Genomic DNA, 57,671 nt, shown 5'->3' with positions numbered 1-57,671 from the left:
CTCAAACCTAAGCTTTTCCTCAGGTACAATGCATCGTGGAATGACGTTGATTGGTAGTTGAGCATAATATCGTCCGATCCGGGGATCCCCATTATGAAATTACAGCCGGCTACACCTAACAAAGTGAGCAGGTTATCCATATCATCCTGGTCGGCCTCGGCATGATTGGTATAGCAAACATCCACACCCATAGGCAAGCCCAGCAGCTTGCCACAGAAGTGGTCTTCGAGCGCGGCACGAATAATTTGTTTGCCATCGTATAAATATTCTGGCCCAATAAAGCCCACAACAGTATTGACCAACAAAGGTTTATATTTCCTGGCAATCGCATAGGCACGCGCCTCGCAGGTTTGCTGGTCAACTCCATGATGTGCATTTGCAGAAAGTTCGCTGCCCTGCCCTGTTTCAAAGTACATTACGTTTTGTCCTACCGTTCCGCGGTTAAGTGACAATGTAGCCTGGTAAGCTTCCTCAATTAAAGCCAGGTTGATGCCAAAGCTGCTGTTGGTCTTTTCAGTTCCACCGATGGATTGAAAACAAAGATCGACGGGAGCTCCTCTATTAATCAACTCTATTGTTGTAGTTATATGGCTCAATACACAGGACTGGGTTGGAATTTCAAACTGCTGGCGTAAGTTATCGATCAGGTTAAGCAAATTTAAAACTACAGCCGGGCTATCTGTCGCCGGGTTAATGCCAATACAGGCATCGCCGCTGCCATATAACAGCCCGTCAATAATACTTGCTGCTACGCCCCTTGGATCGTCTGTAGGGTGATTTGGCTGCAGGCGTGTAGAAAAATGCCCCCTTAAACCAATAGTGTCCCGAAATTTGGTAACAACTTCACATTTTCTTGCTACCGCGATCAAATCCTGGTTACGCATAAGTTTGGACACAGCTGCTGCCATTTCAGGGGTTATCGCGTTTTCAACTGATCGTAATACATCGGCATCTGTTTCATTTTTCAGCAGCCAGTCCCTGAATTCGCCCACCGTTAAATGGCTGATCAAACTAAAAGATCCAATATCGTGGCTATCAATTATTAATCTTGTTATCTCATCCTGCTCATATGGAATAATAGCTTCGTTTAGAAACGTTTTTAACGGTACATCGGCCAAAGCAATTTGGGCTGCTACCCGTTCCTCATAACTCTCAGCGCAAACCCCGGCCAGCACATCACCAGTTCGATACGGGGACGCTTTTGCGAGCAATGTTTTCAGATCTTTAAACCTGTAAACCTTATTGCGTATGGTGAAGTGGTACGACATTTAACACGATTTAAGAATTTGATTGATTTTCAAGATAGATTATTTTTATTTAACGAGTTTTTTAAAATCTGTTAAAGCAATTCTAATTAGTCGGCGCAACCATCATTTCTTCAACCAATTTAACTTTGTGTTTTCCCATTAACATAAAAATAGCCGATATGATAACCAAACCGGCAAAAAACAAAAGACTAAGGCTGAAATAAAAATAAATAATGGTTATCAGCGTAACAGCAGATATTATCAGCGCTATTGCCGGGAATAATGGATAAAGAGGGGCTGCAAATGGCCGCTCTAACGCCGGCTCCTTTTTACGGAGGATGAAAAGACTGATCATACTCATCATATACATCAATATAGCCCCTATCACCGATATAATAACAACCTTATCAGTAGTACCGGTATAAAGCGCGATAAAGCTGATAACACCACCGGCAATGATTGCCCAGTGCGGTGTTTTAAATCTATGATTAACTGTCGACAAAAATCTTGGTAAATAACCGCTGCGCGCCATGGCAAATACCTGCCGGGATGAAGCCAATATGGTACCATGAAAGGAAGCGATCAGCCCAAATAGACCTATACTGGCAAAGATACTGGTTAAACTGCTTGCTTTACCCAATACGATACTAATGGCTTCAGGTAAAGGATAATCAAGGCTGCTTAGTTTTCGCCAATCTGTAATGCCGCCGGTAAACACCATAACGCCAAAGGCCAAGAATATCAGTGTAGCCAATCCAGAAATATATCCCTTTGGGATATTCCGCTTAGGGTCTTTAACCTCTTCAGCAACCATTGCAACGCCTTCAATGGCCAGGTAAAACCATACGGCATAAGGCAACGACGCAAAAATGCCCGATAATCCGAATGGCATGGGGTTACTCAAAAAATTATCAGCCTTAAAATGTGGGGAAACTATTCCCAGATAGAGCAATAATTCAGCAACAGCGAGCAGTGTAATTACTAAGGAAAATGTTGCCGACTCCTTTACACCTAAAATATTTATCACGATAAATACAACATTAAAAAATAGCGCAGAATATAAAACAGGTATGTCGGGATCTAAAAAATGAAGATACGCCCCCAATCCAAAGGCTATTGCGGGGGTGGCAAACAGAAAATCAATAAGCGTTGCGTAACCGGCAACTAGTCCCCCAATGGGTCCCATCGCCCGGTAAGCATAGGCAAATGCACCGCCTGCATGGGGAATTGAAGTTGTTAATTCAGTATAACTGAAGATAAAAGTTATATACATGATAGTAATAACCACTGTTGCTATCAAAAAGCCGATGGTTCCGGCAGATTTCCAACCGAAGTTCCAGCCGAAGTACTCGCCTGATATAACCAGGCTTACAGCAATGGCCCAGAGATGAATAGGTTTTAAAACGCGTTTTAATTGTTCCGATTTTGTAGCCGTCATAGTTGATGCAGGGGTTAATTTAATCACCGCATTAAAATAGTCAAAGACAACGTTATTTCAAAATGGCACGTATTATGTAATTGTTAGGAGGTGGTGTTGAAAACTATGTAAAACTTAACAATAATTAAATGTAAAATTGTTAAAACACCTTTAACTTTACCGTGTTGAACAATTACCGGACACCCCGTAATTTGACAATAAAATTATGCTTCATATAACTGTTTCTTCTGCTAATTCGAATCTTAACTTCTCAACCTTTGAGGAATATGAGCTACCGGCACCGCCAAGCGGAGTTGACGCGGAAATTAATAACGATTTGATATTGAAATTTGAGAATGAAGAGGAAGCTGTTATATACGCAGCACAATTGGAAAACTTAGCCGACGAACTGGACGATAAGTCGACGCCCCAATATATTGCTATTAGCGACGTTATTATGGCTATACGCAATGACGAATTTGTACAGAGTTATACAGGATAATTTAAGCACTAAAAATAAAACTTATGTTACGTATCAACATTCCAACAGGCCAAACCAAACTAACAACAGCTGATTTTAAAAACTACCATTTGCCAACTCCATCAAAAGGCATTAAGGAAAAAGGCGACAGCGAAACTGAGCTAATTTTCGACAATGAGTACGAGGCGGTAGTTTATGCAGACCAGATTGAAGAGATTGTTACAAACGTTAGTAAAACGTCTCCTTTAAGAAGTATTTTAAGAGATTTAGTAACTACAATCCGTAATGATGACACCATCAGGAATTACCTGGAGTATTCTACCATTTACCAATGGTTAAAAAATCGCGTTAGTACCATCAGGATAGCAATAAAACCGACACCTGCATCGTAAAAACTTTACTTATTTGGTTGTTGTAAAAACATAACGGCAAAAGCCGCCCTGGATAACTTTGGGCGGCTTTTGCTTTTTATTAGCCTGTTATTCTTTATGTTAAAGCCTGCACCCCGCGGCTATCGGCAATGCTTAGACCAAAACCACCTAATATTCCTATATTTCCTGCGGGTACTTTTGACTATCACAATAAAAACAAATGCGTTATAATCGTTTAATAATAAATCTATTAGGATTTTTTGTTATAATAGGAATAGGCTGTAAAAGCCACCAGCCGCAGCAGACCGACAACAGTAATATGGCGCTTGGCAACCCGAGCAACGCAAGCAAAAGCCTTTTGAATGCAGATAATTATTTAATAGATCACCAGTATTATATGGAGAGTTATAACAGGGATAAAGGTGAACCCAATTGGGTAAGCTGGCATTTAAGCATCAACGACCTGGGTGCTACAGACCGATTGAATAATTTCCGGCCTGATGAAACGTTGCCCGATGGCTGGTACGAAGCAGATAACAACAGCTACAGAAGATCGGGATTTGATAAAGGACATAACTGTCCAAGCGGTGACAGAACCAGCACCACGGATGCAAATTCGGCAACATTTTTAATGGATAACATTATTCCGCAGGCACCCAACAATAATGAACACACCTGGGAGCACCTGGAAAGCTACTGTCGCGATAAGGTAAAAAAGGGAAATGAAGTTTATATAATAATGGGAGTTTATGGCAGTGGAGGTACCGGGAGAAATGGGTTTGCCATCGCCATTGACAAAGGAAGGATAAATGTACCCGCGCATATCTGGAAGGTTGCAGTTATATTGCCTGAAGGAGATGATGACCTGGCGCGAATTGATGAGAATACACAGGTTGTTGCAATAGACACCCCCAACGACAATAATATTTCTAACAACTGGATGAATTATACCTGTACGGTAAAAAACATTGAGGATGCAACCGGGTATAATTTATTATCAGCGTTGCCGCAACAGGTTCAACAGTCGTTAGAAAATAAAAAATTTATTGGCGGGAATTGACCCTAATAAAATAAACAAGTAGCAATTAACCCTGTCCAACCGGTTTGATGTGATGCACCAAGACCTCGTCCTGTATCACCATCAAAATATTCATAAAAAAGGATGTGATCGTTAAAATCCGGATCGTTTTGCATTTTTTCATACTCGCCGAAAACTGCTCTTTTACCATCCCCGTTCCTTAAAAATAAATTGGAAACCCGGCGATACAGCTCACTAGCGACCTGCTGCAGGTTCATGAAATTACCTGAATTGGTCGGGCACTCTATTTTGAAGTCGTCGCCATAATATTGAAAGAATTTATGCAGGCTCTCTATCAACAAATAATTCATCGGCATCCAGATTGGGCCACGCCAATTGCTGTTGCCGCCAAATAAGCCACTATCGCTTTCTGCCGGGGTATATTTTATGCTGAACTCTATTCCATCAACAGCCACATGATACGGGTTGTTTAGGTGATATTTTGAAACCGAACGGATGCCATAATCACTTAAAAATTCGTTTTCGTCAAGCAAATATTTAAGCAGCGATTTCATGCGGTAGCCGCGCAACAAGCTTACCAAATGCTTACCGGGCGTTTTGGTTTCATTCCACCTTGATACAAGCGACGCAAGGTCGGGCCGGTTTTCTGTGAACCATTTCATCCGGTTACTGAATATCGGGTTATTCAAAATATCGTTTTCATCCAGCACCTCGGCAGCAATTAACGGAATCAGGCCGACAATGCTACGTACCTTCATTTTTTGCGTGCTGTTATCCGGGAGACGTATCTGGTCGTAAAAAAAGCCGTCTGCGTCGTCCCAAAGCCCTTCGTTATCCTGCCCGATGTTTGATATGGCTCCGGCAATGTAAATAAAGTGCTCAAAAAACTTACTTGCTATGTCATTGTAAGCTTTATTGCTTTCAGCAAGTTCAGCGGCGATGCGGAGCAGGTTTAATGAGTATATTGCCATCCAGCTGGTGCCATCAGCCTGTTCCAGGTGTTCGCCCATCGGCAAACGCGTATTCCTGTCGAAGACACCAATGTTATCAAGGCCAAGAAAGCCTCCTTCAAAAATATTATTACCTGATGCATCCTTACGATTAACCCACCACGTAAAATTTAACATCAATTTGTGAAAGATGCGTTCTAAAAAATAAGTATCCCCCACTCCATTATTTGCAGCCTTATCCTGCTGGTAAATTTTCCATGTAACCATAGCGTGCACCGGCGGATTGGCATCATTAAAGTCCCATTCATAAGCAGGTAACTGGCCATTGGGATGCATATACCAATCCTTAATAAGCAAAGTAAGCTGATGCTTGGCGAATGACATATCCACCTTAGCCAAGGGAATACAATGAAAAGCCAAGTCCCATGCCGCAAACCATGGATATTCCCATTTGTCAGGCATTGAGATAATATCTTTGGTATTGAAATGTGTCCACTTGCTGTTCCGTGCATTTATTCTTGCAGCAGGTGGTCTTGGCTCTGCCGGATCACCATGCAGCCAGTGGTTAATGTCGTAATAATAAAACTGCTTGTTCCAAAGCATTCCCGCCAAAGCCTGACGTTCTACTAAAATTTTGTCTGCGTTTTTGTTAGCTGTCTGAAGCTCCGAATAAAATTGATCAGCTTCATGCTTCCTTGCGTCAAATAATCGATCAAAATCATCAAAACCATTGCTTGCGTTGTTCGATAGCCTCAACCGCAAGGTAACACTTTGCTTTGCAGGTACATCTACATCAAAATTTACAACAGCTTTTGTTCCGGTTTTTTTTGGGTTGATTGTGTCAGCGCCGTGGATTAGGTGATCGTTGATGCCATCCTTATAAAACTGCTTGCCATCGTCCGAGTTGTAAAGACGCTTGGTATTGGTTTCGTTATCACAAAATAACAGGTCGGGTTCTCCTTCGGCGTTTAACCACAGTTGCCCCAAAGCCTCATGATATACTTCGATCACTCCATGCGAGTCGGCTGTTAGCTCAGGTGTATAGTTATCATATCCCCACGCCCAGGTATTACGAAACCAAATAGTAGGCAACACATTTAAGGCAGCATCCTGGCTTCCCCTGTTGTTGATGGTAATTTTGATTAAAAGATCGTGTTGTGTGTTCTTCGCATATTCTATGAATACATCAAAATAAGCGTCCTGGTTAAAAATGCCAGTGTCTATCAACTCAAATTCCGGTTCGTTGCGGCTTCGCCGTTTGTTTTCATCCACCAGCCAGGCATAGGGATATTCCTGCTGGGGATATTTATAAAGCATTTTTTGGTATGAATGCGTAGGTGTATTGTCGAGGTAATAATATAGCTCCTTTACATCTTCGCCATGGTTTCCCTCGGGGTTGCTCAATCCGAAATAGCGTTCCTTTATAATAGGATCTTTTTTATTCCAAAATGCCACTGAAAAACAAAGCAATTGTTCGCTATCGCAGATGCCTCCTATACCCTCCTCGCCCCAACGGTACGCCTTGCTGCGTGCCATATCATGGGTTATATAGTTCCAGGCGTCACCGTTTGCGCTATAATCCTCCCGCACAGTTCCCCACTGTCGGTCACTTACATACGGCCCCCACTTTTTCCAGGTTGAATCTTTTAATCTCGTTTGTTCTGCATTCATATTATTAGAGAGGTGATTACACCGATTATTTATTTCCAGGCGTTGCGTAAAAACCTTAACCAGTTGCCGTGCATAAGGTTTTCTATATCTGCATCGCTATAACCACGTTTTTTGAAAAGGGCAGGTATTTTTTGAAGATCGGCAATAGTTTCCAAATCATAAGGGCATTGTTCGCGGCCAAATGCGCCGTCCAGGTCCGAGCCTATGCCCACATGTAAGGCATTTCCTGCAATCTGGCAAATATGATCTGTATGATCTATCATCACATCCAAATTGCAATTCATTTGTTTTGGATCAGATTTTCCTCTTACCCAGTTCGGCACCATCATCCATGCGTCTAATGCCCCGCCTATCACTGCGCCCCGGTTTATTAATTCCTTAATCTGCTCGTCACTAAACTGCCTGTTATGGTTAACAAGGGCACGACAATTGTTATGGCTCGCCCAAACATGCCCGTTGAAATGACCAAGCGCCTCCCAAAAGCTGTCATCGCACAAATGAGTGGCATCTAAAATAATGTTCAGGCGTTCCATTTCCTTTAACAGTTCATGGCCTACCTGCCCCATATACCCGGTGGCATCGGTACCTTGCGCGTAGCGACCGGGACCGTAATGAGCAGGCCCCACAGCCCTTAACCCGTAGTTGTAGGCGCGTTCCAAATGGCCAATTGTAACTATTGAATCAGCGCCTTCCAGGCTTAAAATGTAGCCAACCGGCTTGGTTTCATTAAGTAACCCATCATCCCAAAGATTAATATGTTTTTCCAGGCTATCCAGGTTGTTTATCTGAACCATTTCGCCCGCATCTTCCATTGCCTTGTACCAGGCAAGCTGGCCCTGTGTTTGCGCCCAGGCCTGCTCCGGTGAATGCCAGCCTGGCAATGGATTATCTGGAGCCACATAACGCGCTATTTGCGTACCTACAACCAGCCCTATATTTCCTCTTCTTAATTCCGGTAGTGAAACTACCCCTTTTGCACGGTCCGGTTTGTCTGTCAATCCTTTTTCACGTTCGTTGATTTCAGTAACAGGTTTCCGCAAATCGCGGTTCCATTCCAGCGCGTTCATGCTAAGGTCTAAGTGGGCATCGATGGTAAACATGTGTATATCATTTGTAGAGACACAATATTTTGTGTCTCCTTGTGCTTAAATATATTTCAGAGATGCAAAGTATTGCGTCTCTACATAAAATCATATTGTTATCATCCTGTCTCTGGCGATATTTTTCCATTCGCCGCTTATTTGGTTGTCTTCTACTGTAATTGCCCGTTCATACAACGCAACGGTTGGGCAAACATGATAAGGCATTCCGTAAATTACATCGCCAACTTTGTAACCGTGCCCTTTGCCCGCTTCTACAACCAGGTGTTCCTCGCTTTGACTTACCGCTTCCAATCCGGGTGCGTCTATCAAATAAACGCGTGTTTTTAATTCTCTTTCAGAAGCGATTGATTTATGCCCAAGATCTAAACATAGCTTTGTTTCATCAGGAAGTGAAATAATCCTTGATACAACCAACGCCGCAGGTAAAAATGCCTGCTCTTTAAACGATGTTTGATAGCCCTTGTCCCAATAAACAAAGGTTCCGGGGCTGCATTCTATCTCTTTCCGTTTTGCATGGATAGGGAATGTTGGCGAGCCTCCGGCAATAATTGCAGGCTCGGTAAAGCCATTTTCTTTTAATGTTGATTGAAGTTTTAATACAGTCGCAAAGCCTTCATTGCATTCAGTTGTGCGGATTGCAAGATCGGCTTCATGAATATGCCCGTCATAAGCGTGCAGACCTAACACGTTTATTCCCGGCAAGGCGGAAGCCTCTTCATAAAGCGTTGAGGCGTTGTGACCTGGTTTAATCCCTGTTCTATTTTGTCCAACATTTAAATCGATATAAATAGAAATCTTTAAATTATTTTGAACTGCGACATCAGATATTTCAATGGCAGCTGCCAGATTATCTATAAGGCAAGAAAAAAGAGTATCGGGATAGGCAAGTATGAGATTGACGAACCGTTTTAACTTCGGCCCAACCGGCTGATAGGCCAGCAAAACATCCGGGGCATTGCACATTCCCAGAATTTCAGCTTCGGCAATTGTGGCACACTTGAATTTAGTAATACCAGCCTCAAGCATTAACCGCGTTACATCCTTGCTCTTATGTGTTTTAACGTGCGGGCGCAACCTGTTAACATTGTCGATCATACCGATAAGCGTCGCAATGTTTTGTTTTACCCTGTCGGGATAAACAACCAAAGCAGGCGTATCTAATTGATCAATATCGTTTATAATATACCAGTCCTTCTCTTCCATAGATTTATCTCCCGGACTCTCTTAAAATAACTCAAACAAAGCTTCTATTTCTACCGGGATATTGTCCGGTAACGAGCCCATGCCGACAGCGCTTCTAACACCAATGCCATTATCCTCGCCCCAAACTTTGGCGAATAATTCGGAGCAGCCATTTATTATAAAGGGATGTTTTTCAAAATCAGGCGTGCAGTTTACCATTCCGAGTACCTTAATCACCCGTTTAACTTTATTTAAACTGCCTAGATTTGCTGTTATAGTGGATAGTATAGCAAGGCCTACCTGTCTTGCAGCCAGTTTACCTTCTTCCGGAGATATAGATTCCCCTATTCGGCCTATAATGAGCGTTCCATCATCCTTCACGGTGCCATGTCCGGATACATACAGGTATCTTCCGTCAATTAAATACGGTTTGTAAACCCCAAGTGGTTTCGGTGCTGGCGGCAGATTAAGGCCAAGCGCCGCAAAATTTTGATCAGCTGTGTTCATTTGTAAATGCAATATTTAGAAACAAACATAAAATAAAAAAGCCGGGTATCTCACGCCCGGCTTTAGAAATCAAACGATCAACTAAAATTAAAATTTAAAGGTTATTCCCACATTAATCACGTAGTCGGCAAAAGCGGCATCGCCTTGCGTATAAACGCCTGTTAATTGGGTAGTTCTTTTATCAGGTACGCTTTGCGTGCGATCGCGGATTATAGCGATAGGACAATAAGCATACAATGAAACTTTCTTCATCCTGTAAGTAACTCCGGGCTCAGCTCCAATAATGTAGCCTGGTCTTCTGAAACCATCGCTGTTACCAAAAAGGTCTTTTGACGGCAAACAATCATCACGTACGCCTAGTGAAAAATCAAATTTGTTAACGGCTAAGCTGGCCCCAAACCTGATCAGCATTTGATCCGGTACACTTAGCACATCGCCGGTTACAGCAATAGTTGTCGCGCTTGCCGGGTTGGTTGACCTAAGTACACCGTTTACGTCTTTAGGGCTGGACAAGTAATAAAAGTTTCCATAAAAACCAAAACGATGCGAAAGATTGTAATACGCATTTATTTCGGCAGTTATTCCGGTTCCACCATCACCCAATTGAATCGATTGATCAACCGCACCGAGCGTTTTACCACCTGTTGCATTTAAAAAATAATCCTGGTAATTATAAGTTCCGGTGGCGAATTTAAGACCAAGCCCAACCTGGATATTACCGTTTGTTGCCTTTGCAGGATTAAACAGCCAATAATATCCGGCAGCATGAATGTCCCCAATGCCAAACGAATGGGTGGAAAACCGCTTGCCAAGGGTGCCCTGCACCTGTGAGCGGCTGTTATCTGCCATAGGCAAATTCACGGAAATTGACCATCTCTGATCCAATACCCGTGTTAAGGTCAAATCCTGTGTATAAACTTTATTTATTACATTGTTGTGCAATGCTATCCGTTGAAACTGTTCCTGCTTACCAACGAAGTGCCTGAAGGATTTATAATAACGGCTATTGCTGTTAAACAGCCAGTAACCGCTAGCGTTTGCACTATCCGGATGTTCTGCCATTGTGCAAATGCCACCGGTACTCCTGATGGCTACGCAGCCTTGTGCAAATGTGTTAGATTGTGTAAAAAATATAAACAATGCTATTACTGAAATTATTCTAAAAGTGGTCTTCATATATTAGTGTTCTGTGTATTGGTTTAATTGGTTATAATAAATAATTGTTGGTTTAATTTCCGGCCCCATCTGTTTTGCCTCTTTGTACAGCATATTGTCCAACTTTGCCGCCCGTAACCATCCCCGCTTCTATATCCGACCGGTAATGTATAGCGCCATATAATCTTGATAACGAGGCTTCGTTAGCCATGTCATTAAACTTACTTCCCCTGTCGGGTAATAAATAACTCAATACGGTAGCTGCGGCTGCGCTAAAATTCGAGTGACCTGATGTATAAGCCGGAAAATTCGGAATCCCTGTTAGCGTTTTGATTTTAGGATTAGCCTGCGTTGGGCGTTGATTAAAATAAAAATACTTGGTATCCCAGCAAACAATCGCTGCGTCCATTTCGGCCATGTTTAACAGTGCAAAATTACGTGCCCAGCGTACCTCACTGTAATTCTGTTTTACAAATTCATCAGCAGCGATAGCATTCCAGTGGCCCGGAGGCGTGTAGGTACCAACACCATCAGCCCAAAACTCTACAATTGCCTGGTGTTCACGGGTTGGGTTTTCGCTGTATGAAAGCACTTCAGCAACTTCTTTTTTAAATGCGTCAGAATTTGTTGCATTAGGGGGACCGGGCCTTAACGCGGCAACGGTAAGTGTATCGAACAAGAATGGTAAAACCTTGCCAAATAATGGTAACATCGGCGGCCTTAACGGCGACTCCTGGCTCAGCCAAAATGTTTCACCTCTTGCAGTTGTTTTGGTCTGCAGCGCCGCCCAGTCAGCCGGTGTGCCTATAGCCTTACCTGCGCGGTCAGTGCGGGCGCGCGCGGCAAAAACATCAGCTACTTGTGTCCCTAAGGATTCGCCCGCATTTAGCTCGCCTCTTACGTTAGCGCCGGCCATTATCCGGTATTGCTTTTGTTCAGCTTCCTTTTGTTCTATATAATCTATATCACCCGGGAATAACAATTTCATGATCTCCACGGTAGCGCCTGATACCACCGCATCCTCACTTGGGTATGACGGTAATGCCGATTTCGGTACCAATGCCTGGATATTAGCATCAAAAGTGTATGGCGCAACCCGGTTGTAAAGTTTTTTAAAGTGATAGGCGGCTATCAATGCATCATATTGTGCTGCACTTACATAAGCATATGCCCTTGCCGCATATGGCGGGTTTGAAAAAGGGAAAAGTGGATAAGCAAACGGATTAGCCGCACTGGGTATAGGATAAGTTCCGTCTGCATTTTGGTATGGAGGCAAATTATGCTTAGCCACCAAATCGCGTAGAATCTCGTTCCACCTTAATACAGCGCCTGCGCTCCAATATTTTATTGTTGCCCTTTGCTCACTGGTTAGTTTGCTTTGGTATGCCTTAATTTCGTTAAGATCTGCCACATAAGCCGGAGATGTAGTAGCATCCGGAGCAGGTACATTAAATACGCTGGCATCTTTAATTAATACAGGTTTCCAGCTATCCGCATTCAGGTCGATATTGGCAGGAGCCAGGGCCGGATATAATGTTGTACGATCAACAACAGCTTTATGGCACGATGCTAAAAGAGCTGTTACTGTTAACAGTAGTGATATATTTTGTATTAGTCTTTTCATAATCTGGTTATTTGGTCTTTTTAGAAAAATCAAGGATGTAGTACACTGATGCAAATAAATTAGTGGACTGTCCCACGTTCCTTCCTCTTACCACGTAGTTACCACCTACGGTAACTTCAACACCTGTGATATCTTCAAAGCTGTATTTTGCAAGCCCGCCAACGGTGGTCATATTCATCCTGTTACTTGGGAATGGCATATCGTTTTTCCGAATATCAAAACCGCCCTGTGTAGTGGTTTGAGAAACAATACCCTCAACGTTTAATTTGAGACTGCGGTAACCAGCGCTAATTAACACGTTGGATACATTCGGCATGTCAACCTGGTTGCTGTAAATCAGGTGATCGGTATAATAAGAGTTTCTGTCTAAAGTAATATTACTTCTGAAAACATACTGACCAGCACCGGCAACAAAGAACCTGCCTACCTGGTAGTTTGCCAACCCGCGGATAGATAAGTTTTTGGTGTGCAAACCAATGGAAACAGGTAAAAAGTCAGGCTCATAATTAGATAGAGGAATTGATCCCTCAGCAATTGCATGAATACTAAAAAGGCCCTTGCCTATTTCAGTATTAAATGCAAGATATTTTAAACCTACTGTCAGATCCTGTACACCGCTTTGACCTTTAAGTGTTCCTTGTGAAGCGTTGGTTTTAATGTAAGGCGCCATAAATAAAAAATCCAGTTTGTTTGTTACGCCATAATTACCAACAACAGTAAAAGCGTTTGACGATAATGTGCCTATATTGGCATTACTACGTTTAAAAGTTCCCTCCCAGTAATTCTTCCAGTCGCTGTGGGTGTATACTACCCCGGTGCAGAAGTAATTTTTAGGGATCATCAATGCGTCGGCATCTGTTTGGGCCTGTGCCGTTTGCCAAAAGGCGAAAATACAGCATGTAGCCAAACAGTACCTGGTAAAAAACAGGTGTAAAAATTTAATCATGATGTTGGTTTAAATAAATTAAAGGGTTAAGAAAGTTACTGTGTTGAATAATTAGGGCGCCTAAAGAACGCTCCAGATTATGAGGAAAACTGCCGGATACCCGGTATCAGAAAATGCCGTATTGTTTACCATACATTTAAGTATATGGCATCACAATTCACAATATAAATGATACAATAGCCCAATAGATAGTCACGGGGCAATACAAGGAATTATATAGCAGCTTTAAGAAATGGCGTTAGGTGGTTTGCCTGGAGAGTCGATAAACGGATCGTTTAACCTGACGGTTACTGACTTGTTATTAGGTTTAAGTTGCGTTTCAAACGCGTGATAATGGTATTGAAATGCTTGCAAATTATATTCACTGAGCGTACTTGCCTTCTTCACGGCAGCATCATGTGTTTTTTTGTTTTGCGGGATGTCATTAATCTCTTTTGATGTCGAGATCTTCGCATTTACCAATTGAGTTTTTGCAGTATTTGCGATACAAATAAAGTAAGTAGTGTCGCGGGTCATTTTAAGCTTTACATAGTTATAATATGTACCCTTCACGTTAATTTGACCTTGCACCACTTCATATTCGGTCCAGTCCTGTATAGTTGGCATGTTAACAGGAATCTTTATTTCGATAAATTTTTTGTTATCTATCTTATTGTCGAAGATCTGTTTTACCATCTGTACATCCGATTTATGGATGTAATATTGAAACAGCAATGCATACCCGCCCATATTAAACAGGTGAATACTCAATAGTATTATAGCAGCAAAACGTTTCAAAAAATCAGGTATATAAGTTGGTTTACTCTTAGGTAGTAAATATATATAATTTTTTTGTTACAATGCAATATGTTTTTTCAAATATTCCATAACGATTTAATATTTAGAAATATTCTATTTAGTAATCTTTTTTGCACTAGCTAATCGGCCCGGCAGGTATTGGGTATATTTGTCAACCATATTATTTAATAGCTATGGATAATTTTATTGCTGCCCGGTCGCAAATGGCCATCTCGCTGGGGTTTCACATCATATATTCGTGTATCGGCATGGTTATGCCTGTTTTTATGGCCATCTCGCATTATAAATGGATAAAAACAGGCGATGCTGTCTATAAAAACATCACACAGGCCTGGAGTAAGGGCGTAGCCATTTTTTTCGCTACCGGCGCGGTGTCGGGTACTATTCTTTCATTCGAGTTGGGTTTGTTGTGGCCAAAATTTATGGAACACGCTGGCCCCATTTTCGGGATGCCATTTTCATTAGAGGGTGTCGCCTTCTTTATTGAAGCCATCGCTTTAGGCTTTTTTCTATATGGATGGAAAAGGCTTAACAAGTGGTTTCACTGGGGCACTGGAGTAATGGTTGGGGTTAGTGGTATTGCTTCGGGGATTTTGGTGGTATCGGCAAATTCCTGGATGAATAATCCCGCAGGATTCGATTTTGTTAACGGGCAATATGTCAATATAGACCCTATAAAAGCCATGTTCAATGGCTCCTGGTTTTCCGAAGCCCTGCATATGACGTTGGCGGCCTTTTCAGCAACGGGTTTTGCTGTAGCAGGGATCCATGCATTAATGATCGCCAAAAAACAAAATGTCCAATTCCATAGCAAAGCATTTAAAATTGCCATAGTATTTGGAGCGATTGCCGCGATTTTACAACCTTTCAGTGGCGACATTTCAGCAAAAAATGCAGCGGCCAAGCAACCGGCAAAATTAGCTGCAATGGAGGCATATTTTCATACGCAGCCATATTCGCCGCTCACCGTTGGTGGCATTCCGGATACGGCAAATAAAAAGGTTAATTATGGGATTGAAATACCCGGCCTGTTAAGCTTTTTAGTGTACGATAACTTTAAACAGCCGGTTAAGGCATTGGATACAATCCCAGTTAAAAACCAGCCACCAATAACAGTAACTCATATTGCTTTTGAAATAATGATAGCGATAGGATCAGCAATGATGCTTATTGGAGTTTTATATTTTGTGGCGATCTGGAAAAAGCGAAGCTGGCTTTCAAAAAAATGGTTCTTATACCTATTTATAATAGCTACGCCATTTGGATTTATCGCGGTTGAATCAGGCTGGACAGTAACTGAAGTTGGGCGGCAACCGTGGATAATACAAGGCGTGATGCGCACCCGTGATGCTGTTACACCCATGCCGGGCATCCAATACTCATTTTATTTATTCACAGCGGTTTATGTCATATTAAGTATTGCTGTTATATTTTTGCTAAAACGCCAGATAAAAATGGTTCCTGAATTGTACGACCGTTAATTTGAAACTTATGCTGTACATTGTTATATCCTTCCTGTTTCTAGCCATAGTTTTGTATTTCCTTCTTGGTGGTGCCGATTTTGGCGCGGGCATTATTGAGCTTTTTACTTCTGAAAAAAACAAGTCGCGCACCCGCAAAACAAGCTACCAGGCCATCGGCCCCATTTGGGAGGCAAACCACATGTGGCTGATAATCGCTGTGGTAATTATGTTCGTAGCATTCCCAACTATGTATAGCACCATGTGTACTTACCTACACATTCCGCTGCTTATAATGCTAATGGGGATCACTGCACGCGGCACCGCATTTGCATTCAGGAACTATGATGCGATAAAAGGCGAAAACACGCAAAGAATTTATAACAACGTATTTGTTTATTCCAGCTTTATAACGCCGTTGTTTTTAGGAATTATAGCCGGCAGCGCTATTTCACGGCAGATAGATCCAGGCGCCACATCATTTACAGACGCCTATATATTCAGCTGGTTAAACTATTTTTCGGTAGCAGTTGGGTTATTTACAGTAGCGCTGAGCGGCTATCTTGCTGCCATTTATCTTATCGGCGAAGCTGATAATGATCATGACGCAAGGCGATTTATTATAAAGGCCAAAGCCATGAATATATTAGCGGTTGTCTTCGGAGGATTGGTCTTTATAGCTTCAGAAATAGAACATATCCGCCTGGCACACTGGATTTTTGGTAACCCGGTAAGTCTCATTGCCGTTATTGCCGCGTCAATTTCTTTAATCGCATCATGGGTGCTGATCAATAAAGGCAAAAGAAAAATAATAAGAATTGGCGCAGGTTTCCAGGTTACAATGATCCTGCTGGCCGTTGGGTATATGCACTATCCTTATTTAGTGATGATAAAAGGAGGACAAAACCTTTCCATGTTTGCCTATCATGCCCCCGAAAAAACGATCAATGTGTTAGGTTGGGGGCTTTTGTTAGGAAGTCTGCTGATTCTGCCATCGTTGTTTTATCTGTACTACAGTTTTCAAAAAAAGGAGATCGTTTAACTAAATGTCTGAATCAGAATTTTCAGAATTAAAGAATTTTCAAGATGCGCGTATGATATCCAGCTAATTCTAAAATTCTGTGAATTCTGATTCAGACAACCACTCTACAGTCTCTTCACCTTTATGTCTCTAAAAAATACTTCATTACCATGATCCTGCAACAGTAAGTGCCCTTCCTTAGCTTCACCGAAGTTTTTCCAGATCACGTATTTACTGATCGCAACCAGGTCCTTATATTCCTTTGATCCCCGGTCATATTCGAGCACTTTAATGCCATTTAGATAATGGATAACGTGATTATTGGGCAATACGACTACTCTGCCAATATTCCAGGCACCTATCGGGTGTACAAAGCGCTCCTGTTTCTTAGCCGGGATTAAGTCATATAATGATGCAAGCGTTCTGTCGCCGTTGCGGCCCAATTTTGCATCAGGATGCAGTTTATCATCCAAAACCTGGTACTCCAACCCTATTGCGGAACCTTTGGTGACTTCACTCAGCGTAACAAAATATTTTACGCCACTATTAGCACCCGGAGTTAGTTTAAATTCAAATGAAAGATCAAAAGCACTGTACAGGTCGTCGGTAACCACGTCACCGCCGCCCGATTCTTCCTTTCCTTCCGATGGTAAAACGTGCATTACGCCATTCGCGCATTCCCAGCCTTTTGTTGGGAATGTACTCAGCGTTGCACCATGCCAGCCCTTAGGCGTTTTACCATCATATAATAACTTCCAGCCGGAAGCCTTCTCATTTGCAGAAAGTGAGTTTGGCGACAAGTTTACCGTGTATATATCCTTAGGAAATGGCGCAAATTTTAAGTTTTTTGTTTGGATGCGGATGTTTTTGAAAAACACCTTTTTACGAGCTTGCTCATCCTTGCTTACCGCGTGCACCTGTAAGCCGATAAAACCCTTTGCATCGACTGTATCCACTACATCGGCAATTGCTGTACCGTTTATCCAGGTACGCATTTCGTTGCCAATGCATTCAATTTTTATATGATTGTATTCCCCAACCTTAAAAACATCCTTTACACTGGCATGTAAGTCAAGCGGATAAAGCCAGTCTCTTCTGCCCTCGTCATAAATGCCGCCCGACCATTTTCTATCTGATGGATCGATCTCAAATTGCCGCCCATAAACCAGCCCCTTACCCTCATGCCCTGCCGGATCAAAATGGCTGCGGGTTTGTACGCCTGAGTTACTCAATGAGCTTTCAATTTTGGTATCCATTTCAAGTATAAAATCTCCATACTCCTTATCTGTTACCAAAAATGTATTACCGGAGTTTAGTACAGTAGTACCAACAATTTGGCCGTCCTCAACCTTATAATCTGCGGTACCAGCCAGGCGATGCCATCCCTTTAGCGTTTTGCCATCGAATATTTCGGGGCTGCTTTGGGCTTTGGTAATAGATGGTATTACGAGTGCCGCAAATAATATTATAGTCGCATAATTTATTGTTAGTTTTTTCATGTTAGATATATACGTTGTAATCAATTCAATTAATATAAAATATAATAAGATAAGGGAGCTTACACTTTTGGCTCCCATCCTTTTTCATATTCCCTTTTCCAAAGCTTCATTGCTTCCGGATCATTCAAAATATGTCCGTTTGTTGGATCGATATGTAATACCCGGTCAACGCGGTAGGAAATATTCCCCAGTTGGGGTAACAGTGTTGATTTAAACCCGGTTTCAATCGGGCAATTTAGTTTTTCAATGCCACGCACCGATTCAATAAAGTTCTTCATGTGCATCCCATCAAGCGCCTCTGTCGGACTTACTTTATTGGTAGCGTCAACCGGAATTTCATCCTTCACTTCCCTTACCAGCTTATTATCGCCGTCATAAATTTTATAGCCATTACCACCGGTATAAAACAAGGTGCCCTTATCGCCATAAAAAATAACGCCACGGCCCAGCCCTTCAATATTATAACCGTTGCAGCTTCTTCCCTCCCATTCTGCTGCTGTATTATTCGGGAAATTGTACAGAATGTTTTGCGTGTCAGGTGTTTGCCAGTCGTCCTTAAAATGAAAACGGCCGCCTGTAGAAACTACCTTGTTTGGAAAATCAACGCCTAATCCCCAGCGGATCACATCCAGCTCATGAGTGCCATTATTTAATGCTTCGCCGGTGCCCCAGTTCCAGAACCAGTGCCAGTTGTAATGGATCAAATTATCCTGGTAAGGCTTGCGTGGAGCGGGTCCCTGCCATAATTCATAATTAAGATTTAACGGTACGGCAACCTGTTTGCCAATACCAATACTTTCGCGGTGGTTTGTGTACCAACCCTTTGCATAGTAAGTGCGTCCAATTACGCCCTCATGCAATTCTTTTATCATTGCCTGCACGTTGTTAAACGAGCGGCGCTGGCTTCCCATTTGCACCAGTTTATTATATTTCTTTGCAGCAGCAACCAGCATTTCACCCTCATGCGGATTGTGGCTGCAAGGTTTCTCAACGTATACATTTTTTTCTGCCTGGCAAGCCATTATTGCCGCCGGGGCATGCCAATGATCAGGTGCAGCGATAACAATTGCATCAACATCCTTTCTTTCCAACAATTTCCTGATATCGGTATATCCTTCGGGCTTCTTCCCGGTACGTTTATAGATATCTGCAATGGTACTTTCAACCACCTTCGAATCCACATCGCACACAAAACCAATTTCGGTATTGGCTATTTTTGAAAAATTTTGGGCAAGATATAAACCCCTGCTATGGGTTCCCATCATACCTAAAACCACCTTTTCGTTTGGCGATCCTTTGAAAAATCCGGCTGCCTTTCCTAAATGAGGGGCCAGCAGGAAGCTTGTTCCGGCTACTGAAGTAGTTTTAATGAAGTTTCTCCTGTTGATCATATTTGTAGTTTATTATTTTTGATTACACCGATTCTTAGACGGTTACACCGATTAAGAATTAATCATTTAGTGCCGAATATACCAGCACTTTAAATTTATCTGACAGTTCGCCATGCGGGTAAGGCCATTCCTGCACAAACAACAGGCATACCATATGCTCCTTAGGATCAGCCCAGTAAATGGTACCATAAAATCCACCCCAGCTAAATGAACCTTCTGTTTGCCCTAGCTTTGCCTGCCCGTCTTTTGTAGCTATTTCGAAGCCCAATCCAAATTTATCCCGGTCCAGGTTCAAATTGCCGATCTGGTTCATGGTCATTATTTCAACGGTATGCCGGGATAGCAAACGATGCCCGTTGTATTCGCCATTGTTTAGCATCATTTGTAGAAAAATGGCATAATCTTTTATGGTCGAACTGAGGCCTGCCCCGCCTGCAAAGTAAGTTCCGTTGGTTAAGGGGTAATCCCAGTTTATGCCGGGAAAGGTTGTTTCGTTGGCTTTAACAAGATGCTGTGTTTTGTCGGGCGTGTATACGGTCGCCAGTCGGGAATATTTTGATTGGGGCAGGTAGAAATAGGTGTCATTCATACCCATCGGCTGAAAGATTCGCTCCTTGAAAAATTGGTCGAGGCTTTTGCCTGATACCTTTTCAACCAGATAACCAAGCACATCTATATTTAAGCCATAGGTAAACTTTTCGCCGGGCTGGTGCGCCAAAGGCAGCGTCCCCAGTTTATTAATGGCGTCTGCAAGCAGCAGCTTATCATATACAAATCCAGCATAAATTTTATTCTTGGCGTATATTGCCTTCATGCTGCTTGAACCTATCTGTGCATAATCAACACCCGAGGTATGGGTTAGTAAATCACGGATAGTAATTTCCCGCCGGGCAGCAATAGTTGTATAACTTGAATCCTTAGGATTAAACTCCGCTAATACCTTAGGATGCGCAAATGACGGAATATATTTGGAGATAGGGTCATCCAGCAGGAATTTGCCCTCTTCAAACAGCATCATTACGGCAACACTAGTGATAGCTTTGGTTTGCGAGGCGATCCTGAAGATCTCGTCGGTTTGCATCGGGAGTTTTTTCTCTGCATCAGCCATTCCGAATGCTTTGTTGTAAACTATCCGGCCGTTTCGGGCAATAAATGCGTCAGCGCCAACTACCCAGCCTGAATCGACATATTGTTGAATAACCTTATCAATTCGCTGCAATCTTTCGGGCGAGAATTTTTCGGTTACCGGGTTACCGGGCTGTAAGGTAAAACCCTGTGAAAACGCAAAATAGGAGAAAAGCGTAGCCAGCGATAATGCAAACAGCCTTTTGTTCATCATAGTAGTTTATTACAAGCGTTATAATTGGTACAGGTTTCGACTGATTCTTATCGAAAAATAGAAACCAGTCAACATAACACTAATGTATGAACATTTGACTATAAGTTAATCAAGTCATCACAGGTTTGTTACAAATTGGTTATTCGCTAACTCACTAATTCGCCCAATCACTAATTATTTACACCCCGGCGAAAGCCGAAAAGCCGCCATCAACGCAAATCATTGATCCGGTTACAAATGCCGATGCATCACTCAATAACCAGACTATTGCACCGATCAATTCATCCGGGTGCCCGAATCTTTTAAATGGGGTATTCCTGATAACTTTCCCACCGCGTTCAGTGTAACCACCTTCCGGTAAAGTTAACAGGTTGCGATTCTGTTCGGTAAGGAAAAATCCCGGAGCAAGCGCGTTCATGCGGATTGCGTCGCCATAACGGTTTGCAAGTTCAACGGCAAACCATTGGTTGTAACAGTCAACAGCAGCTTTACCCATGTTATAGCCCAAAACTTTTGTTATTGCCCTTTTTGAATTCATTGATGAGATATTAACGATACTGCCTTTGCCTGTTTTAGCAATGGCCTCGCCAAAAACCTGGGTTGGGTTCAAGGTGCCCCATAAGTTAAGATCCAATACCTCCTTCATTCCCTTTAGGTTCATGCTGAAAATATCTTCCTCCGGCTGCAAAACACCCTGGGGCATATTGCCGCCGGCGCCGTTCACAAGTCCGTCAACTCTTCCAAAAGCTTCTATGATCTTATTTTTAGCCGCTTCAAGTTCGCCAATATTCATTACATCAGCTACCAAAGCTATTGCCTTACCGCCATTAGCATTTATAACAGCTGCACGTTCTTCAGCAACTTCTTTATTCCGCCCCAAAATGCCAACTGTGCCCCCGGCCTCTACAATACCGTTTACAAATGCATTTCCTAAAATACCGGTGCCGCCGGTTACAACTATTACTTTACCGCTTAGTGAAAATTTATCGCTCATCTTTTTTAAGAGTCAGGAATCAGGAAGTCAAGATTCAGGACTTATTTTTAGGTTTATACTTTATTATTTATCTCTTGTTTAGTTCTTTCTATCCGTCTTGATTCTTGATCTCTTGACTCTCTTCTCATCTCAGGTCGCTTATCGAAATAGCGTCCATATCGGTATAATCCAGGTTTTCACCTGCCATGCCCCATATAAAATTGTAATTGCAAGTTCCGCTACCCGAATGGATACTCCATGGCGGAGAAACAACAGCATCGTAATTGTTCATCATGATATGCCGGGTTTCGTCGCCCTGCCCCATATAGTGCACTATTTTTTGCCCCGCCGGCAAATCGAAATAAAAATAAGCCTCCATTCGGCGATCATGTGTGTGTGCCGGTATGGTATTCCAGATGCTACCGGGCCTCAAAATAGTTAATCCCATTACCAGTTGGCAGCTTTTTATTCCATCTGCATGAATGTACTTGTTAATTGTGCGCAGGTTGGCAGTGGCAGCGCTACCTGCCTCAACTTTTGCGGCTTCATCAATACCCATAAAGGTTGTTGGATAGGTCACGTGTGCCGGGGCCGAAAGCAGGTAAAAAACAGCCGGATCATTCGCATTTTTACTTTCAAAACTAACTTGCTTTACGCCTTTTCCAACATATAAGCAGTCAAGTTTACCAAGATCATAAGTTTGCCCATCCACAGTTACACTGCCATTGCCGGCTACGTTGATGATCCCTATTTCACGACGTTCCAAAAAATAATCTGCGCGCAGGTTTGGGTAATTTTCCAGGCTTATGGATTTAGTGACCGGGTTCACTGTACCTACTATCATCCGGTCGTAATGCGTATAAACACAATTGATAGCGTCTTTTTGTACCGTGTCATCTATTAAAAACCGCTCCCTTATTAATGCGGTATCATATTTTTTAAAATCCTCCGGGTGTACGCTGTGTAAAACTTTCAAGGCAATTTGATGGTTAGATGTTGTAATTGCAGGTCAATCTGCAAAACCAAAGTTAATATTTAGGTTCTCATAAAAAATAAAATAGTTTTTACAAATTAAACTAAATTACGTCGCCATAACGCCTAAATAAATTAAATACAACTTGAACCATGAAAACTTTAATCGTTTATAGAAAATTAACACTGTTATTTATTTTCCTCGGATTTGCAACTGGGGTTTTAGCGCAGGTTACCTGGACCGAAAGCACGGCTACAGCCTGGCTCAGTAAAAAAGAATGGAAGAACGGTCTTAAACTCGACGTGCATTCTTCTGTAAATAAAGTTGTATTTGCAGAACAGTATCATAAAAACCAGGCAATGTGGGATAAGGCCTTTGCATTTTTACGCGACAGCGACTTGACTAAATTAAAACCCGGCAAATACCCTATCGACGGCACAAATGTATACGCAGCTATCACCGAGGCACCCTCAAAAGAATTTGAGAACTCGGCTTGGGAATCACACCGCAAGTATATCGACCTGCAATATGTGATAAAAGGGCAGGAAACTATCGGCGTGGCACCAGTATCAAAAGCCACCGTAACCAAACCATATAATGAAGCCAGCGACAATGCCAATTACAACGTAGAGGGCCAATATTATATAGCCATGCCCGGAACGTTCTTCCTGTTTTTTCCGGGGGATGCCCATCGCCCTAATATTAAGGTAGCGGGATATGATGTGGTTAAAAAGATTGTTATTAAGATAAAGGTGGCTGAGTGATCACCTTTAAGATTTACGAAGTTTTCAAAACTTCGTAAATCTGACTTTAATCTTCAAAAAGACTGATGTCTATCTCGTAACCTTTAACAATGTGGATAATCTTAACACATTCTACAGGGCATCCGCTGGTTTGTACCCTTAAGATTCGGTCGCAATCGTCAAGATCGAAATTAAATTGAAAAGCTGGCAGATGAGATTGCAAAGACTTTAGCACCTTGCCGGCAAGTCTTTTACTTTTCACGTTAGTTTTGAAGATCTCTACCATAATGAGTAAATTTATTTCCTAAACTTTTACCGTTTTCCACCTGCCCTTTTTAAACAGGTAATAACTCAAGGCAGCTGCAACAACCTGCGATATCAGTATTGCATAAAAAATAGCGCGTGGCTCCTTTATATAATATTTACTCAATACCCATGCCAATGGGATCTGGAACAACCAGAATGCAACAAGGTTTACCCATGTTGGTGTGCGGGTATCACCTGCACCATTAAAGGCATTCATCATTACCATTTCTATTCCGAAAAACACATACCCCAGGCTCACAATTCGCAGCGATTGTATGGCATAGTGCCTTGCCTGCGGGTCGCTGTTCATAAAATTCACCACAGGTGTGCCAAACAGGTAGAAAAATAAGCTTACAAACACCATATAGATTACCGTATAAAGCATGGTTGTCCAAACACTTTGTTCAGCGCGTTCCGGTTTACCAGCACCGAGGTTTTGTCCGGTGAGCGTTGCCGCTGCATTACTTAATCCCCAGGCAGGCAGCAGGAAAAATATAAGTAAGCGGATAGATACCTGGTAACCCGCCATAGCAGCCTCGTGGAAATCGGCCATCAGCCTTGCCAAAAAGATCCAGCTTGCAGAGCTCACCAGGAACTGTATGGTGCCTGTACTGCCAATTTTTATTATCTGCGTTAATAATTCCTTTTGAGGTTTTAACTGCGCAGCGTAAAAATGCAGTAAGCCTTTACGGATAAACAAACGATAAAGCTGGTACATTACGCCAATCCCCCTGCCGGTTGTTGTAGCAATAGCTGCGCCTTTTAATCCAAGTGCGGGAACGGGCCCCCACCCATAAATAAGTAAAGGACAAAGTATAATATTACAGATGTTTGCTATCCAAAGGCTTCGCATCGCAATGCTGGCATCACCCGCACCCCTGAAGATGCCGTTAATAAGGAATAACAACATGATTACAATATTCCCCCCAAACATTATCCGGGTGTAAACGATGTTGTCGGCAATCATTTTTTTATTTGCACCCATCAAGTGTAAAATTGATTCCGCGGAGGAAACGCCCACCACGGCAATAATTACAGAGAGCGCCACTGAAAAAAGGATGGTTTGCATGCCGGCATGTGCGGCTCCATCAAGGTTTTTCTCGCCTACCCTGCGGGCGACTAAGGCTGTAGCCGCCATGCTTAAACCAATTGCTATGGAATATATGAGGCTAAGGACAGATTCGGTAAGTCCAACCGTAGCGACAGCCTCGTTTCCTAATTTGCCTACAAAAAATATATCTACTACTGCAAAAACCGATTCCATCACCATTTCCATTATCATTGGTATGGCTAACAGAAACACTGCCCTGCGGATGCTGCCGGATGTATAATCCTGCTCGCTGCCCGCAATGGCTTGTTTAAGTAAGGAGAAAAAGCGTTTGAAACCCGTCGGGTGAGTATTTGTCATAAAATTTAACTAATGATGCCTGCGGCAGCGTTTTGTTTTTTGATGTAAAAAACATATGCCAGGGCAAAAACAATAAGGATTACAACCATAGGAGCCCAACCTTTTACGGGGTCGCCCACAGCTATGAATGAATAGGTTGCAAAAATAAGATCGAAGGCAAAGCCGGCGTAGGCCCATTCTTTAAGGCGTTTAAAACCAGGTACCAGAATGGCAATTGCTCCTAAAATTTTTGCAATGCTCAGCAACGTCATAAAATACTCAGGGTATTTTAAATGGTCTGTTACCATAAGTTTGGTTTGTGCAGGATCCACAAGGCTATTGATACCTGAAAAAAGCATCAGCGCGCAAATAAGGCCATTGAAGATCCAGTAAAAAATGTTAATCTTTTTCATCGTGATTGTTTTTTAGTGATTGTAAATTAAGGTTAATATTGTTATTCAATAATATTATTATAAATATTTTTCAGCTGATGTATGTGCCTTTGTGTATGATACGCTATAAATGAAACTGCTTCTAACCGGGTCAGGTAGCCGTACAGCGGCAACTCAAAAGCGGTGCATGTTTTGGTCATATCAAGTGTTGTAGCGGCATTATTCACACTTTCGCGAATATTTTTTAATGCCGATATTAATTCTTCTTTATCATAATACTTAGCTTCCGGTCGAATAAAAGCCGGTGTGGTCATTTTGATATCGAAATTCAGAAAATCCCCTTTTATCTTCGGCTCCATTTCATCGGCAGCCCTTTCGGTTTCTTTAACCGGGCCGTTCATTACATCTACGAACCCCCTGTTTGCCATAACCATGTGTTGTGCCACCTTACCTACAGTCCATCTTCCCTCAAACGGGATAATATTAATATCCTTCTGTTCAAATTTAGCAAGCAATTCAATCAATTGGCTTAAATTTTCAACGGCAAGCGTAGTTATTTCAGTTGATTCCATTGGTTTTATCGTTATTGACTTATCAACTTAATTTATTTTTATTTTGGTAAGGGTCGCCTTATAGCCTAAGTGCTCCTCCCCTTGTTTCCAATGCCAGCTACCCGATATAGTATCCCCGTTATTACTGTATTTGCCTTTAAACTCTCCTTTTATTCCAGGCATATCGATGGATACCTGGTGCTCAGTTTCACTTACCTTATAAGTATACTCCATCACCTTTCCATCGTTGTCGAAATAGTGCGATCGTAACGTCTTGCTTTCCTCATCGTAACCTATAAATTCCAGCCCCTTTGCTCCGTCCAGGTCAACGTATTGTACTAAAAAAAATCCTCCCTCCATCCAGCTAAAGCTCACCTGTCCGCATACCTCACCCGACACATCCCAGATGCCCACTAATTTGCCGAGCTTTTTAAGCTCCGGGTGAGGTTTTGACCTTTTATTAATGATCATTTTCAGTTTTCCATGATATTTTTTAGATTGTTCAGGCTTGTTCCCATGTCCTTACTAAGCATACCAGGGATAATAAGATTCATAATATTCATGGGGTACGGGTTTTTGCCGTTCATTGCCCATGTTACCCTTGTTTGGTTTTCAGATACCGCCTTAGTCTCCATAAAAACGTCAGCTACGTTTTTAAAAGGTTTTTCAAACCTCACCTCACTGTCAATGCGGGTGTTATCGCTAATACTTTTTATTTCCTGTTCCCCCTTCCCAACATTTTTATTTTCACTATCCCAGGTGTAGATAAATCCAACGGTTCCGTCTGTCCCAATGTAATCCATTTTGGCATCGGGGTCCATCATTGCCCATTTGTTAAAACTCCTTTGGTTTTTAAGCAATTTGATGTAATCAAATACTTCTCTGCTGTTCTTATTAATGATCGCCTGTTGCTGAACAGCATATTCTTTTTTCATCAGGGCCGCGGTTATTAAAAGCAAAACAAAGAGGGCTGCGATAATGATAAGTATGGTTAGTAAAATATTCATGGCTTATTGTTGATTTTCGTTTTTACCTAATACAACCATCCAGGTTATTCCAAACTTATCCTTGACGGCGGCAAAGGTGTCGCCCCAAAATTGCTTTTTTAGCGGATCCATAATCTCACCACCAGCAGAAAGCTTTTCATAAAGCCTGTTTATTTCTTCCTCACTCGTGCAATTTATTAAAAGCGCTACATCATTACCTTTTATGTATCCACCCGGACCGGTTAAGTCAGTGCCCATTACCACCGCGCCACCGTTTTTTAAACAGGCGTGCATTAGGTGACCTTTTATTTCGGGCGGACACATATTTTCAATAGGTGATCCCGCTATCGGTGACAGTACCAAATCACCGCCTAAAATTTCCTGGTAATAGGTCATAGCTTCGCGACAGCGACCGTTAAAGTTGATAAACCCGTTAATGTGTGTCATGTTATTTTTTGTTTATGGTGATTGAACAATACAAACATACAGCGCATAAAATATTTAAACAGGTGCCTGTAATGACAATGTAAGGGGGGAATTATGACAATGATGCTCGCCTAAAAAATTGACGTTTCAGGGAAACGAAAAAGGAATTGGCCGCCTGCTTACACTCCCTAACATTAAAATTTTATCTTTGTCGAATGCACAAGGCACTGTTAAAAGTAATTTTAGCGCTTTTTTTATTTTCTGTTATTGATCAGGATGCTTACAGTGTGCCCTATAATTATGGGAACCATGGCACTGATTGTTACCGGGCCAGCATAAAAATCCAAGCCCTTGCATCTTCGTTAAATAAGGTTGTTCACCAGGGAGTTATTGCTCATCCTGTATACGGATCAATCAAACCATTATGGATTGGTGATTTAAATGTATCGGGAGATGGACTTACAATTGCAAGGCAAGCCTTATTTCTTCAAAATCAGCGGCATGTTATTCACCGGCAGCAATTTATTCGCTCGTTATTATTCCCATGCCATTTTTTTTGGTAAAACCTATGTCCGTTAATCGAACATAGTAAAGCGTAAAACACGCTGAATTTTTACCTTAAATTTAAAAAAATGACTCATACCATTGAGAATACCCTCATTACGGGCATTCTGTGCATTATTATATTTATTCCTATTTACCTGGCTGTAAGAAGCGCACGCATTAAGAAGGCGAAAAAGGTAAGTAATGAACTTTCTAAGATAGAAAAGGAGCTCAACCTCTCTTTACAAGCTATTGAACATTTTGATTCGTTTGTAATTGCGATAGACCGGGCTAAAAAAACCATTATAAAAATGGCATTGAACGATTACAGTCCGGAACTTATAGACCTGAGAGGTGTAACTAGCTGCAGACTTGATGAAGAAAAACTGGGTAAAGCAACTCAACAACTGCAATTGATTTTGCTTGACAAAGACAAGCAAGCCCTTCATCATATTGTTTTTTACCGGCAATATGTTGACAATGAAGTTCGCCTTAAGCGAACTGCGCAAGTAGCCGCTCAATGGGAGGTAATGATTAAAGCCTTAATTTAATTAATTTGATCCGGGGCTTTTTCAATTGATTGGAAAAGCCCCTGGTTACTTAACATTTAATTGTAAGTATTACCGCTTAAGGTTGTAAAAATCTGCTGTTAAAGCGGTAACCCATAATATTTTGATAATTTTAAAAACGCTTACCAATCCTAATATGAAAAGAAGCAGATTAAATTTGCGGAAGGAGATCACCAATATACCACTTATTATAGCGGGCATTTTCTGTGCTGCTTTTGGGCTAAAGGGTTTTTTGATCCCCAATGAGTTTATTGATGGTGGCGTAACTGGGATTTCCTTGTTAATTAGTTCAATAACCGGCTGGCCTATATCTATACTAATTATCATTATCAATTTACCTTTTATTTGGCTCGGCTATAAGCGGATCAATAAATTGTATGCCATTAAAACACTGATCGCTATCCTGATTTTATCGATAGTGCTGTATTTTATCAAATTTCCGCATGTAACTAACGATAAATTGCTAACCGCTGTATTTGGTGGATTTTTCCTGGGTACCGGGATAGGTTTGGCCATGCGCGGCGGATGCGTAATTGACGGTACCGAGTTGCTGGCGGTTTACATCAATCCCAAATCCTTTTTATCTGTGGGGCAAATTATCCTGTTGATCAATATTGTGATATTTGGGATTGCCGCCTTCTTTTTAAGTATCCAATCGGCGTTATATTCAATACTTACTTATTTGTCGGCATCACAAACCATAAATTATATTATACAGGGTTTTGACGAGTACACTGCCGTCACCATTATCTCGCCTAAAAGCGAACTGATAAAAAATGTGATCATCCGCCAATTGCGCCGGGGGGTTACTGTTTATAAAGGCGAGCGTGGCTTTGGTAAGAATGCAATCGAAGATAAAAACATCGACATATTATATGTGGTAATTACCCGCCTTGACGTATCCCGCCTGGTTAGCACCGTTCAGCAGGTTGATCCCAGTGCGTTTATTATAACACATTCGGTATCAGAAGTTAAAGGCGGACTGATTAAACGACATGTTTTATCGCATTAAATTTATACAGGATAAATCTATCTAAAATGGAAAAATTAAATAGCGACACACAGGCAATCAAGGCAGAAACATTAAGAACATTGCACCAGCGCGATGGAATTTTTGTAATTCCAAATCCATGGGATGCCGGTTCTGCAAAGATATTGGCAAGTCTGGGTTTTGAAGCGCTTGCCACTACCAGCGCCGGCCTTGCCTTTTCTGTTGCTAAACCCGATGGACTATGTGCTGTTAGCCTGGAAGAAACCTTAAGAAACGCACATGATATCGTAATGGCTACTGATCTGCCCGTATCGGCAGATCTCGAAAACGGATACGGACTGGCTCCTGAAACCTGCGCCGAAACTATACTGCTTGCCGCAAAGGCAGGTTTGGTTGGTGGTTCAATTGAGGATACTACCGGTAATCCTGATGATCCGATTATCCCGTTTGAACTGGCTGTTGAAAGGGTTAAAGCTGCGGTAACGGCCGCCCGAAGTTTGCCATTCCATTTTACTTTGACGGCGCGAGCCGAAAACCTGATATACGGCCGTCCGGATTTGAACGACACTATTCGTCGACTAGAAGCTTTTGCAGATGCAGGCGCTGATGTACTATTTGCACCTGGATTGACAACCCGAGAGGAAATTACCGCCGTTGTTAAAGCAGTTGCTCCTAAACCGGTTAGCATAGTCATGGGGCTTAGCGGATCTCACTTTTCTGTAAACGAGCTTGCCGAACTTGGTGTAAAAAGAATAAGCCTGGGCTCGTCACTTGCACGTGCTGCTTATGGCTCGTTTTTAAGGTCAGCAGAAGAAATTGCCCAAAGCGGAACCTTTACATTTGCGAATGATACAGTACCTTACTCCGTATTTAATAAGCTATTCAAATAGCGGTGCAAAATTTCGCAACGCTGAACGTTAAGGAATATATTTATAAATCCCAAACATAGGTACCTACAGCGCCCGGGTTTAAAGATGACGTAATTGCATTTGCTCCAAATACAATGTTAAAAGCCTGGACAGAGGCATCATCATTATAAACTATCACCACCATTTTGTTGCCCGGTGCAATAAAGGCCACATTTGGCAGGCCGGGAAATAAATTTGATCCAATGCGCTTTGATTCCGGCCGCACGAACTTTGCTGCGTGTGCAACAATGTAATACGCCGGATTACGAATAACGCTATCGCCGGTTATGGTTATTGCACCTAAACAGCTGGTACATCCGCCGGGTGTATGTGGCTCCTGGTTTTGATCGGCAGCTAAATTCCACTCTATCACATTACGGCTCCAATTGCGTGTGGCGCCAATAATTATATCCTTAATGTGAAATTTTAGTTCCTTTTTAAGATGCCCCGGTGCTCCTACCCATTCTTCGGTAAAATATAAGTTCTTATCCGGGTGAGCGTCATGAACCGTTGACAGGGCCTCGATTTTCCCGCCGTATAAGTGAAATGCTGAGCCGTCAACGTATTTAGCCGCCTTTTTCTTATCTAATATCGAAATCGGGTAATCAGGCCGGTCGGCATTATGATCGTAAAGAATGATCTTTGTTTTTAGCTTCGCAGCGGTCAATGCAGGGCCAAGGTTATTGGCGATAAAATCTGCCTGTTCAGACGCCTCCATTACCATGCTCGGGTTATTCTTTGGATTAAGCGGCTCATTTTGAATAGTTAAGGCATCGATATTGATTCCATGCGCCGCCATCCCCTTAAGATACTTAACAAAGTATTGTGCATAGGTTTTATAGTATTCCGGTTTCAAATTACCTCCATGAGTTTCACCGTTAGTCTTCATCCACGCGGGTGCTGACCATGGTGAAATCAGGATCTTTATGTCAGGCTTTATGGCAATGATTTGTTTTAAAACGGGGATCAGGTTTATTTCATCTGTAGCGAGACTGAATTTTTTAAGATCCGGGTCCGTTTCACCTGCAGGCAGGTCATCATACGAAAAAACATGATCATCAAGGTCTGATGAACCGACGCTGATTCTCAAATAACTCACGCCAATAGCGTTGCCATCAACGGTAAATAACTCATTCAACAGCTTTGCCCGGCTAGCTGCGCTCATTTTGTTTATTAACATGGCGCTTCCGCCTGTTAAGGCAAAGCCAAAACCATCTATCGATTGATAAACTTGCGATCTGTCAATTTTTATGGTTTGCAACTGATCGGAAACATCACCAGGCACGATAGCCGTTTTTTGTTTAAACAAAGTGGAATCCGACGGATCTGTTAGCCAAAAGGCTACACTACTGTTTTTTGATTTAGCGGCTCTATGCTTGTTTGGGGAAGTTGATTGTGCAAAGCAACTGTTGCCTGCAAATGCAAGTATTAAAAAAATAACATAGCTTTTAAACAGGTAGGACATACTATTGGATCTATAAAGGTTACTAGCCGCCGGTAGTTACAAACATAAAATTAAAACTTCAATTAGCATTTATTAGGCTTTAATTGTTTATTTAATTTTTAATTAGTAATATGACTCCGAATTGCGTTTGATAAGCTATATAATTAAATATAGATTAAATATAGATTTAAGTATAGAGCAAATTAAATATTATTATTTAGAAATATAAATTTAAAATTGTGCCGGGTTTGATGACTACAGATATGGTGTTGATTAAACAAACCTTGTGCATTTTACGTAAAAGGAAAGCTGACAGTATTTTCGGGCAAAGTTTTGATCCCCGTAAATCTGGTTAGTGAATTATTGTGAACGGTGAAAATGATTGTAGAGAATTAGAAAGCTCATTGAATGTTATGAGGTATTGTTTATTCGTTTTTATTTTTCTTCTGTTGGCGTTTTTCGGATATGGGCAATGTCCGCAGAGCGTTACGATCACGTCTTCTAATCCAACAATCTGTTCTGGAAATAGTGTAACACTTACCGCAACTCCATCAGGAGGAGTTGCCCCTTACAGCTATACCTGGAGCACGGGTGAAACAAAACAATCAATAGACGTCAACAAAGCCGGCACCTATAAGGTGACTGTAACAGGGGCAACGCGGGGCTGTCAGCCCGTTACCAGCACAATAAATATTACTGTTTCCCCAACTCCTGATGCGCCTGCGGTTGCCAATGTGACTATTTGTCCAAACACGTCAGGAAAACTAACGCCTACCGCTCCCGGTGGCCTTTATCAATGGTATGACGCCAACGGGAATTTTTTATTAAGCGGCGATAGTTATACAACTCCGGTACTTACAAGCAACAGGAGTTATTATGTGCAAACTACGGTTAATGGCTGTACAAGCGCCCGTACCCAGGTGTTTGTATTGTTAACAAGCAAGCCAAACGTTACCGGTGCTACTATATGTGCGGGCAATGTGGCAGTTTTAAGCGCAGATGGCGGTGATACTTTTGACTGGTATTCTAATTCATCAGCGTCAGGGGCGCCAATATTCAGCGGCTCTACCTTTACTACTCCGATATTAAATGTTACCACCACTTATTATGTAGTGGCGACTAATAATGGTTGCCGCAGCATCCCTACGCAAGTTACCGCAACAGTGACAACGCCACCACAGAAGCCTGTGGTGAAAAATACCAATCCATCTGTTTGCTCCGGAATGAGAGCCAACTTGCACGCTGAAGATGCACCAGGCGTATTTGCCTGGTTCGATGTACCATCGGGCGGTACCGCGCTTATATACAGTCCCGATTTTACTACCCCACCGTTAACAGCTCCGAAGACCTACTATGTTCAAAATTCTATAAACGATTGTGAAAGTTCGCGAACTGCGGTAACGGTAAATGTGACCCCAATCCCTGCCGCCCCTGCACCAGTAATTGAAACCCCCTGTGCTGGTACTTCAACTACTATAACGCTGCCGACACTACCCTCCGGAACCTACGAATGGTATGATGCGCCATCGGGAGGTACACTTTTACAAACAGGCAACAGCTACATAACACCTGTGCTTAACAGCGCAACAAATTACTATGTTTTGGCAAATAATGGGGGCTGCTCAAGCACGCGTACGCTAATAAAGGTTATTATAAATCCATCGCCACCTGTACCATCTGTTTCCGGTGCAATTATTTGTTATAATTCAGCAACTACCCTCACCGCCACCGGGCCCGGCGGTACTTACAGTTGGTTTAACGCTGCAAGCGGCGGTACAGCTATCGTTACAAATAGCCCGAACGGCAGCTTCCTTACACCAGCATTGTTGACAACAACTACATATTATGTTCAAACCAAGCTGAATGGATGTACAAGTGCAAGAACACCTGTAACTGTTACCGTATTGCCGCAGGTAACGCCACCTACAGCCAGCCCAACGTCTACTTGTTCAGGTAATTCAGCTGCATTAACTGCGACAGGCGGCTCCGCCACCGCCACCTACGATTGGTATGCGACGCAAACCGGCGGAACATCATTATTCACCGGGCAAGTCTTTGTGACACCACCAATAACGGTTAACACAATTTACTATGTGCAAATAACGGAGAACGGCTGTTCCAGCACACGTACCCCGGTAACCGTAACTGTGAATCCTATACCTACTGCTCCAACAGCGACCGGGACCACGATATGCCAGGGGACGTCAGCTAACTTGAGTACAAGCGCTTCAGGAACTATTAACTGGTACGACGTAGCATCCGGAGGAACATCTTTAAAAACCGGGAGCAACTTTACGACACCGATACTTAATTCTACAACCACGTTTTATGTTCAAAATACAACGGGTACCTGTGTTAGTAATCGTACACCGGTAGTTGTAACGGTTACCTCGCCCAACAATCCGCAGTTTCAATATCCAACGGGCACAGTTTGTACTGCAAGCTCAAACGTTACACCTGTTATTAATAATCCTTTAGGGGGTACATTCAGTGCTTCATCAGCAGGGTTAGTTTTCGTAAGCACCACTACGGGCGAAATCAATATTTCTGCAAGTTCGCCGGGGAGTTACACGATAACTTTTACCGGTACCGGCACGTGTGTTGTTCCACAAACCGCCTCCTTCTCTATTGTTACTGTGGCTAACGCTGCATTTTCTTACAAACCGGGGTACTGCCAGGATGAAAACAATCCCAGACCTACCTTTAATGCAGGTGCAAGTGCGGGTTCATTTAGCGCAACACCTGTCGGGCTGGTTTTTGTTAATACCAGCACCGGAGAAATAGATTTAAAGAGGAGCAAAGCCGGCAATTATACTATTACTAATAATATCACGGCCTCTGGTGGCTGCGCCAGCGCCAGTTCAAGCACATCCATTATAATATACGAATCTGTCACAGTGAATGCAGGCCCGGATCAGACCGTTTCCGTGGGTACGCCGGTGCAGCTAAAGGGCACTATTACAGGCGGCGCTACAACCGGCAAATGGTCGGGCGGAAGCGGAAGTTTTTCAAACGCGAGCTCTAAAAGTACTGTTTATACACCCGGGGCCGGTGAAACCTCCGCAACACTTACCTTAACCTCGGATGATCCCCCTGGCCTGTGCGGCCCAAAATCCGACCAGGTTATCATAACATTTAAAGCCTCACCCGCTTCACCAACAGTTACCGGTAACAGTACCTGCAAGGGCAGCAGCGCTACATTAACCGCCATTGCTCCTGGCGGAACATATCGATGGTACGATGTCGCAACCGGGGGAACGAGTTTAAAAACAGGCCCCGTATTCGTAACTCCTGTCCTAATGGCCAACGCTACTTATTACGTGGAAACCGTTAATAGCGTGGGGGTTGCCAGCCCGCGTACCATGGTTGTGGTAACAGTTAACGCAATACCCGCTGCACCTGTCGTTACAGGTCTTATTTCTGTATGTATCGGCAATACAACAACACTTACTACTAATAATCCCGCCGGCAGCTATGAATGGTATGATGCACCGGTTGGCGGCAACAAATTGTCAGTAACTGATACTTATACCAGCCCCGCGTTAACCGGCCCTCAAACCTATTATGTTCAGCAAATTGTAAACGGCTGTATTGGCGAGAGAACCAAGGTTGATGTTACAGTGTCAACAATACCGACTGTAACAAGTTCAAATAGCGACATTATTTGCAGTGGCAGCCCGCTAAGCTATACCATTACATCAGATGTACCAACGGCTACATTTTTATGGAGCCGCGCACAATTTGCGGGTATTAGTAATGCCGCCGTAACAAATAAAGCGGGCAATACAATTAATGAGACATTAATTAATACCAGTAGCGATGCCGTGAACGTTACTTATGTAATTACGCCGATGAATGGCAGTTGTGCCGGCACCCCGTTTAATTATATTGTAACAGTATATCCTACTCCAACTGTTACCAGCGACGCCGCCAAGCCAATTTGTAATGGTACTCCTGTTGATTACACAATTACGTTTAACACCATTACCGATTTTTCGTGGAGCCGCAATGCTATTCCAGGCATAACTAACGTAGCAGTTTCAGGCCAGGCCAGCGGTACTATAAAAGAAGCGTTGTTTAATACTACAAACGCGCCAATTGACGTGACGTACTTTATAACATCAAGTACCGGTAACTGTCAGGGTACACTATTTCCCCTTAAAGTTACAGTAAACCCTGATGCGCAAATAACAAGTGCAGCAACAAACCCTGGTGCGTGTAGCGGCGAACCGCAAAACTATACAATAACATCCAGTATCCCATCTGCCACTTTTCTTTGGTCGCGCGGTGTTGTACCCAATATCAGTAACGCAGCAGTATCAAATAAAACGTCAGCAGTAATTGATGAAGCCCTGATAAATACCGGTAATAGCGCTGTTAAAGTAACCTATTTTATTACACCTGTTGCAAATGGATGTCCTGGTACTCTCTTTAAGTATGTTGTGACGGTCAATCCACAAGTGATAGCACCCCAACCAAACGTAAATTCGCCAATTTGCGTGGGTAGTACAATTACATTACAAACTACCGCGGTTGCCAAGGCAACTTATACCTGGACGGGCTCCAATGGAAAAACTTACACCGGGCAAAAAGTTGAAATCCCGAACGGAACTAAAGGCGATGCAGGTTTATACAGTTTGACGATACAAGTTAACGGTTGTACGAGCGCCCCAAGAAGTGTAAGCTTAGTGGTAAATGATCCACCTACGGTGGATGCTGGTCAGGGTAAAGTCGTTTGTGTTGCCGATCCGACTATTGATCTTCACGGTACTATCGGTGGTGGCGTACCCACAGGAATTTGGACCGTCGTTAGCGGAACCGGCACATTTTATCCTTCTGTTAATTACCCGGCAACAACGCAATATATTCCAACTGCTGCAGATACAGCAGCGGGGAAGGTTGTTTTAAGATTGACGGCTACCAGGAAAGATGAGTGTGGCGGTGTCAGTTCGGACGTCACATTTAAATTTGGCCCGTTACCTGCTGCATTTGCTGGCCCTGATCAAAATGTATGCTCTCAAACTAACAGCGTTCAATTAAGTGGTAAAATACTAATTGTCAGCACAGTGAAATGGGAGAAAATGGGTTCCGCTTCAGGTAGTTTTAGTCCATCCGAAACAGATTTAAACGCCGTCTATATTCCAAGCGCCGCGGATATAGCCAGTGGTTCAGTAAAATTGGAATTAGTTGCTGATAAGTCCGGTCCGTGTGATAATCCAAGAGATACGATGCAAATAAACTTCATTCCTCCCCCGTCAGTTAATGCGGGCGGCACAAGGTATGTATTAAAAAACAGGACAATTACCCTAACCCCGACGGTAAGCGATAATAACGTAAAGTATTTGTGGACGCCGAATATCGACATTAACGATAATACTGTTAAAAATCCGGTAATAACCGGTGATGTGGATCGGACTTATACATTGCAAGTAACTGATTCACGCGATTGCGTAAGTACGGATACCACATTTATTAAGGTTTCCCCATTGATTGTCATCCCCAACACTTTTACACCTAATGGCGATGGTGTTAACGATTTATGGAATATTGAGGGATTGATTGCCTATACCGATGCAACCGTTGATATATTTACCCGTTACGGCCAAAAGGTTTATCACTCAGTTGGATATGACAAGCCTTGGGACGGAATTTATAACGGGAAGGCGCTACCCGTAGGTGTTTATTACTATGTGATAAACACAAAGTTATTTAACCAGGTATTCTCGGGAAGTCTTACAATTATAAGGTGACGTTTGCGTCGATTGGATATTCGGATAGCAGGTTAGTAAAATACTAATGAACCCGGCTGAGGGCCGGGCTCATTAAAAAAGCATTTAATTATTTAGCATTTTTCTTTTCGGTAACTTCCTTGCGGATGTCGGTTGCAGTAACCTTTAATTGTTGCATAGCATTGCGTAAACGGGTGCCTGCGGCATTGTTGCCTTTTTCGTAAAACGCTGCTGCATCTTTTTCTGCGGTTTCAATTAATTCCTTAAGTGCTGTGAATTTTTCCATGGTATTATTATAAATTTATTTAAAGGTCGCGAAATTATAAAAAAAATTCAGTCCATCGCACAAAAAGATAAGTCTGTAGTTTGGCGCATTGCCTGACCGCATAATTTCCTTATTGTATATAGCTATGGATCAAGAGGATCCAACGGATCCATATGTAAGCTTTCGTAAACCGGATAAAAAACAACATCGTGGTTTGAAATGCTTTTTTTATCCCTGTAAGGTAAATAACCCAGTTCCTTGGTGTTTCGTTTATCAAATGCATCTTTCATTACCATATCATGCTGACTTTTGCTGGTAATAAACAGGGATGGCTTATCCGTTGGAATGCCGTAACGAATGATTAAGCGATCTGCATTCCTAAAGTTAGTTGTGGTATGTCGCGCATGCGGATCGATAATAATTGCATCTGCGGGGATCCCGAATTTCTTCATGAGGTATTTCTTCATTTCTACAGCCTCGCAATACGGGCCGCGGAACGGATAACAGTATCCGCCGCTGGTAATGATAAATGGGGCCATCCCCTTTAAATAGCGCGCGGCAGCTGCATCACAATGGATCTTGTTATCCGGGCTTATAGGAGTGGTAAATAATTCCGGCCCATTACCCGGGATCACGATAGCCGCGTAAGGATATTTGCTCCATTGGGTTATTTTGATTTTGGCGACGGCTAATCTGTTATCATTTTGTTCCATGGGTTCAAACCGGGCCGGCTCATCACGGTCATTGGCATCCATCAGGTGCATAGCCACCTCCAGCGATGGCTGGTAAAATAGCTTCATACCATCTGTTTGTTCATCAAGCAAGGCAAACATATCCTTCATCACCATACGGTAATAACGGCTCGAAACTACGTAACTGGCAGTATCGATACGTGGATAACGCATTTTTTTACCCAAACCAAACTGGTCTATAATATAGTTGATTCCGTAAACGTATTGGCCCCAGGCCTTTAAAAATATCTCTTCATTACTTAAGCCGGCAAAGCGCTGGTAATATCCCGACGGGCGTAAATGGTTATTGATCATTTGATCAAACACGGGCTGATGACTTTTATATAACGCGGCTGCATTTTCTGCCAGTTTCAAAGAATCTTCCTTGTTGTATTTAAACCCCTCAACTAGCGATAATGGATGAGAACAAGTATCCATTGCATGACTTTTAAGCAGTGCTAGTCGGCTGGCAAATAATTGTTTAAAATAAGCGTCGTTCTCAATAATTGATTTAACCCCCGGCGAGTGGTCGATGACCGTTAGCAGGTAAAAGTTTTTATCGGCTACTAAATTATCCGAATGCAGGAAGTGATAGTTTTTATTAAAGCCGGCTTGTGCCATGCTTTGAAAAGTGCAAAAAATCAGCAGCATCGCCAGTAATAACCGGCGGTAATTTTTTATTTTAGTCATAAAAATTGTGATTTAATAATAAGGAGGAAGCTGAAATTAGCTTCCTCCAGAATAAGGTAAAGGAATCTTAATAACCAGGATTCTGGTACATTTTTACCGGGTCTAACTTTGTTTCGTTAAACGGGATAGGATAAAACCTGTCCTTAGTTGTAAAGTTTGATAACAAGGCCGAGCCAAAATTAGCCTGGCTTTTATTATGAAAATAAGTCACCAGTTCATCAGTAGTAAAAGTCCTTAATAAATCAAACCAGCGGTGATGCTCAAATGCCAGTTCGACACGGCGTTCGTGTAATATGGCCAGCTTTAATGTTGGGAAACTAGCGCTATAAGCCGGATCGGCTGATGAAACCTCATAAGTCGGCATTCCTGCTCTTGTACGCACCATATCCAAATATTGCGTGGCAACTGCTGTGTTTCCAAGATACATATTAGTTTCGGCAAGCATCAGGATCACATCTGCATAGCGCATCAGGATCCAGTCATTTCCACCATAACCGTTTTTACCTGCGCCAGAGCTTACATCCCTGAATTTGGTAACATACCAATCCTTTACGGTTGGCGCATTGGCAAATTTGATTGAAAACGCCATGCGTGGGTCGCCGCTTTCGTATTCGTTTACCAGGTCGTGTGTTACGTTGTCTCCCAAGCTGGTAGAGGGTTTTTGTGAGTCGGTTGTTTCACCTGTAGCCTGGCTATTGGCCGCTATGCTCGAGCTGTAAACCGGGTCACCCTGGATGTTAACGATCTGCCAGATAAGTTCAGGGCAGGTAGATTTTTTAGTTACATCAAAAACATCGGTATAAGGGATGTCACTTAAATTTCCAAATGTCTTGGCATTGTAGGCATTCGTCAGGTAGGTTAAGGCATCATTCAGGTTGGCAGTTTTAGCGCCGGCGTCCTGGGTAGTTGCCATAGTAAGATATACCTGGCCTAATAGCGTGTTTACCGCAGCCAATGAGATTCTGCCAATAACTCCAACTGATTGCGTTGCAGGCAAGGGGCTGCCGGCAGCATCCTTCAGATCAGCTACTATCTGGGTGTATACAGCAGCTTGTTTTGTGCGCGCAGTATTGGCAGTAATATCTTCCGTACTTGTAAGCTGTGTTGTTACCAGCGGAACGTCTCCCCATTCGCGTACCATGTGAAAATAGATTAACGCGCGTATGAACTCGGCCTCAGCCTTGTATTTTTGCTTGGTAGCCGGAACAGCAAATGATACTTTATCGATATTTGATAAAACGATGTTACAGTTTGCTATAACAGCATACATGGCCAGCCAGTGTGTGTACAAATAGCTGTTAGTAGGAATTAATGAGAAGTTATTGAATCCAAATGGCTCACCCGCGTTTGATTGATTGTCATTCGTTCCGGTATCGTCAGAACGTTGATCTGTCCATAAGTCACTGCCTTCACCAATGGTGTTACCGCTTCTTAATAAAGAGTAACAGCCGTTAACAGCCAGTAAAACATCATTTTCGGTTTTAAAAGAGTTGCTGATACTATTGGCATCAGGGTCATTTTGCTGCAAAAAATCTTTTTTGCATGAGTTCAGGGCAAGTAATGCTACCAGGCAAAATAACGTAAATTTTATATGCTTCATTTTTTCAGAATTATATTTTAATTAAAAAGTTGCTTTAATCCCAAGGTTGTAAGATCGTACCAAAGGATATACACCATAGTCAATACCAGGTGCCAGGTTAGCACCCTGCGAACCGCCATAGGTATAATCATAGTTAACTTCCGGATTGTAGCCTTTATACTTTGTAATGGTGAAGGCATTGTTAACAGAACCATATACCTTCAGCGCGGTTAAACCTAAATTGTGTGATATAAAGTCCGATTTGATGTTATAGCCCAGCGTCATATTGGTGTTACGCAGGAACGATCCGTCCTGTAAATAAAATGTAGATAACCTGGTGCTGTTACTTTGTGTACTGCCGCGTGACGCACGGTAAACTGATCCGGCACCTGGGTCGGTCGCACTACGGTAACGGTTGGCTACGTCTTCATACTGGTTGCCAGAGCCCTCCATATTGTACAAGTAATAATCCTGCCCGTCAAGAACCTGGTTGCCATAAGAACCGGCGAAGGCTGAGCTGAAGTAAAAGTTCTTGTACGTCGCATTTATGGCAAATCCGTATGTGAATTTCGGATATGGATTGCCAATGATCCCGGCGTCCTTGCTGTTGATCACACCGTCTCCGTTTACGTCTTTAAAGTAAAGATCGCCTGCCTGCAGCGGGGTAGTAGAAAATGTTGAAATTGGCGGGCCTTTGATTTGGTAGCCTGCAGGGTACGAATGCGTAGTTGAATTATAATTAGCACGGTCGGCAGCAATGTTGGCCAAATCGGCCACAGTAACCATTCCCGCCACCTTGTAGCCATAGAACATACCTATTGGCTGGCCTGTTTCTGTGATACTGGTTAAATAAGAGCGCTCAGCTCCGTTGGTAATTAATGTATTGTTACCACTCAGTCCCAACACTTTGTTGCGGTTGATAGAGATATTGCCGCTAATATTTAAGTTGAAATCTTTAGTAGCAATTGCCTTAGCATCAACCTGGATATCAAATCCTTTGTTGCTAACTTTTGAACCCGAACCTAAGTTAGTAAGGATTGTTGAGCTACCTGAAACAGCTGATATCGGCTCGTTAAACAACAGGTTGTATGACTTACTGATATAATAATTAGCAATAATAAACAGGCGTCCTTTCAATAAACCAAAGTCGGCACCAAAGTTATATTGCGATGTCGATTCCCAGCCCAGGTTAGCGTCCCTGATGTTTCCTGCGGTTAACGCCGACGACAGAGACCCGGTACCAAACACCACATTTTGCGGAGAACCATAAACACGTTGCGTATTATAGTTACCGATATTATTGTTACCACTCAATCCCCAGCTGGCACGTAGCTTAACGGTCGACTGATCACCCAGCCAGCTGTGGTAAAATGACTCATCCGACAAGTTCCAACCAGCAGATACCGATGGAAACGATGCGTAACGATCTGTGGGGCCGAACCTTGAAGAACCATCTGTACGGAAGGAAGCTGAAAGGAAGTATTTACTATTGTAGTTATAGTTTACCCTTGCCAGGTACGACAGCAAGGTATAAGTTTGATCGCCGGTTGCCTGTACACCTTCGGGCGGGCTGCTGGTTATCAGTGTGATCTGGCTTGGCGCAGCACCGGTAATGTTAGGCACGTTATCATTTTGGAAACCAGTTCCCTGAACGGTTAAAACATTATTAACAGTTTTTTGAGCAGTATAACCCACTACCCCATCAAAGTGATTCTTGCCTAATTGTTTGGAATAATTTAAGGTAAACTCACCCAATTGATCACGGTAGTCTATCGTTTGTCGGATTGCCTTTGCAGCCGCTATCGACTGAGACGAATAAGGCGGGTTTGCGCCGTTACTGATATCTGTTGGCAGATAGTAATTATAATTTTCGGCATAGGTCTGCATACCTAAGTTGGTATTAAAGGTAAGGCCGTTGAAAATTGTATAACTGGCGTGAGCGTTATAAGTGGCCCGGTCGCCAACACGGGTTATTTTTATCAGCGTGGCGGTAGCAATTGGATTTTCAATAGATTGATAACCGTAAGCTGTTGATTGCGCTGCTGCCACATTAGTGGCGATGCTACCGTCAGGATTGTAGGCAGGGAAAAACGGCATATAAATTAATGCGCCAAAGGCGGGGCTGTGATCCCAACGGCCATCCTGGGTTTCCTGGTTAGTGTTTTGTGTAAACGATATATTGGCGCCTACTTTAAGCCTTGTGCCTATGGTACCATCGATATTAGCCCTCAGGTTAATTTTTTGCTGACCTGTACCAAGCATAATCCCCGGCTGATCCTGGTATCCGGCGCTTAAATAGTAAGCTGTACCGTTTGAATTGCCGGTAAATGAAAGATTATGGCTTTGCACTAGAGCGTTACGGTATAATTCGTTCTGCCAATCAGTATTTACTGTTTGGTGAATGAGTGTTTGTGAGGCGAAATCATATAAAGTACCGGGGATACTCACCGATGCCGCGTTACCCACATTTGCAATACGGGTGGAGTTATTATCCGAATACATCGCATCGTTCCAGGTATGCCCTGTTGTTACCCAAAGATCATGGTATGAATCATTACGACCGTCAATTACCAATTGGGCAAATTGATCTGCATTTAAAAGCTTAACCTTTTTTGCCATCTGGTTAATTCCAGCCTGGTAATCATATTCAAATTTACCCTTGGTGTTTTGTTTTGAACCATGCTTTGTTGTAATAAGCACTACGCCGCCGGCTGCCCTTGAACCATATATGGCGGCCGATGCAGCATCCTTCAATATATCTATCGATTCAATGTCTTCCGGGTTAATAAACAAATCATTACCAGCCGCATAACCATCGATTACATAAAGCGGGTCGGAACTTGCGTTAATTGAACCAACGCCACGCACGCTGATCTTTGTGCTTTGGTAAGGCGCACCTGTTATTTGTGAAACCTGTACACCTGCCACTTTACCAACAAGTGCCTGCCCTACCGTTGGTGCAGATAAATTTAATTCATTAGATTTTACACTGGCAACTGCTCCGGTAAAATCGCTTTTACGCACGGTTTGGTAACCAATCGCCACTACTTCATTAAGTATTGTCGCAGCTGGCTTTAACTTGATGTTAATTTCGGTTTGGTTGCTTATCACAACTTCCTGCGAGGTGTATCCTACAAATGAAAATACAAGCGTTGAGCCCTGCTCTGCTGTTATCGCGTATTTTCCGTTTACATCTGTAGCTGTCCCTTTATGTGACACTTTTTCGTAAACATTTACTCCTGGAACAGGCAGATCCTTTTCGTCTACCACAGTACCTGTGATCCTAACCTGGATAGCCTGAACCTTTATGGGTTCCTTCTGCGCAACGGGTGCCTTTTCAACTCTTATCAGCACATGGTATTCGTCTACCTGGCTAATGGTTCCCCGGTAGTCTTTTAATATTTGCTGTAATACCTGGCTAACAGTTTTGTTATTGATATGCAGCGACGTATGCTTGGTAACATCCACAGTATTATCATACCCGATAATAAAATTTGTCTTGCTTTCAATGATATTAAAAACAGCTTTGATCGACAGATCTTCTGCCATTATAGAAATCCTGGTATTATTAATAGTTTGACCTTCTGTCGCAGCTACTGAAATACTAAGGCTAAAAAGTAATAACGTGGTTAAGGCCAGGGGTAATATTCTTGTTGTTAACCCTTTTATTAACCAGCGTGAAAGCTTGATTCGATAAAAATTTTGCATTTTTGATTTTAATTTTAATGATTGCTTGATCGTTTAAATTGATGGCGCTTAACTTTTGCGCTGCCATGCAGGGGATGCTGAAACATTCCCTGCCTTGGGTGATTCATGTTACTTCATATTCTTTTGCTTGGTTTTAAATTAATTTGTATTGATTTATTGTTGACCTGGTAACTCATGCCCGATAGTTTTTCAAGCACTTGTAACACGTTTGTAAGGGATTCATTATTGAAGCTCACAGTATACCGACGATTGCCTTTCGCGTAGCCATTTAACCTGACGGGTACACCATACCACCTTTCAAGTGTGGCGGCAATTTCATTGAACGAAGCATTGTCAAAGCGAAGCTTGTTTGTTCTCCATGCAGAAATTTCGTCTGTTTGTGCATGACTTAAAATGGCTTTCCGGCTATCCTTACTATAGATAAGTTGTTGGTTATGAGTTATTGATGCAGGCCATTGGGCTACAGCAGAATTATTTTCCTTTACATTCACCTCCCCGCTTTCTACGGCTACCCTGATTTGGTTCTCACCTGCGTAAGCCTTAACGTTAAATGCGGTACCAATATCTGTTATGGTAAGCCCCCCCGATTGAATAGTGAAAGGATGCATTTGATTATGTTTTACCACAAAAAAACCTTCACCTGTTAATGATACTATCCTGTTAGTTACCCCAAATGCCGACGAAATACGCAGTGACGAACCTGAATTAAGAAAGACATTAGTACCATCAGGCAACGAAAGTTGTTTTTTGATCCCTTTTGGTACCGAGATAAGTGTGTACGATACGGGTTTTGCAGGTACCTGGCGGGATTTGCCAAGCCACACGATGCCCACCCCTACAAGCAATACAGCTGCCATTTGTAGCCAGCGGACAGGTAAAATTCTTTTTACCGGGCGATTTTTCAACAAGCGATCCATCTCCCGGTCCATGCCGGTGAATATTTGCGCATGTTGTTCTTCGCTAAGTTTATTTTCCTGCTGATTGTCGAAGGTGGCAAACCAATCCTCTACCAACCGCTGTTCTTCATTGCTGGCTTTGCCTGATTGATACCGTTCAAATAATTTTTTAGTCCTGTTATCCACTAGTGCTACTTTATTATAGCTCGCGTGGCCGGACGGAATGTCCTTTAAGAGAATGTTAACAATAGATTACCTTTAATTACAGGCGTAAATATGAAAGGCAAAGCAATGCCCATATCATCAGTTCAGGATGGCTATCCTGCAGCGTCAATTTTAAACGCTTCAGCGCCTCTGATACATTGTTGCGGACGGTTTTTTCAGAAACATTCAGGATCCCTGCAATTTCTGCGTTTCGCTTTCCCTCATTTTTGCTGAGGTTGTAGCAATTACGCATGGTTTCAGGCAACTGATCAACAACATTCACGATTGTACTATTTAGTTCATATGCCAGTCGATGATCTTCGGCTGAGTGTTCCAGTTCCGAAAGTTGCTGAAGTAGGTATCCCTCACCTTTAATGCGAATATTTTGTTTCCTGTATGCAGAGATCACTTTGTTACGGCTTAAAACATATAGGTAGGTTTTAAAGTCCCGTACATTGGCCAGGCGTGCCCTTGCGTCCCAAAGATTTATGAAGATGTCCTGGGTGATGTCTTTTGCATCATCCTGATCTTCGAGCCTTGCTGCAACTACGGCAAAAACGAATGCCTTGTACTGTTCGTAAATTTCATGAAAAGCAGCCGGATCGCCTTCGCTGCATTTTCTCAATAGCAATTGTTCTGATAAATTTTGATATACCATATTGCCCCGATGATTAATACTGCAAATCTATCCGGCAAATGATTAAGGCTGATTAAGCCAATGTTAACAAACGAATACTTTTGCCGCTAAAAATTTACCAGCCGATATGCATGTAGTTAACATTGTTTTTGCGGGATGAGGTAACAGCAATTCCTTTATCAGCCTGACCAGTGAATGCAAAACCTTCCAGTTCATCTCCCCTGGCATCAACATTGACTTCCTTTATAACTTCCTGCTGCCCCGTTTGAATAGATTTTTCAAGATCGACATAGGTAAAACGCCACTTACGGCCCTCTATTTGATTTTGTATTAGTACGATAATACCCTTATCATCCAACCAATACAGGTTTTGTACCCATGGCGTACAAGTAAATTTCTTATATAACACACCGGGTTCACTGGTTTTTGAACAGTGGCTTAATCGCTCCGGATCATATAACCTCACCTCATTCCCGTGATTACCATAATCGGCTGTTGCTACATACCATTTATTATGGTATTTAACATATTCGGGCCGCGTACCCTGGATGCAGGCGTCATCTTCAATCGTTTTGAGCAGGTTGCCGTCTAATGTTCCTGTCTTCCACAAACCATTCCAGTTAATATAGTAGATAAAAGCCTTCCATGCAGTCTCTCCCTTAGGTGGTTTAACAGAATTTCCCATAAATACTGGCATATCACCATGATATGCTATCCCGGTAGGATGGTTAATTATGTTCTTACCATCGATGGTTAGTTTACATTCCTTATGGTCATATACAAGGGTATCTTTATCAAAAGAAAATTGCCTGATCATACCAACTTCGCGGTCACCATATAGCAGCGCTTTTCCATGCTGAATGGATACACCCTGGCAGGCTCCTAATGAATCAATAGTTGATTCTTTTACAATATCCATCTGAATATCCGATTTAAAAAAGACGGATATTACCCCGGTAACTAATAAAATAACAGTAATCTTCATTTTAATAAATTTTCCGATAACCCCTAAATAACCTGTTAGCAAGAATTTTAAAGAATTCCGGCTACAAATTGAATAGTTACATGTTGTTGTAATGTTAAGCAGGCGTTATTTCATAGTCATAAGAAAACACGTACCAGGTTATCCGCAAAAAAAATTGAACCGAAGAACCTTATTACCTTAAGAATACAAATGAAACCGCTCAAAAAGCCGAACTTTGCAGGTAATGGAAATAGGAATAGACAGCTTTGCCTCGGCAATGTATGGTACCAATAATACTCTTAGCAGCGTAGATGCGATGCAGCAATTGCTTGAAAGGATTACCATGGCCGACGAGGTCGGGCTTGACGTTTTTGGGATTGGTGAACACCATAAAAAAGAGTTTTTAGATTCGGCCACCGTGGTGATCCTGGCTGCAGCGGCAGCACGAACCAAACATATTCGCTTAACCAGCGCGGTAACAGTACTAAGTGCTGCAGACCCTGTACGGGTATATCAAAGCTTTGCCACACTGGATCTGGTCTCAAAAGGACGAGCCGAACTTGTGGTTGGAAGAGGTTCTTCCATCGAAGCCTATCCCCTGTTTGGGTTCGACCTGAATGATTACGACAAGCTTTTTAAAGAGAAGCTAGACCTACTGCTAAAGATCCGTGACAATGAGTTTATTACCTGGGCGGGCAGATTCCGGCCTGCGTTGGAAAATCTGCCGGTTTATCCCCGGTCGTTGCAGGAAAAACTGCCTGTTTGGTTGGGTGTTGGTGGTACGCCGGAGTCTTTCGTTCGGGCCGGGACATTAGGCCTGCCTTTAATGGTTGCCGTGATCGGCGGGGAGACACATCGTTTCAGGCCACTTATCGACCTTTACCGGGAGGCCGGGCAGCGCGCCGGATTTCAGCCGGAACAATTAAAGGTTGGTTTGCACTCACCGGGTTATGTTGGCAATACGAATGAACAAGCCATAGCCGATTACTATCCCGGCTATGCTGAACTCTGGACAAAGCTGGGCAGAGAGCGTGGCTGGCCGCCTGTAACGAGGCCACAATTTGACAGCCTTGTTGCTCCACGCGGAGTACTTGTAGTCGGCGGACCGGAACAGGTTGCTGAAAAGCTGTTACGACACAGCGAAGCATTAGGTGGAATAAGCAGGTTCACGTTCCAGATGGACAACGCAGGCCTGACCCATGCGCAGTTGATGAAATCCATTGAGCTCATTGGTGCAAAAGTGATCCCCTTAATTAAAAATGCCATTTAACGCCTAATGGATAGTTTCGACGTAAAAATAACAGGCCATTTTGATGATGCCGAAACTCTTTTGGAGGATCTGTTTCGCCCGGGAACCAAACCCCATGAACTTTTAAAAAATGCCCTGGAGCGGGAGTTCCGGCCTAACGGTGCGCCGGAAGTTAAGCAAATGAACATCGACCGAGTGAAATATGGCGCAGCCACCAGTATAGGGAGTTTCCGTGTTGTGCTTAATATTGACTACACATTTGGTTGCGAAGATTTGTTGGTGCAAAAAAACAATGAGGCTTCCGAATGGACATTCACGGTTAACGGTGATCTCATAAGCTTTTACAGTTCTCCGTATATCGATAGCCGCAGCACTGCCGATGAATTTTAAAAAGGCAATAAAGCCTTACAGAATTGCCAACAAAAAGATAATTTTCAACAATATTACAAAGGCCTTTGCCGACACTTACCTGATGGCTATGTTTGCCGCCATATGTCAGACCTTGTTAAAATCGTTTCCAAACACATCACCCTCCGCGAGGGAAGAAAAACCTTAAAAGGCAATTGTCCATTTCACCCGGATCAGTCCGATTCATTCATGGTTTCGCCGGAGAAGAACCTGTTTAAGTGCTTTGGTTGTGGAAAGGAAGGCGGCCCCGTTGAATTTGTCATGTGGATTGAAAACACGAACTTCGGGAACGCCCCAAAAAGAGAATGAGTTCATTAAACGATTCTGCAGCTATTTTTAGATATCACCAGGCCATGATCGGGATCTATGGTCGCAACAGCAGTCATGCCCTGGGCTGGAAAGATACAAATAGCCAGCAGGTTCGCTTCAAAGCCCTTGCCGGTATCGGGGACTTGAATAACTGTTCCATACTTGATGCTGGTTGTGGTTATGGTGATCTTCTGCCCTATCTTTTGGAATTGTATCACCCTATCACTTACACCGGCATAGAACAAATCCCGGACCTTTTGGATGAAGCGACCTGCCGGTATGGTAAATTTCAGAATGCCAATTTTCTTGCCGGTAATTTCACGGCAATGCCGCTACCTTCTGCCGATTATGTGTTTGCAAGTGGTTCATTGAACTACTACAGCATCGATCCGGATTTTATTTTTAAGATTATCGCGAAATTGTATGCGGCTTGCCATCGTGGACTCGCATTCAACCTGTTGAGCGAAATTATACCAAACGGGTTGATTGTTGCCTACGATCCCGAACAAATCATCCGTTATTGTCAATCTGTTTGCCCGAGGGCAACATTGATTAGTGACTATGAGCCAGATGACTTTACTATTTATATGTATCGTTATTAATTATTCGTCAGGAATGACTAACTGCGGTAGCATCCGGGTAAAAAGTCAGTCCAGAAAGGGATCGCTATTTACTTTTCAGTTGCCGGTAACCGCTAAAATCACCGTATACGAATGACGATAAATAAAAGCTGTGAACTTACGTTTAAGCTAATTTAACATTAATTGCACCTGGCCCTTTTTTACCCTCTTCCACATCAAAAGTAACCTCATCTCCTTCGCGGACCTGGCCGCTTAGGCCGGTAACATGCACAAATAAGTCCTTGCCTCCATTACTGGGCGTAATAAAGCCGAAGCCCTTTGATTCATTAAAAAATTTTACTGTTCCTGTTGCCATGATTGTTTTGATAAGCCCACAAGGTACACTTAATTATTCATGAACCTCAATAACTACACCCGATCTATTTTTTGTTACGCCCGGGCTAATTTGCTATATGTGTTTATAAACGCTAAATTTAAAAACGCAGGCATAACAATCACTCGTCTTAAAATTTAAATAAAATGAAGCCAACTAAGGTAATTATTTGCACCCTGGCGCTCGATATACTGTTCCTCATGAGCGCTTGCCGCGTCATGGCCCAGCCACCAATTCGCGATCGGCATACACCTGGTTATGTATCGGCTACGGAATTACCAGATGGCGCCAATCCGTCACCAAATTTGAATGGAAATTTTATTATCGGTCCAACACATGAGCCTGCACCGGATCGATGGTACAAACTAATGTACCACAGGGTACCATATACCACTTTACCATTGATTCGAAGGACAGTAAGATTTATCCTGGCATTGCCCGGGAAGCAAATACATTTGGCACGCCAGACCCGGCAAACCCTGTTAAGTTAATCGTCACTACAAGCCATCCGGTCCCTTACACTCGTGAGGTGGCGGTGTATGTTCCAAAACAATACGTTGTGGGCACGGTAGCGCCATTTATAGTTGGCGCTGATGGGCCAGACAATTTACTTTTCACGGTATTGGATAACCTAATTGCCGAAGGTAAAGTGCCGCCGATGGTTGCCATCTCTATCGGTAATGGCGGCGGCGATGCCCAGGGCAGCGAGCGGGGCCTGGAATATGATACCATGAGCGGCGTGTACGCAGAATTTGTTGAAAATGAAATACTGCCGCTGGTGGAAGGCAAGTGCCAGGTAAAACTAACTAAAGACCCCGCCGGTCGCGCTACAATGGGTGGCAGTTCGGGTGGATCTTGCGCGCTGATCATGGCGTGGTATCACCCGGAACTGTATCACCGCGTGCTTAATTATTCCGGTACTTATATAAATCAGCAATGGCCTTATAACCCGAAAACACCCCATGGAGCCTGGGGATTTCACGACAGTATAATTCCGAAAAACCGCCTGAAACCATTGCGAATCTGGATGGAAGTTGGCGACCGGGACCTTTTTAATCCAAACGTAATGCGCGATAGCATGCATGATTGGGTACTCGCAAATGAAAATATGGCAAAAGCGCTCGCTGCTAAAGGTTATCAATACCAGTTTGTTTTCGCCCGCAATGCCGGGCACGTTGATTATAAAGTAAAAAAGCAAACACTCCCCGAAGCACTGGAGTGGCTTTGGAAAGGTTACCAGCCGGCGAAAGTTACGCAATAACAAATATTAAATTTGATTTACCTGGTATCGCTTTAGGTGATGATTGGATTATTCATGGTTTAAACCGCTGGTGAACTGCACAGCCTTTGGGGTGGCCTTTCCGATCCTTTTGTCCCTGTGCGAAACCAGTTCGCAGATGCGGATCGCAGCCTCTTCGAAATCGTCATGCGTATCGCTAAGCTGTAGCCAGGCGGACTCAAATGTTTCACCTTCGTCAAGCACAAAATCGGTAATTGCCGGTATATCCGCCTTCAGGCCGGCGTGATCCTCCTGCTTTGTAGCGATCCACAAGCCATTATGTTTGCTGTTTTTGCTGACTTTTCGAAGGATCAGTACAATCTTGCCTTCAAAATAAATGTAATACATCCCGATAGCAGGCCTGATGACTACCGTCGCCGGTAGATAATCCAACAGGAAGTCGAAGGGCATCACTTTTTTCATGGGTTCACATGAGTTTTAAAGACCACGTAAATTTATTTTTTCAGGCAATTTTGAGCGGCCGTCATGGACAGTCATACCTCGCCTTTTTTAATGTTTATGAAAGCGCCCAAGGAAATAGCTGATAATGAGCACCAGGGCCATCAGCGCCCACCAGAGGTATTGCCTGCCCTGCAGGCGCTTTACCGTTCTTTGGAGCTCACCAATCCGCGACTCATTTGCCAACTTCTCATTTTGCAGCCGCATATTTTGCTGCTGTAATTTGGCCAGTGTGCCGCCGACAACGACCGGCTTTTGCTGTTCCAAATGATAACGGCGGGTGAAGCCACCCTCCTTGAGGAACCTTTCCCCTTTGGGCTTTAGGATCAGCCTTTCGGGCAGTTCATAATCGCCGTGCTTCCCGGATTCAGCGATCAGGCCCTCCCTGGTCAGCGCTTGCACCATTGCAAAGGCGGCGGCTTCATCCTGGTCAAACAGTTCCAGCAGCTGTCGGCGTGTCAGGCTGTCCGGGATGCCGAAAGCCTCCAGCACCAGGTCAAGCATCTCGCACTCATATTCGTTAAGATCCGTCATCGCCACAAATTTCGCGATATTTCAGGAACAAGGCAAGTAATTGAACACTATGGCATGAAATGCTGATCAAAATTAACCAGTAGCGACAACATGTGTCATAACTACACAAAAAAATCAGGAGGGACTCTCCCTCCTGATTTTAAACTATCATCAACTCAACTTATTGCTTATCCCACCAAATCCTCGTCAGAAAGTCGTCAGGACCCTGGCGGCTTATTGCGGCGGCATAGGACGCCGCGTTAAGATTTTGTTCACTTATGGGGTAAAGCATTCTTCTGAAAATTTTACCCCCGGTAGCATTACCGACATAATTATTAGGTACCAGGGCAGGGTAGCCAGTGCGCCTGTAGGTAGCAAAGGTCTCTTCTGCGTCAGGAAATAGACCCACCCAAAACTCTGTGTAAATCTGTTCCATATTTTGGTCGAGCGTGCCTGCTACAAATTTATGATGTGCTATATAGGTATTGATCTGGTTGTCGGTTATTGTTCCGGTGGCGCCGCCAATTAAAGCCCATTGGCGCATAGAGGCAGAGATCCCGCTTTCATAAGCCGCTGATGCAGTTAAACCATTGTACCAGCCACGCGAGGCTGCTTCAGCCAGCAGGAAATAGCTTTCTGCAGCGGTAAATACGAGGCGGGGGGAACTTAACAGCAATAAAGTTTTGGGATTAGGCTCTGAGTAAGTTGCAAAATCAGCAGGTTTTGTGTTCAGCCCAGCCGACATGCCTTTTTGTATGGCAAAAGAAGTGTCGGCAACCTTGTTGACGTATACAATAGATATTACGCCAAGGCGCGGATCCTTATTTGTTTTAAGATGGCTTATAAATACATCCTGGTATTTACCGCCTTCTGTATTTGTAAAGCCGTCCTGCGCAATATAATCACTGTTCCAAAGATCATTGGCAAGCGGGTTTATGTTGATATCCTGGCCTGAACCTACATAAGGTACTTTGGCTATATCAGCATCGTCTAAAATAACTCCGCCTGTAATAGCTTTTGTTGCCCAGGTTTGCGCTCCGGCAATGTCAACTTTTGTCATGCGCATAGCAAGTCTCAGCATCAGTGAGTAAGCGAATTTCTTCCACTTACCGGGATTGCCGCTATAAATGAGATCGGCATCGCCAAACGTGGCCGACTTACCGGCATCAAGGCTGGTTGCCGACTGGTCAAGCTCTTTGAGCATATCGGCATAGATGTCTTTTTGGGGGTCATAAACGGGTTTATAGATCGCGCCGTTGTAACCTTGGCCTGCCTGTGAGTAAGGAATATCGCCGTACAGATCGGTAAGCCTGCTAAAACAATATACCCGCCAGATGCGGGCCTCGGCAATAAGATTGCTTTGTGATGCATCAGTACCAACTGCCTTTAAAACTTCTACCAGCTCATTGATCTGGTTTGGATAGGCGCTGCTAAACTCTGCTGCCGACTGCTGGCTTTGGGCTAATATGTATTTTGAGCCAAAGCCTGCTACGTCATTAAAGCTGGTTGTGTATTGCATGGTCCCAAGTAAAAGGTTCATCATGCTCGAAACGCCGTCGTATTCAGCTTTGGTAAAGATATACCCGGGGACTGGTTTGGGCGAACTATTTGGATCTGTATTAAACTTTTCAAAGTTTTTGGTACATGATTGAATCGTTATAATGCCAAATATTATCAGCAGACAATAAATATATTTTTTCATCGTATTCAAATTTAAATATTAGAATTTAACAGAAAGGTTTACACCAAGTGAACGGGTGCGTGGTAAACCGATTGATTCAAAGCCCTGGTCATTGCTGTTGGTAAAACTTTGCTCCGGATCAAAATTATCGGTCTTTTTATATATCGTCCACAAGTTACGTGAGACCAATGAAATAGTCGCCGACTGGATATTCACCGCTTTTAAATCAAGTACAGGCAGGTTGTAGGATAGAATTACCTGGCGCAACTTAACAAAGCTTCCATCGTGTAAAAACAGGTCTGAATAGATTTTATAATTATCATAGTAGGTACGCAAGCCGCTAACAGGAACGGTACGGGTATACGGAGCGCCGGTTTGGTCAACACCATTTAATACCAATCCGTTTTCGCGGCCTGGCAGGGTCATTTTGGTTAAACCAAGGCGTGTGGCATACACATCCGCTTCTGAAAACACCTTGTTGCCAAATTTTCCGTCGAGCAGGAAGCTAAGGGAAAACCTTTTGTACCTGAATTCGTTGGTTAAACCCATTGTTACCGGTGCAACGCTTTTTCCAAGAGGGGTATAGCCCGTGGCAACAGGCAACCCGGTAGTCTTGTTGAATATTACCTGGCCATTAGCGTTTTTTGCCATTTGTGTAGTATATATGGTACCAAATGCCAGGCCTTCAGTATTATTTAGCAAGCCGTAGTTGTTTACAGTTGCGGCAAGCTGTATGGTAGATAACCCCGGTGCAAGCCTTACTATTTTATTATCATTATAAGCTACGTTATAACTAACATTCCAGCTAAAAATTTTTGATTTAACAGGTGATCCGTCCAACATTACTTCAATACCTTTATTATCCATTTCGCCAACATTCAGTATAACATTATTATAGCCTGATGTTGAGGATATAGCGGTGTTCACAATGTCATTAGTGGTTTTACGGTTGTACACGGTAACATCCAAACCTAACCTGTTCTGCAGCATCTGTAATTCAATGCCCGCTTCAGAAGTGGTAGAAGTATAGGGTTTAAGGTGACTATTGGTGATATCATTGCTGGATACGTTTTGCAGAGGCGGCCCGGCGCTGGGGATGCTTAGGTAAGCAAGGTTAATTTTATATGCATCCGGTGTGCCGCCACCTACCTGTGCCCATGAAGCCCTTAGCTTGGCTAAAGTGAAAAATTCGGGCAGCTTTACAGCGTCAGACAGGATGAAACTTCCACCTATACTGGGATAGAAAATGCTGTTATTTTGCGGGCTAAGGGTTGAAAACCAATCTTTACGACCCGTAAATGACAAGAATAGTAAACTTTTATAATCAAAATCGGCCGACCCAAATATTGAATTAGTTACTATCTTGGCATAATACGGCGTCGTTTTTATTTTTGCAAGGTTAGTTGTACTGTAAAAGAAAGGTATTGTAAATTGTGATCCGTCAGTGGTTTGCTGGTTGGTAACATTTTGACGGCCGTTAACCCCTCCCAGAATGGATACGTTTATATCTTTTACAATTTTTGTTTTGTAAGTGCCGGTAACCAATTCATTTGTTTCAGAAACGTCTGATTGAATTCCCTGGTATTGGCCGGTTAACATGTACAGCGTGCCTGAGGGCAATATGTTCGAATAGGTATAATTATAAAAATCGCGGCTTAATGTAGCTTTAAAAGTAAGGTCTTTTATTGGGGTATATAAAACAGACCCTTGCCCGATAAAACGGTCTTTAACGTCATCCTCTTTAAATTTATTGATAACAAAGTAACCGTTTGAAGCGATGGCGGCATCATTCCAAACTATTTCGTTCCCGTTGGCATCGTACCCCGGTTTCAGCCAGCGTATATCCACCGTATTAGCAACTTCAAGGGGCGTCCAGTTGGGGTTACCTAACGCATCGCCGGCTCCGGTACGGTTATGCCCGGTTTCGATATTATATTGGGCAAGGGCCTCAACGGATATTTTACTGCTCAGTTTGGCGTTTAATGCCAGGTTAAATGTTTTCCGGTCATAAGTAGTTCCCGGTAAAATACCTCTACTATTGAGATCAGCTAGCGAGAACCGATAGGTAATACCTTCGTTGCCGCCTACAAACGCAAGGCTGTTGGTATAAGTGCTGCCTGTTTGATAATAATTTTTCAGGTTATCCTTTTGTGCAACATACGGGTGAGTTTTTCCGTCAACAGCCACGTAATCTGTTGATCCGTCAATTTTAGCACCCCATGACCGCCTGCCGGTAGCCTGTGCCTGAGCCAACGTCAATGGTTTAACACCTCCGTCACCCTGGCCATATTCATATTGATAGTCAGGAAAAACAGCAACATTATCATAGGTTGCAGTAGTGTTGAATTCAATGCCTATACCTTTTTGGGCACGGCCCTTTTTGGTAGTGATAAGGATTACGCCGTTTGCAGCACGTGAGCCATACAGAGCAGCGGCGGTACCCCCTTTAAGCACACTAATTGTTTCAATATCGTCCGGGTTAATAGCACCAATACCATCGCCGCGGTCAACGTTATTGGTTGTTCCGTTTGTAGTTGGCGGGCCGCCAGGCACACTGTTATCAATAGGCATACCGTTTACCACATATAGTGGCTGGTTATCGCCGGCCAGGCCGCCGTTGCCCCTGATAACTATCCGGCTTGAACCACCGGGCCCGGTGGACAGGCCTGCAGCATTTACACCTGCAATTTTACCTGATAACCCATTAGCCACGTTGTTTTCACGGGCCTGGGTAAATTCGCTGCCCTTTACTTCGGTTACCGAATAACCGAGCGATTTTCTTTGCTTGCTTATACCAAGAGCGGTAACCACAACTTCATTGAGGGTGCTGGTATTTTTCTTTAATTTTATTTGAACGGGCTCAGCCGGATTAGAAACTGTCAGCTCTCCCCGGTCGTAACCAATGTAAACAACCTGGAGTACAATTGCCTTATCAGCGTATTTATCGGGTATAACCAGTTTGAAATTACCGGATGCATCTGTGGATGTACCTATTTTAGGATCGGCTTTTAGCAGAACAGAAG

Annotated in this window: 51 protein-coding genes (2 of these 51 only partly in view); 16 read left to right on the top strand and 35 right to left on the bottom strand. The window is 43.0% G+C overall.

Going from position 1 to position 57,671, the window contains the following annotated elements; translation table 11 throughout:
- Together KXD93_RS03350 and eat are read right to left on the bottom strand one after the other, a co-directional pair.
- On the bottom strand, positions 1-1,268 hold the 5' portion of the coding sequence (locus tag KXD93_RS03350; RefSeq protein WP_258135447.1) for an ethanolamine ammonia-lyase subunit EutB. Its footprint begins 109 nt before the window's first position; the window shows 1,268 of its 1,377 coding nt (coding positions 1-1,268); its start codon is at positions 1,266-1,268; its stop codon lies off the left edge, out of view.
- Positions 1,269-1,350: 82 nt separating this feature from the next.
- Positions 1,351-2,685, bottom strand: a complete 1,335-nt coding sequence (gene eat, locus KXD93_RS03345; RefSeq protein WP_258135446.1) for an ethanolamine permease — start codon at positions 2,683-2,685, stop codon at positions 1,351-1,353.
- A 205-nt stretch (positions 2,686-2,890) separates the two neighbouring features.
- On the opposite strand from eat, the gene KXD93_RS03340 reads away from it, so the two are divergent.
- The 3 genes from KXD93_RS03340 (at position 2,891) to KXD93_RS03330 (ending at position 4,576) form a co-directional block, all read left to right on the top strand.
- Entirely contained in the window at positions 2,891-3,166 is a 276-nt protein-coding gene (locus KXD93_RS03340; RefSeq protein ID WP_258135445.1) for a hypothetical protein, read from the top strand.
- Positions 3,167-3,189: 23 nt separating this feature from the next.
- Positions 3,190-3,537, top strand: coding sequence for a hypothetical protein (locus tag KXD93_RS03335; protein ID WP_258135444.1), 348 nt, complete (start codon positions 3,190-3,192; stop codon positions 3,535-3,537).
- A gap of 199 nt (positions 3,538-3,736) precedes the next feature.
- Positions 3,737-4,576 (top strand): DNA/RNA non-specific endonuclease, encoded by an 840-nt coding sequence (locus KXD93_RS03330; RefSeq protein ID WP_258135443.1) that lies wholly within the window; start codon positions 3,737-3,739, stop codon positions 4,574-4,576.
- A 2-nt stretch (positions 4,577-4,578) separates the two neighbouring features.
- Here the strand turns inward: KXD93_RS03330 and KXD93_RS03325 are convergent, their stop codons facing one another.
- From KXD93_RS03325 to KXD93_RS03290, 8 genes are all read right to left on the bottom strand, one after another.
- Entirely contained in the window at positions 4,579-7,176 is a 2,598-nt protein-coding gene (locus KXD93_RS03325; RefSeq protein ID WP_258135442.1) for an MGH1-like glycoside hydrolase domain-containing protein, read from the bottom strand.
- A 29-nt stretch (positions 7,177-7,205) separates the two neighbouring features.
- Positions 7,206-8,276 carry a dipeptidase gene (locus tag KXD93_RS03320; protein ID WP_258135441.1) on the bottom strand — a complete coding sequence of 357 codons (1,071 nt, stop codon included), beginning with the start codon at positions 8,274-8,276 and terminating at the stop codon, positions 7,206-7,208.
- 90 nt (positions 8,277-8,366) lie between these two features.
- The gene (locus KXD93_RS03315) at positions 8,367-9,482 is read right to left on the bottom strand and encodes a D-TA family PLP-dependent enzyme (protein WP_258135440.1); all 1,116 of its coding nucleotides are present in this window, start codon (positions 9,480-9,482) and stop codon (positions 8,367-8,369) included.
- Positions 9,483-9,503: 21 nt separating this feature from the next.
- Positions 9,504-9,968, bottom strand: a complete 465-nt coding sequence (locus KXD93_RS03310; RefSeq protein WP_258135439.1) for a RidA family protein — start codon at positions 9,966-9,968, stop codon at positions 9,504-9,506.
- 87 nt (positions 9,969-10,055) lie between these two features.
- A complete protein-coding gene (locus tag KXD93_RS03305; RefSeq protein WP_258135438.1) occupies positions 10,056-11,144 on the bottom strand; it encodes a transporter family protein in 1,089 nt (362 codons plus the stop codon).
- A 52-nt stretch (positions 11,145-11,196) separates the two neighbouring features.
- On the bottom strand, positions 11,197-12,747 hold the full coding sequence (locus KXD93_RS03300) for a vanadium-dependent haloperoxidase (RefSeq protein ID WP_258135437.1): 1,551 nt from the start codon (positions 12,745-12,747) through the stop codon (positions 11,197-11,199).
- A 7-nt stretch (positions 12,748-12,754) separates the two neighbouring features.
- Complete coding sequence (locus tag KXD93_RS03295; RefSeq protein ID WP_258135436.1) at positions 12,755-13,693, bottom strand: transporter; 939 nt, start codon at positions 13,691-13,693, stop codon at positions 12,755-12,757.
- A 225-nt stretch (positions 13,694-13,918) separates the two neighbouring features.
- Positions 13,919-14,470, bottom strand: a complete 552-nt coding sequence (locus tag KXD93_RS03290) for a hypothetical protein (protein WP_258135435.1) — start codon at positions 14,468-14,470, stop codon at positions 13,919-13,921.
- 194 nt (positions 14,471-14,664) lie between these two features.
- Here KXD93_RS03290 and KXD93_RS03285 point away from each other — a divergent pair, with 194 nt between their 5' ends.
- Together KXD93_RS03285 and KXD93_RS03280 are read left to right on the top strand one after the other, a co-directional pair.
- Entirely contained in the window at positions 14,665-15,972 is a 1,308-nt protein-coding gene (locus tag KXD93_RS03285; protein WP_258135434.1) for a cytochrome ubiquinol oxidase subunit I, read from the top strand.
- A gap of 10 nt (positions 15,973-15,982) precedes the next feature.
- A complete protein-coding gene (locus KXD93_RS03280; protein WP_258135433.1) occupies positions 15,983-16,993 on the top strand; it encodes a cytochrome d ubiquinol oxidase subunit II in 1,011 nt (336 codons plus the stop codon).
- Between the two features lie 104 nt (positions 16,994-17,097).
- On the opposite strand, the gene KXD93_RS03275 is transcribed toward KXD93_RS03280, so the two are convergent.
- The 5 genes from KXD93_RS03275 to kduI all read right to left on the bottom strand — a co-directional run bounded on the left by KXD93_RS03275 (position 17,098) and on the right by kduI (position 23,150).
- Positions 17,098-18,471, bottom strand: a complete 1,374-nt coding sequence (locus KXD93_RS03275) for a 3-keto-disaccharide hydrolase (protein ID WP_258135432.1) — start codon at positions 18,469-18,471, stop codon at positions 17,098-17,100.
- A 59-nt stretch (positions 18,472-18,530) separates the two neighbouring features.
- Positions 18,531-19,862, bottom strand: a complete 1,332-nt coding sequence (locus tag KXD93_RS03270; protein WP_258135431.1) for a Gfo/Idh/MocA family protein — start codon at positions 19,860-19,862, stop codon at positions 18,531-18,533.
- Positions 19,863-19,920: 58 nt separating this feature from the next.
- Entirely contained in the window at positions 19,921-21,201 is a 1,281-nt protein-coding gene (locus KXD93_RS03265) for a serine hydrolase domain-containing protein (RefSeq protein WP_258135430.1), read from the bottom strand.
- A gap of 178 nt (positions 21,202-21,379) precedes the next feature.
- Complete coding sequence (locus KXD93_RS03260; protein WP_258135429.1) at positions 21,380-22,195, bottom strand: SDR family oxidoreductase; 816 nt, start codon at positions 22,193-22,195, stop codon at positions 21,380-21,382.
- Between the two features lie 124 nt (positions 22,196-22,319).
- Complete coding sequence (gene kduI / locus KXD93_RS03255; protein WP_258135428.1) at positions 22,320-23,150, bottom strand: 5-dehydro-4-deoxy-D-glucuronate isomerase; 831 nt, start codon at positions 23,148-23,150, stop codon at positions 22,320-22,322.
- Between the two features lie 149 nt (positions 23,151-23,299).
- Between kduI and KXD93_RS03250 the strand changes: the two genes are divergently transcribed.
- Positions 23,300-23,911 carry a NanQ anomerase/TabA/YiaL family protein gene (locus KXD93_RS03250; protein ID WP_258135427.1) on the top strand — a complete coding sequence of 204 codons (612 nt, stop codon included), beginning with the start codon at positions 23,300-23,302 and terminating at the stop codon, positions 23,909-23,911.
- Positions 23,912-23,957: 46 nt separating this feature from the next.
- On the opposite strand, the gene KXD93_RS03245 is transcribed toward KXD93_RS03250, so the two are convergent.
- From KXD93_RS03245 to KXD93_RS03215, 7 genes are read right to left on the bottom strand one after another with little or no spacing between them, the layout of a single operon-like run.
- On the bottom strand, positions 23,958-24,176 hold the full coding sequence (locus tag KXD93_RS03245) for a methyltransferase type 11 (protein ID WP_258135426.1): 219 nt from the start codon (positions 24,174-24,176) through the stop codon (positions 23,958-23,960).
- Positions 24,177-24,194: 18 nt separating this feature from the next.
- Positions 24,195-25,604, bottom strand: a complete 1,410-nt coding sequence (locus KXD93_RS03240; protein WP_258135425.1) for an MATE family efflux transporter — start codon at positions 25,602-25,604, stop codon at positions 24,195-24,197.
- Positions 25,605-25,609: 5 nt separating this feature from the next.
- Entirely contained in the window at positions 25,610-25,996 is a 387-nt protein-coding gene (locus KXD93_RS03235; RefSeq protein ID WP_258135424.1) for a DoxX family protein, read from the bottom strand.
- Positions 25,997-26,037: 41 nt separating this feature from the next.
- On the bottom strand, positions 26,038-26,547 hold the full coding sequence (locus KXD93_RS03230; RefSeq protein WP_258135423.1) for a DinB family protein: 510 nt from the start codon (positions 26,545-26,547) through the stop codon (positions 26,038-26,040).
- Between the two features lie 27 nt (positions 26,548-26,574).
- Positions 26,575-26,997 carry a hypothetical protein gene (locus tag KXD93_RS03225; RefSeq protein ID WP_258135422.1) on the bottom strand — a complete coding sequence of 141 codons (423 nt, stop codon included), beginning with the start codon at positions 26,995-26,997 and terminating at the stop codon, positions 26,575-26,577.
- 2 nt (positions 26,998-26,999) lie between these two features.
- A complete protein-coding gene (locus KXD93_RS03220; protein WP_258135421.1) occupies positions 27,000-27,533 on the bottom strand; it encodes an SRPBCC family protein in 534 nt (177 codons plus the stop codon).
- Between the two features lie 3 nt (positions 27,534-27,536).
- Positions 27,537-27,959, bottom strand: coding sequence for a VOC family protein (locus KXD93_RS03215; RefSeq protein ID WP_258135420.1), 423 nt, complete (start codon positions 27,957-27,959; stop codon positions 27,537-27,539).
- Positions 27,960-28,153: 194 nt separating this feature from the next.
- Here KXD93_RS03215 and KXD93_RS03210 point away from each other — a divergent pair, with 194 nt between their 5' ends.
- From KXD93_RS03210 to KXD93_RS03195, 4 genes are all read left to right on the top strand, one after another.
- A complete protein-coding gene (locus KXD93_RS03210) occupies positions 28,154-28,501 on the top strand; it encodes a hypothetical protein (RefSeq protein ID WP_258135419.1) in 348 nt (115 codons plus the stop codon).
- A 69-nt stretch (positions 28,502-28,570) separates the two neighbouring features.
- Positions 28,571-29,032, top strand: coding sequence for a hypothetical protein (locus KXD93_RS03205; RefSeq protein WP_258135418.1), 462 nt, complete (start codon positions 28,571-28,573; stop codon positions 29,030-29,032).
- Between the two features lie 154 nt (positions 29,033-29,186).
- Positions 29,187-30,062, top strand: a complete 876-nt coding sequence (locus KXD93_RS03200; protein WP_258135417.1) for a YitT family protein — start codon at positions 29,187-29,189, stop codon at positions 30,060-30,062.
- A 26-nt stretch (positions 30,063-30,088) separates the two neighbouring features.
- Positions 30,089-30,931 carry an isocitrate lyase/PEP mutase family protein gene (locus KXD93_RS03195; protein ID WP_258135416.1) on the top strand — a complete coding sequence of 281 codons (843 nt, stop codon included), beginning with the start codon at positions 30,089-30,091 and terminating at the stop codon, positions 30,929-30,931.
- A 40-nt stretch (positions 30,932-30,971) separates the two neighbouring features.
- On the opposite strand, the gene KXD93_RS03190 is transcribed toward KXD93_RS03195, so the two are convergent.
- A complete protein-coding gene (locus tag KXD93_RS03190; protein ID WP_258135415.1) occupies positions 30,972-32,414 on the bottom strand; it encodes a glycoside hydrolase family 30 protein in 1,443 nt (480 codons plus the stop codon).
- A gap of 428 nt (positions 32,415-32,842) precedes the next feature.
- Between KXD93_RS03190 and KXD93_RS03185 the strand changes: the two genes are divergently transcribed.
- On the top strand, positions 32,843-38,143 hold the full coding sequence (locus tag KXD93_RS03185) for an Ig-like domain-containing protein (RefSeq protein ID WP_258135414.1): 5,301 nt from the start codon (positions 32,843-32,845) through the stop codon (positions 38,141-38,143).
- An 88-nt stretch (positions 38,144-38,231) separates the two neighbouring features.
- Here KXD93_RS03185 and KXD93_RS03180 read toward each other — a convergent pair whose 3' ends face one another.
- The 7 genes from KXD93_RS03180 to KXD93_RS03150 all read right to left on the bottom strand — a co-directional run bounded on the left by KXD93_RS03180 (position 38,232) and on the right by KXD93_RS03150 (position 47,817).
- Positions 38,232-38,408 carry a BF3379 family histone-like protein gene (locus KXD93_RS03180; RefSeq protein ID WP_258135413.1) on the bottom strand — a complete coding sequence of 59 codons (177 nt, stop codon included), beginning with the start codon at positions 38,406-38,408 and terminating at the stop codon, positions 38,232-38,234.
- 122 nt (positions 38,409-38,530) lie between these two features.
- Positions 38,531-39,808, bottom strand: a complete 1,278-nt coding sequence (locus KXD93_RS03175; protein WP_258135412.1) for a YdcF family protein — start codon at positions 39,806-39,808, stop codon at positions 38,531-38,533.
- A 67-nt stretch (positions 39,809-39,875) separates the two neighbouring features.
- Positions 39,876-41,408 (bottom strand): RagB/SusD family nutrient uptake outer membrane protein, encoded by a 1,533-nt coding sequence (locus KXD93_RS03170; protein WP_258135411.1) that lies wholly within the window; start codon positions 41,406-41,408, stop codon positions 39,876-39,878.
- 21 nt (positions 41,409-41,429) lie between these two features.
- A complete protein-coding gene (locus KXD93_RS03165) occupies positions 41,430-45,095 on the bottom strand; it encodes a SusC/RagA family TonB-linked outer membrane protein (protein WP_258135410.1) in 3,666 nt (1,221 codons plus the stop codon).
- 113 nt (positions 45,096-45,208) lie between these two features.
- Positions 45,209-46,177 (bottom strand): FecR family protein, encoded by a 969-nt coding sequence (locus tag KXD93_RS03160; RefSeq protein ID WP_258135409.1) that lies wholly within the window; start codon positions 46,175-46,177, stop codon positions 45,209-45,211.
- A gap of 76 nt (positions 46,178-46,253) precedes the next feature.
- Positions 46,254-46,853, bottom strand: a complete 600-nt coding sequence (locus KXD93_RS03155) for an RNA polymerase sigma factor (protein WP_258135408.1) — start codon at positions 46,851-46,853, stop codon at positions 46,254-46,256.
- Between the two features lie 94 nt (positions 46,854-46,947).
- Positions 46,948-47,817 carry a hypothetical protein gene (locus KXD93_RS03150; protein WP_258135407.1) on the bottom strand — a complete coding sequence of 290 codons (870 nt, stop codon included), beginning with the start codon at positions 47,815-47,817 and terminating at the stop codon, positions 46,948-46,950.
- A gap of 223 nt (positions 47,818-48,040) precedes the next feature.
- Here KXD93_RS03150 and KXD93_RS03145 point away from each other — a divergent pair, with 223 nt between their 5' ends.
- The 4 genes from KXD93_RS03145 to KXD93_RS03130 all read left to right on the top strand — a co-directional run bounded on the left by KXD93_RS03145 (position 48,041) and on the right by KXD93_RS03130 (position 50,364).
- Entirely contained in the window at positions 48,041-49,066 is a 1,026-nt protein-coding gene (locus KXD93_RS03145) for an LLM class flavin-dependent oxidoreductase (RefSeq protein WP_258135406.1), read from the top strand.
- Positions 49,067-49,072: 6 nt separating this feature from the next.
- On the top strand, positions 49,073-49,435 hold the full coding sequence (locus tag KXD93_RS03140; RefSeq protein ID WP_258135405.1) for a hypothetical protein: 363 nt from the start codon (positions 49,073-49,075) through the stop codon (positions 49,433-49,435).
- A 102-nt stretch (positions 49,436-49,537) separates the two neighbouring features.
- Complete coding sequence (locus KXD93_RS03135; protein ID WP_258135404.1) at positions 49,538-49,762, top strand: CHC2 zinc finger domain-containing protein; 225 nt, start codon at positions 49,538-49,540, stop codon at positions 49,760-49,762.
- Entirely contained in the window at positions 49,759-50,364 is a 606-nt protein-coding gene (locus KXD93_RS03130) for a class I SAM-dependent methyltransferase (protein ID WP_258135403.1), read from the top strand. Before KXD93_RS03135 ends, KXD93_RS03130 begins: the two co-directional genes overlap by 4 nt.
- 142 nt (positions 50,365-50,506) lie before the next feature.
- Here KXD93_RS03130 and KXD93_RS03125 read toward each other — a convergent pair whose 3' ends face one another.
- A complete protein-coding gene (locus KXD93_RS03125; RefSeq protein WP_258135402.1) occupies positions 50,507-50,698 on the bottom strand; it encodes a cold-shock protein in 192 nt (63 codons plus the stop codon).
- A gap of 373 nt (positions 50,699-51,071) precedes the next feature.
- Between KXD93_RS03125 and KXD93_RS03120 the strand changes: the two genes are divergently transcribed.
- Positions 51,072-51,977 carry an alpha/beta hydrolase gene (locus KXD93_RS03120; RefSeq protein ID WP_258135401.1) on the top strand — a complete coding sequence of 302 codons (906 nt, stop codon included), beginning with the start codon at positions 51,072-51,074 and terminating at the stop codon, positions 51,975-51,977.
- Positions 51,978-52,025: 48 nt separating this feature from the next.
- Here KXD93_RS03120 and KXD93_RS03115 read toward each other — a convergent pair whose 3' ends face one another.
- The 4 genes from KXD93_RS03115 to KXD93_RS03100 all read right to left on the bottom strand — a co-directional run.
- A complete protein-coding gene (locus tag KXD93_RS03115) occupies positions 52,026-52,418 on the bottom strand; it encodes a hypothetical protein (RefSeq protein ID WP_258135400.1) in 393 nt (130 codons plus the stop codon).
- An 87-nt stretch (positions 52,419-52,505) separates the two neighbouring features.
- Positions 52,506-52,988 (bottom strand): hypothetical protein, encoded by a 483-nt coding sequence (locus tag KXD93_RS03110; RefSeq protein ID WP_258135399.1) that lies wholly within the window; start codon positions 52,986-52,988, stop codon positions 52,506-52,508.
- A gap of 160 nt (positions 52,989-53,148) precedes the next feature.
- On the bottom strand, positions 53,149-54,669 hold the full coding sequence (locus tag KXD93_RS03105) for a SusD/RagB family nutrient-binding outer membrane lipoprotein (protein WP_258135398.1): 1,521 nt from the start codon (positions 54,667-54,669) through the stop codon (positions 53,149-53,151).
- Positions 54,670-54,687: 18 nt separating this feature from the next.
- Positions 54,688-57,671 carry the 3' portion of a SusC/RagA family TonB-linked outer membrane protein gene (locus tag KXD93_RS03100; RefSeq protein ID WP_258135397.1) on the bottom strand. 463 nt of this gene lie beyond the right edge of the window, so the window shows 2,984 of its 3,447 coding nt (coding positions 464-3,447); the start codon falls outside the window, past its right edge; it ends in the stop codon at positions 54,688-54,690.

Source organism: Mucilaginibacter phenanthrenivorans (assembly GCF_024721155.1).
GTDB classification, from domain to species: domain Bacteria; phylum Bacteroidota; class Bacteroidia; order Sphingobacteriales; family Sphingobacteriaceae; genus Mucilaginibacter; species Mucilaginibacter phenanthrenivorans.
Note: the sequence above shows the minus strand (reverse complement) of the source record. Positions and strands in the feature narration are given on the sequence as shown.

Coding starts and splice junctions, on each gene's coding strand:
- KXD93_RS03120 (WP_258135401.1), top strand. CDS start 51,072: ATGGTACAAACTAATGTACCACAGGGTACCATATACCACTTTACCATT.
- KXD93_RS03280 (WP_258135433.1), top strand. CDS start 15,983: ATGCTGTACATTGTTATATCCTTCCTGTTTCTAGCCATAGTTTTGTAT.
- KXD93_RS03105 (WP_258135398.1), bottom strand. CDS start 54,669: ATGAAAAAATATATTTATTGTCTGCTGATAATATTTGGCATTATAACG.
- KXD93_RS03275 (WP_258135432.1), bottom strand. CDS start 18,471: ATGAAAAAACTAACAATAAATTATGCGACTATAATATTATTTGCGGCA.
- KXD93_RS03265 (WP_258135430.1), bottom strand. CDS start 21,201: ATGATGAACAAAAGGCTGTTTGCATTATCGCTGGCTACGCTTTTCTCC.
- KXD93_RS03155 (WP_258135408.1), bottom strand. CDS start 46,853: ATGGTATATCAAAATTTATCAGAACAATTGCTATTGAGAAAATGCAGC.
- KXD93_RS03115 (WP_258135400.1), bottom strand. CDS start 52,418: ATGAAAAAAGTGATGCCCTTCGACTTCCTGTTGGATTATCTACCGGCG.
- KXD93_RS03220 (WP_258135421.1), bottom strand. CDS start 27,533: ATGAATATTTTACTAACCATACTTATCATTATCGCAGCCCTCTTTGTT.
- KXD93_RS03145 (WP_258135406.1), top strand. CDS start 48,041: ATGGAAATAGGAATAGACAGCTTTGCCTCGGCAATGTATGGTACCAAT.
- KXD93_RS03135 (WP_258135404.1), top strand. CDS start 49,538: ATGTCAGACCTTGTTAAAATCGTTTCCAAACACATCACCCTCCGCGAG.
- KXD93_RS03300 (WP_258135437.1), bottom strand. CDS start 12,747: ATGAAAAGACTAATACAAAATATATCACTACTGTTAACAGTAACAGCT.
- KXD93_RS03295 (WP_258135436.1), bottom strand. CDS start 13,693: ATGATTAAATTTTTACACCTGTTTTTTACCAGGTACTGTTTGGCTACA.
- KXD93_RS03150 (WP_258135407.1), bottom strand. CDS start 47,817: ATGAAGATTACTGTTATTTTATTAGTTACCGGGGTAATATCCGTCTTT.
- KXD93_RS03140 (WP_258135405.1), top strand. CDS start 49,073: ATGGATAGTTTCGACGTAAAAATAACAGGCCATTTTGATGATGCCGAA.
- KXD93_RS03305 (WP_258135438.1), bottom strand. CDS start 11,144: ATGAAGACCACTTTTAGAATAATTTCAGTAATAGCATTGTTTATATTT.
- KXD93_RS03175 (WP_258135412.1), bottom strand. CDS start 39,808: ATGACTAAAATAAAAAATTACCGCCGGTTATTACTGGCGATGCTGCTG.
- eat (WP_258135446.1), bottom strand. CDS start 2,685: ATGACGGCTACAAAATCGGAACAATTAAAACGCGTTTTAAAACCTATT.
- KXD93_RS03200 (WP_258135417.1), top strand. CDS start 29,187: ATGAAAAGAAGCAGATTAAATTTGCGGAAGGAGATCACCAATATACCA.
- KXD93_RS03270 (WP_258135431.1), bottom strand. CDS start 19,862: ATGATCAACAGGAGAAACTTCATTAAAACTACTTCAGTAGCCGGAACA.
- KXD93_RS03285 (WP_258135434.1), top strand. CDS start 14,665: ATGGATAATTTTATTGCTGCCCGGTCGCAAATGGCCATCTCGCTGGGG.
- KXD93_RS03110 (WP_258135399.1), bottom strand. CDS start 52,988: ATGACGGATCTTAACGAATATGAGTGCGAGATGCTTGACCTGGTGCTG.
- KXD93_RS03240 (WP_258135425.1), bottom strand. CDS start 25,604: ATGACAAATACTCACCCGACGGGTTTCAAACGCTTTTTCTCCTTACTT.
- KXD93_RS03325 (WP_258135442.1), bottom strand. CDS start 7,176: ATGAATGCAGAACAAACGAGATTAAAAGATTCAACCTGGAAAAAGTGG.
- KXD93_RS03180 (WP_258135413.1), bottom strand. CDS start 38,408: ATGGAAAAATTCACAGCACTTAAGGAATTAATTGAAACCGCAGAAAAA.
- KXD93_RS03250 (WP_258135427.1), top strand. CDS start 23,300: ATGAAAACTTTAATCGTTTATAGAAAATTAACACTGTTATTTATTTTC.
- KXD93_RS03225 (WP_258135422.1), bottom strand. CDS start 26,997: ATGATCATTAATAAAAGGTCAAAACCTCACCCGGAGCTTAAAAAGCTC.
- KXD93_RS03205 (WP_258135418.1), top strand. CDS start 28,571: ATGACTCATACCATTGAGAATACCCTCATTACGGGCATTCTGTGCATT.
- KXD93_RS03320 (WP_258135441.1), bottom strand. CDS start 8,276: ATGTTTACCATCGATGCCCACTTAGACCTTAGCATGAACGCGCTGGAA.
- KXD93_RS03210 (WP_258135419.1), top strand. CDS start 28,154: ATGCACAAGGCACTGTTAAAAGTAATTTTAGCGCTTTTTTTATTTTCT.
- KXD93_RS03315 (WP_258135440.1), bottom strand. CDS start 9,482: ATGGAAGAGAAGGACTGGTATATTATAAACGATATTGATCAATTAGAT.
- KXD93_RS03330 (WP_258135443.1), top strand. CDS start 3,737: ATGCGTTATAATCGTTTAATAATAAATCTATTAGGATTTTTTGTTATA.
- KXD93_RS03245 (WP_258135426.1), bottom strand. CDS start 24,176: ATGGTAGAGATCTTCAAAACTAACGTGAAAAGTAAAAGACTTGCCGGC.
- KXD93_RS03230 (WP_258135423.1), bottom strand. CDS start 26,547: ATGGAATCAACTGAAATAACTACGCTTGCCGTTGAAAATTTAAGCCAA.
- KXD93_RS03190 (WP_258135415.1), bottom strand. CDS start 32,414: ATGTCCTACCTGTTTAAAAGCTATGTTATTTTTTTAATACTTGCATTT.
- KXD93_RS03125 (WP_258135402.1), bottom strand. CDS start 50,698: ATGGCAACAGGAACAGTAAAATTTTTTAATGAATCAAAGGGCTTCGGC.
- KXD93_RS03340 (WP_258135445.1), top strand. CDS start 2,891: ATGCTTCATATAACTGTTTCTTCTGCTAATTCGAATCTTAACTTCTCA.
- KXD93_RS03335 (WP_258135444.1), top strand. CDS start 3,190: ATGTTACGTATCAACATTCCAACAGGCCAAACCAAACTAACAACAGCT.
- KXD93_RS03215 (WP_258135420.1), bottom strand. CDS start 27,959: ATGACACACATTAACGGGTTTATCAACTTTAACGGTCGCTGTCGCGAA.
- KXD93_RS03235 (WP_258135424.1), bottom strand. CDS start 25,996: ATGAAAAAGATTAACATTTTTTACTGGATCTTCAATGGCCTTATTTGC.
- KXD93_RS03170 (WP_258135411.1), bottom strand. CDS start 41,408: ATGAAGCATATAAAATTTACGTTATTTTGCCTGGTAGCATTACTTGCC.
- KXD93_RS03260 (WP_258135429.1), bottom strand. CDS start 22,195: ATGAGCGATAAATTTTCACTAAGCGGTAAAGTAATAGTTGTAACCGGC.
- KXD93_RS03165 (WP_258135410.1), bottom strand. CDS start 45,095: ATGCAAAATTTTTATCGAATCAAGCTTTCACGCTGGTTAATAAAAGGG.
- KXD93_RS03195 (WP_258135416.1), top strand. CDS start 30,089: ATGGAAAAATTAAATAGCGACACACAGGCAATCAAGGCAGAAACATTA.
- KXD93_RS03310 (WP_258135439.1), bottom strand. CDS start 9,968: ATGAACACAGCTGATCAAAATTTTGCGGCGCTTGGCCTTAATCTGCCG.
- KXD93_RS03130 (WP_258135403.1), top strand. CDS start 49,759: ATGAGTTCATTAAACGATTCTGCAGCTATTTTTAGATATCACCAGGCC.